Genomic DNA, 57,671 nt, shown 5'->3' with positions numbered 1-57,671 from the left:
TTTTTCTTTAGTATCGCACATTTTTTCAGATGCTTTCCAGCCTTCTCTTCCTTCCCCAGGGTTTGCCCGAAGGCAAAAACGGGAAATAATGACATTGATAAGTGAAACGATACCCTTTCTGGAGGCGTACACATACATAGATACAAAGCGGGATGGTTTGGCGCATGCCGCGCTGACCGTAAAGGGGGAGCAGCATCTATGCAGAATCAGGAGTGGACCTTTAACGATATACTTTTCTTTTCCTCCCACAATTCAGTTCCGGTTTACAACCACGGAGGGGAAACCATCGGCCTGCTTGAGCGTGCCGACGCCAAATCCATCGATGTTAACACAGACCATATGCGTACCGGAGACGCGTACCGGTTTAAAGATACTCACGGCCATACGCGAATGGCGATGGGCGTGAAAAAAGGCAAGATGCACCGGCGTCTTCGCTATCATTATATGTTCCAGCCGTGCAGCGGGGCAGAAGAAATCGAGCTGCGCGATCAAATATTTTTTCCGTACTTTCGCTTTCATGTAAAGGGACAGATTGACGATGAGCAGCTTGAAATCTACCAGAACCGCCATGAGCAGCTCATCGTCCGGTGCGAAAAAGTAACGGTCGCTACGATTACATTTAAAAACTCCGGCTGGAAGGTCTCAGCCTCCGTAAATAAAATGCAGGATTCCTGCGTAACAACCCCGGAATTTCTCACCCTTGCCTACTGCATGTTCCGCCTGAATGATTTTGAATCCTCCGATATTAAAACGCTGTAGGCAAAGCCCGCAGCCGGGAGTTTTCTTCATTATCCTCCGAAGGGAGCACGGGCCTATGGATATGTACCGCATCTACTCGAGCCATTTAGCAAAGGCCGGCTATGATCCGTTCGGCGAACTGCTTCGCATTGAATTTACCGACGGATACGTCTATGAGTACCGCGGCGTACCCGAACATATTTTCCGCGGCCTGATGGCCTCAGATTCTGCAGGCGAATACCACTACCGTCGTATACGCGACGTTTACCCGTACACAAAAATTGGTTAACCGAAGCACGGAGCGGTGCTCTTTCTCCAGCCTCAAGCACGTTAAAAAACCCGTTCCCCTTTTTAGGGGAGACGGGTTTTGCTCGTTTATTAGTTAGTCTACTACGGTTACTTCTACATCCTGGCGCCCGAATGCATAAGCGTCCGATTTTGTCGGTACGTGAATGTCGATGCGGTCGTCATTGATGGCACCGCCGGTGTCGGCTGCTTCATACGTGCCCATGCCTTCGACCTTCACGGTGGAGCCGAGCGGGATTACGTCCGGATCTACAGCGATCACGTTCGCATCGCGGTCGTTGTTCAGGTTAACGCCAGTTGCGGTGATGCCGCTGCAGCCGGCACATTCAGCTGTATAGGCCGTCGCTTCCATCGTCATGGTCTCACCGCTGCTGTCTGCATCGCTGCTGGTTGATTCTTCCGAAGAGCTGCTGCTTTCGCTTTCGGAGGAACTGCTTTCAGAAGAATCAGATGTGGAAGCTCCTTCCACGGCTTCGCCGCCGTCCACGTCATCGAGCGCTGCACGGGTGTTCGGCCCGATAATGCCGTCCACTACTAGTCCCTGATCACGCTGGAAGCTGCGCACGGCGCTGTCTGTGATCGGTCCATAAATGCCGTCTACGGCGTAGTCGTAATAGCCTTCATCCTCGAGAACGGACTGTGCTTCGGACACGTCGTCCCCGCGATCGCCTTTATTTAATAAGTCTGCTGCGTCCGACACGGCCGGTGCTGCTGCCATAAGCCCTGTTCCGAGTGCGAAACCACCGGCCCACTTCATCGATTGACGTACAGAAAACATATATGAATACCCCCAACTGTTTGAATTTCTCTCATAGCAAGTACTATAACGAACCACAATGGGGGGCTTCAAGCTTATTAGTTAATTGTAATTACATTGTAATTTCTATGTAATTATTACTAACGATTGATAAATTCCCGTAACAATTCCTCTCTTTTTTCTTATTTTCATCAACTCCCCCCTAGATGGGGGCTTACAGCTTATTCATATCTCCTACTTTATCCACCAGGTTCAGCTTTTCATTTTTCCCGCTGTTACAAATCTTTCCCTGCTCCTGTTACAGGAAATTTGCTTTTTCATATTAATCATTTGGTTCTTGTCCAAATAGAAAACCGGAAGCTTAAGGCTTCCGGCAGGTACTGCTATTATTCCTTGGTGTCTACGATCAATATATCGCAGCTGGCCGAGCGGACAACGGCTTCCGAGAAGCTGCCCATCAGCGTGCGGTCCATTTTATTCTTGCTCGTCTGCGGAAGCAGCACCAGATCGATCTGGTAGTCCGGCACTACCCTTTGCAGAAGCGTCTGCGTTGGGGCCCCGTGCTCGACAATCAGCTTCGCCTCGAGCTTGCCGTGTACGTGGGACTCGGCCTTCTGCTTCACCTTGTTAAGTGTTTCAATTGCTTCTTCTTCGGCTTTTTTCAAGACATCCTCTTCATAGCGGGCAAACGGGCCGTAGCCTTTTTCCTCCACCATCGCAGCTAAATGAAGCTCCGCACCGTGAAGCTCAGCCAAAGCACAGCCTTTTTCCACCACATGCTCCGGCACGCCTGCCGTCGGATGTACGCCGATTAGAATATTTTTGTATAGTTCCATATTTATACGCCTCCTTATTAGGTATATGGAATGCGTATTATGACTGTTCCCAACTACTGGGAAATGTATGCATCAATCATGGAAAACAGGAGGCGTTCCGGCGGGCATATGCAGCTGCGACGTCCCATGGATTTCTGCCCAGCCGGGATGCTGCAGGCTTTCTACGCGCGGAAAACTGCTCAAATATATTTCAACACGCAGCCGGCTCCCTGCTGACAACCGGTACGCGGTCCGGCCGATATCGATGGTGTGCTTCCCGGCCTGCACGGTATCCACTACGTTCCAAGCCGCCCCGTCCGGCTTTACTTCGCTTACCCGCAGGCCGACCGGAAGACCCGGATGGCTCAACGTCAGCCGCAGATGCGCCTGCACGGTGCCGATCACTTCCCATTCCCGGCCAAAGGGCGCGCTCGTGTACACCAGCACGTCGCTCCGCTTCTGTATTTCCTGCTGGTCAAAGCTTCCCGCCGGAAAGCCGTTCATTAAAATATTTCCGCCGTTCGTCGGCACCGGATGCTCCGGGTTATGCCGCGCTATCCGGCCAGGCGCTCCCTGCTCCGGTGCTTCCGTGGTTAGCAGACCGTCCGGGCGCAGGTAAAACACCGCTTCCACCCTTCCCTCCGGCAGTTCTGCGCCGCTTCGCCATTCGCCGGCGTGCATGACGTAATAGTGTACCGGATTCCCGGTCGGCGCTGTTTCGTCCTTCAGCCAGCGGTCGAACCACTGCAGAAACAGCCCGGTCCGGTCCACCTGCGCTTCAGGAAAAAAGAGGTCTCCCGCCCGGCCACTCTGGTCCTCGTGCGTCCACGGCCCGATCCAGAGCTCCGCCGGGCCGGATGTTCTTTGATATAAATCGATGGTCTCCTCCATAAAGCAGTCGTACCATCCGGCAAGAAGCAGAGCCGGCACTTTAATGCTCTCCGGGGCGGCCTGCATATGCTGCCTGCTTTCTTCAGAAGCCCTTCCAAGCAGAAAGTCTCTGTAGTACGCCGGCAGGCCGGCCACTGTAACCGGAGGCCATGCGAGCGGGTCTCCTTTCCCGAGCCAGTCCGGCAGATGCTCAAGATACCCATTGATACGTGCCGGGCCTTCAGCTCCTTCCATGCGCTCCAAATGGTCTGAAAGCATGGAACCGGCGACCCACGACTGCCATTTGCCGAGCTCAAACACCCCCCGGCCTCCCCGCATCGTGTTCCAGCCGTCCGCAAATGCCATCATTGGCGCTATTGCCTGCAGCGACGGCGGCTGTTCCACGGCCGCTGCCACCTGGGTGAAGCCGTGGTATGACATCCCGATCATGCCGACATGCCCGTTCACCTCCGGAAGGCGGGCCGCCCATTCCACCGAATCATATCCGTCGGCAGCTTCATGGATAAACGGATAAAATTCCCCATCGGAGGCAAAGCGGCCGCGCACGTCCTGAATCACCACCACGTAGCCGGCCGCTGTCAGACGGTCAACATCAATGAACGTTTCCCGGTAATGACGGGTCGTTTTGCCGTACGGCAGCCGGAGCAATAGTGCCGGCCAGCTGCCTGCCCGCTCCGGGCGGTACGCGTCTGCGCGCAGCACGGTACCGTCACGCATCCGTCCTTCCACCTGCTTTTCCATACGCATTTTAGGAACGCACTTCCTCGTGGCCGATGGAAAATGTTCCGCCCGATACGTCCTTCACGTTGTGTACAACAATAAATGCGTTCGGATCCACTTCTTTAATGACCCGTTTCAGGCGAAGCAGGCGATGGGAGTGAATAACAATATACAGCACCCGGCGCTGTTCCTTCATATACTCGCCACGGCCGTCAAACACGGTCGCACTCGAGGCAAGCTCCTTTGTAATACGCTCCGAGATCTGCTCGGAGTACGGAGATACCACGTTGAGCGCTTTTTTCGAATCAAAGCCGCCGAGCACAAAGTCGGTGACGACCTTCCCGATGTAGAGCGTAATCAGAGTATACATCGTCGATACCGGTCCGATAATGAAAATCCCTGCAATCACGACTAGCGCATCCAACACGAGCGTCATGCCGGTCAGATCCCAGCCGAGCTGCTGGTTAAAGGCACGGGCAATAATGGACGTGCCGCCAACAGAGCTTCCCGCCTGATAAATAAAGCCAAAGCCGACACCGGTAATAGCCCCGGCGAAAATCGCAGCAAGCAGCGGATCCTCCATCGGCTGGGCGTACATCCCTTCAAAGATCCAGATGAAGAATGAAAACAGCGCCACGTTAAAAATTGTTTTATACACCATGTGGCGCGGCAGATAGCGGACTCCGACCCCAAGCAGCAGGATAAAAATGATTGGTGTGGAAATACTCGGCGAGATGTCGAGTCCGTAATAGATTAAAAGCGACATCCCGACAATGCCGCCCTCGGCAATGGAGTTGGGCATCGCAAGCTGTGTGACCGCGAGTGCAAACAGCAGCGTGCCGATAATAATGTACATTATATTTTTCATGCGTTCTTTTCCCCCCTATATATTTTCAGACAAAACTGTATTATAACGCAAAAAAGAGCAGGAACGCAGCCTGTGTTCCTGCCCGTGCTTATTTTCCGCGTTTCTGGTCGAGGTTTAAGGTCTTGACAATGCCTACGCACATTAAAATGACAATGACTGACAGCGGCAGTGCGCTGACCACAATGGCAGTCTGGAAGGCACTCAGGCCGCCTACCACCAACAGAATTGCGGTGACAGAGACAAAGAAGACTCCCCACATGATTTTGATCGACACCGGCGGGTTCAGGCTGCCCCCGGTCGTCTGCATTCCGAGTACAAATGTCGCAGAGTCCGCGGTGGTCACGAAAAAGATCGTCACCACGATAATGGCAAACACGGACATAATGCCTCCAAGCGGATACGTTTCAAGTACATAAAACAGCGCCGTTTCGAGCGACTGCGAGGATACCCCGCGTCCTTCGAACAGCTCGAGAAAGATCGCGCTTCCGCCGAGGGTGCTGAACCAGAAGAATGAAACGATTGACGGCACGAGCAGCACTCCGGCCATAAATTCACGAATTGTCCGCCCCCGCGAGATCCGGGCGACAAACATGCCGACAAACGGTGTCCACGAAATCCACCAGGCCCAGTAGAAAACGGTCCAGTTCTGCGTCCAGGCTGCCTCCTGCTCATCGATCGGATCCATCCGCAGCCCCCAGCCGAGGAAATTCTGCACGTAATCCGACAGGCCGGAAGCAAACATGTTAATTAAAAAGAGCGTCGGCCCGGCAATCAGCATAAATAACAGCAGAATGCCGGTCAGGCCCAGATTAATATTACTTAAATATTTAATGCCGCGCTGAATCCCCGTGCTTGCTGATGTCACGAAAATAATCGTCACAATCGTCATAATGATGAACTGCACCCCGAGATTGTACGGCACGCCGAAAATAAACTGCAGGCCGGCGTTAATCTGCTGGGACCCGAGTCCAAGTGAGGCAGCGACCCCAAATAATGTAGCGAATACAGCAACGATATCGACAACGGTGGCGACCGGTCCGTACGCATATTTTCCGAGCACCGGCCGGAGCGTCGTACTCATCAGCCCCGGTGCCTGATAGCGGAACTGCTGCAGGGCGAGCGCCAGCGCCACCAGCGCATAGATCGCCCAGGCGTGCAGTCCCCAGTGAAGCCACGTCGAGGAAACGCCCCGGATCGCATCATCCTCCGTACCGCCCTCGCCGTTTGGCGGGCTCGAGAAGTGTCCGATCGGCTCGGACACACCGTAAAACAAAAGCCCGATACCGATACCGGCAGAAAACAGCATCGTAAACCAGGTAAGACGGTTAAACTCCGGCTTTTCGTCCGGTTTGCCGAGCCGCACCTTGCCGTATTTACTGAATCCCAGATAGATGGCGAAAATTAACAGAAGCGTTACCAGAATCTGAAAATACCAGCCAAAATGCACAAATACAAACGCCTGGGCAGCAGTCATTGCTGCTTCAAGCTGCGCTGTAAAAAATACGCCGAATGCTAAGAATAATAGGATAAGAACGATCGACACTTTTAACACAGTCGTCATTTTTTTCATTATGTATGTACCTCCTCCATAGTCTTTCCGCTGCAGTCGTTCACAACGTCCTTCATTATAGAGAAAGCCCTCTGAAAAGAAAAAACGCGTAAGCCATCAAAAACCCGCGTAAACTCTATGCAATTTTTATTGCACAGAGTTTATGATTCATTATCTTATATTTCCTTCCTTTCTCGCCCTCAGTGACCCCAACCTGCGTTTTTGTCTTTTTTTTGAAACGTGATACAGTTAGACGCATGGAAAACAGAGAAAGCTTGATAAAGGGGGAGCGCCATGAGTGCCTCAGGGGATAAAAACCAGTTGCTTGAACAATTGAATGAAACCGAACGGCAGATTGCCGACCGCATTTCCGACAATATGAATACGTTTGGCGTGTCATCGACGATCGGCCGGCTGCTCGGCATTATTTACATGAACCGCGAGCCGATGACGCTCGATGACCTCGCCGAAGCAACCGGCATGAGCAAGACCCGGATGAGCCAGGTGATGCGCCAGATGATTGCGTTAAATATCGCAGAAAAGGAGCATGTCAAAGGCAGTCGCAAGGAGCATTACAATGTGGAAAATGATTACGTGCAGACGTTTGTGTCCCTGTTTACGACAAACTGGCGGGAAGTGATCAGCAAAAACCGTCAGTTTGCCAACAAGCTGCAGCGTGAAATCGATGAGGTCGCTGCTGCAAGCGACGGCTCATCAGAGGTGGAGCAGAAAATCGCCGAGATCCGCAAAGAGCTCGATGAATGGGTCGCTTATTACAACTGGATCAGCCGCCTTGTCGAATTTTTCGAAAGCGGAGATATTTTCGAAGCTGTACCAATAGATAGAAACGATAAAGGAGAAGATAAATAATGGGCCAGAAAACAATCATTACAAGCGCGGTCACCGGCGCTGGAGAAACGACAAACAAAAGCGAGCATGTTCCGGTCACGCCGGAAGCTATCGCCCGTGATGCCATCGAAGCGGCCAAAGCAGGAGCCGCAGTCGCCCACATTCACGTGCGAGATCCAAAAACAGGGGCCTACAGCTTTGACCCCGCCCTTTTCCAGGAGGTTGTGGAGCGCGTCCGCGAAAGTGAAACGGACGTCGTACTGAACCTCACAGCCGGAGGCGGCGGCGATTTTGTGCCCGACCAGCAGCATCCGGCCACCGGCGGCGACGGCACCTTTGTACAGACGCCGGAGGAGCGCCACCTTCCGGTTAGAAAATATCTTCCCGAAATATGCACCCTCGACTGCGGCAGCCTGAACTTTGGCGACCAGGTGTATCTCGGCCCGGCCGGCTGGCTGCGTGAGCAGGCATCGCTGATCCAGCAGAGCGGCGTGAAGGCGGAAATGGAGTGCTTTGATACCGGCCACGTGCGCTTTGCCAACCAGCTCGTCCGTGAAGGCCTCGTGGACGGCGATCCGCTTTATCAGTTCTGCCTCGGCATTCCGTGGGGCGCCGAAGCAGATGCGGAAACGATGCTTCACATGAGGCATCACCTGCCGGACGGCGCCAACTGGTCGGCGTTTGGCATCGGCCGCATGCAGATCCCGATGGTCGCCCAGGCGGCCCTTCTTGGCGGCAACGTCCGCGTCGGCCTCGAGGACAATCTTTACCTTGAAAAAGGCGTACTCGGCACGAACGCCCAGCTCGTCGATAAAGCTGTGCAGCTGCTGCAGACGCTGAACGTAGAACCAATGACCCCGCAGGAAGCACGCGAGACGCTCGGCCTGACGAAGCAATCTTAATTCTTTAGGAGGACCCCATGAATCCAACAACAACTACTATTGCCGTCATAGGAACCGGCGTGATCGGAAACGGCTGGATCGCCCGCTTCCTCGCGCACGGCTTTCACGTCACCGCCTGTGATCCGGCGGACGGCGCCGAAGAAAAAACCCGCACCACCGTCGCGTCGCTTTGGCCGAAGCTGAAGGAAAACGGCATGCACGACGATGCCTCCATCGATAAACTTACCTTTACGACGGACATCGCAGATGCTGTAGCGGATGCTGCGCTTGTGCAGGAAAACGTACCTGAACGCGAAGACATCAAAAGAAGCGTGCTCGCCCAGATTGATGCACACGCGCCGACCGGAAGCATCATTGCCTCGAGCACGTCCGGCTACAAGCCGACGACGCTTCAGGCCGACTGCTCCCGCCATCCGGAACGCGTTATCGTTGCCCACCCATTTCACCCCGTCTACCTGCTTCCGCTCGTGGAGCTTTCCGGCGGGGAGCAGACGACGAGTGCCGAGATGGAACGCGCGCAGGCAATATACGAGCTTGCCGGTATGAAGCCGCTTGTTATGAAGGGCGAAATCGACGGCCATATTGCCGACCGCCTGATGGAAGCCCTATGGCGCGAAGCCCTCCATATTGTGAACGACGGCCATGCCACCACCGAAGAAGTCGACAAGGCGATCGTCTACGGTGCCGGTCTCCGCTGGGCGCTCATGGGACCGTTTTTAACCTTTCATCTGGCCGGCGGCGACAAGGGCATGACCCATATGCTCGAACAGTTTGGCCCGGCCCTGAAAGCGCCGTGGACCAAGCTTGAAGCGCCGGAGCTCACTCCGGAGCTGAGCGAAAAGGTGATCGAAGGCACAAAGGAGCAGTCCGGAGACAGGAGCGTCGCCGAGCTTGAAGAGCGCCGCGATGAATTTCTGTTAAAGCTGATGAACCTGCTGCACGAAGGCAGCTACTGGCCGGCGGAAAAGGTGGAGAGCCATGACAGATAACCGCACCGTATGGAACAGCCGTGTGGAACAGGAATGGGTGGACTACAACGGGCATATGAACGATGCGGCCTACGCTCTTGTTTTCAGCCGCGCACTGGATGCTATGCTGGAGGACGCCGGCCTGACAGCCCGCTTTATCGCACAGGAGCAGTACACCGTATTCACCCTCGAAACACACCTGATGTACCTCGCGGAGGCCCATCAGGACCAGCCGCTCGCCGTATCAGCGGTGATCCTTGACCAGGACGCCAAGCGGCTGCATCTCTGGTTTGAGATGCATAATGAGCAGAACGAAACGATCGCCACGAGCGAACAGATGGTCATGGGAATGGACCAGGTCGCCGGACGCCCTGCCCCATTTCCCGAAGCGCTGCAGCAGGGCCTGGCACGCGTTCCAGTTCTTTCACCGGAAAACTGGCCGGCCAAGGCCGGGCGCTCGATTGGCATTAAACGAAAATAATACAGCATCAGCCGGTACTCCGTTAGAGAGCGCCGGCTGATTTTTTATATTGATCAATTTTTAGCTTAACAACCGCCAGCGGCAGGAATAGGCACATAGAGAGAAGAAAGGAGTGGCACGGATGCCTGTATGGAGAACCTACCTGTTAACCGCGCTGTTACGCGCATTTCAAATACGACTCCGCCGTTATTCACCGACCCATATTACCCCGCCCGCAGCAGATACGGTCCGCACGGACTCCTACCTCGTGGAAACGGCTGCCGGCGCAACCCCCGTGCATATTTATTATCCCGAAGCAGCCGGAGGCCGGGCGCTCCCGGTGTTTGTGAATCTGCACGGCGGCGGCTTTTTCATGGGCAGCTACGCCGATGATGAAGGCTGGGGCCGCTATGTTGCCGAGCTTACGCCCTGCGTAGTGGTGAATATTGATTATCACCTGGCCCCGCGCAGCCGGTTTCCGTTTTCCCTGTTTGAAATCCGGGACGTGATCGCATGGCTGCACGCCCATGAGGATGGGCTCGGGTTGAATATGGAACGCTTCGCCCTCGGCGGACACAGCGCCGGTGGCAACATTGCCGCATCAACACTGCTGCTTTTACGAGACACCGGGGCGCCAATGCCCGCAGTTCAAATTTTGGACTCGCCGATTCTCGACCTTGCGACCGATCCCCGCGAAAAACCGTCCTTCCCCGGAGCGATACCGATCTTTGTGGCGGATTTATTCCCGGCCAGCTACCTGGAAACAGGCCAGAGCACCTCGCACCCGTATATTTCCCCGCTCCGTGCGGAGTCACTTGCCGGGCTGCCGCCGACGCTCGTGTTCACACCGGAATACGACTCCCTGGCCCGGGAAGCCTACCGGTACGCAGAGCGCCTGAAGCAGGAGGGCGTGCCTGCGGAGTATCAGATGTTTCCGAAGACGCTTCACGCGTTCACCCACGTGGGGCGAAAAAGCACCGCAAAAAAAGCGTGGGGACTCGTCGTCTCCACGCTTCAGGCCCGCCTGCTGTAGGCGGGTTTTCATGTTACTCTCTCGGATGCGCCGGCTGCTGGTCGAGAATTTCCTTCAGCACCCAGGCGTGATTTCGTTTTACGTCTTCCGATGAAAACACGAGCGTTACATCCTTATCCTGCATCCGCACAATTTCTTTCAGACGCTGCAATTCTCCGCGCTTGAGCTCATCCTGCTCAAGCTCTGCCTTGTACGCCTCCTTGAAGCTTTCGAATTTTTTCGGCTCGTCATCAAGCGCCTTCTGGAGCTCCTTCGACGGAGCGACGCCGTCGACCCATTCATGAATATCAGCGCGCACCTCTTCGACTTCATTCGGCCATTCCTTCTCGACAAAAATCCGGTAGCCATCGTCTGTGTCTGCTTTCTTATGAAGCCGTTTGCAGTATATTGGCATTGATATCATCCTTCTTTTGTATAATATGAAACATCTCTTCCCGGCTCTTTCCTTTCCCCAAAGGTGGGCAAACGTGCAAATGAACCAAAATACTCGCCCATTCTCCTATCACCGCTATTATTTTTTCTACTTCTCATATTTATTTTTATAAACACCTATAGTATATTAGTAAGCAGAAAGGAGGGAAAATAGTGGTTAAGGATATCGTGGAGAATGTATTCACTCTCATTCTCACCTTCCTGTTCACGATGAGCCTGTACTACGACGTGAAACTGAAACGTCAGCAGGCAAAACACGAGCAGGAAACACAAAAAAAGCACCGCTCTCGCTCCACGAGAAGACGGCGCTAGTAACCGTGGGGGAGTACGCTCCCCCTATCCTTAATCACAGTATACAATGAAAAACTGGTTTCGACAAGCCTGGCGTAACGAGCTGGCGCTACTGCTTCTAACCGTTTGGTATGTTTCCCGTTCGGACTTTCCGCAGCTCGGTGTATTCGAGGTGGCAGGCCTTTCGATGCTTGGCACTGCCTACCTTCTTTACATTGTAAAGCTCTATTATACCTGGCAATTAAGGAAAGCGACCTATGAATAAGAACGAACTGGCCGAATTGCTCGATGATTACTGTTACACAAAACAGGAAACGGCCGACATTCTCGGCATCAGCATGCAGCGCCTTGGCACGCTAATCCAAAACGGCAAACTCACTCCCGTTCCACACCCTGGGACCAAACTTTTTTTAAAAACCGATGTGCATGCCCGTCTCGAAGACCAAGAAGAGCTGCGGAAACGATACTATCATCGTCCTTAAACTAAAGAGCCCTTGCATAGGGGCTCTTTTTTCAGTTAATACAGATCAGGCTAATAAGCTAATGGTTCCATGTACAGTCTCAACCCATTCTACTGCCACAGATCCGCAATTCCCTGAAGCGATAGAAACCCTGCCATAAGTGTCACTACCACTGCGACAATTCCGAATATAAGCATCCAGCACGGATGTCTGTAATCTCCGACAATGGATTTTTTCCTGGAAGCCACCAGCACCGATCCGAGAGTTAACGGAAGAATTAACCCGTTTAAGGCACCAGCTACGATTAACAATGTGACCGGCTCCCCGACAATAGCGAACACTATCGTGGAAAAAGCAATAAAACTGATAATCAGCCATTTATAATACTTTTCAAGCTGCGGGTGAAAGGAACGGATGAATGAAACGCCCGTATAGGCCGACCCGATCACGGAGCTGATCGCAGCGGACCACAGCACCACGCCGAATATTTTATATCCGACATTGCCAAGAGCGATCTGGAATACGGAGGCTGCCGGATTTCCTTCATCAAGCGTATACCCTGCAGATACGACACCCAGAACGGCGAGAAATAAAAGCACTCTCATAACCCCGGTCGTTAAGATACCGAAATTCGCAGCTTTGGTCACAAGCGGCAGGGCTTCCCTTCCCTGAATACCCCGGTCAATCAGCCGGTGGGCACCGGCAAAGGTGATATAGCCGCCCACGGTGCCCCCGACAAGCGTTACGACCGGAAGCACGAGCGCTGCATAATTCTCCGGGAACACGCTGCGGACCACGGCTTCCCCGAGCGGCGGGTTCGTCGTGATCATGACGTAGCCTACCATCATAATCATCACTATGCCCAGAATGGGAATCAGGATATCCACCACTTTTTCCGCGCTTTTTACGGTAAAAATGATAATCGCAATTACGCCGGTAATCACTGCTCCCACCTCCGGGGAAATGCCGAACAGCACATTGATACCAAGACCGGCTCCGGCGACATTTCCGATGTTAAAGGCAATACCGCCGAGCACGATGAGTGCTGCAACCAGATAGCCGAGCCCCGGGAACACCATGTTGGCCACATCCTGCCCCCGTTTTCCGGAGACAACCAGCACCCGCCAGATGTTTAACTGGGCGCCTATATCAATAATAATCGATGCTAAAATAGCAAAAGCAAAGCTCGCCAGAAACTGGGACGTGAATTCGGTCGTCTGCGTTAAGAATGCCGGGCCGATGGAGGAGGTTGCCATTAAAAAAATGGCTCCCCATAATACCCGCCGCTGTACGCCTTTTTTCAACAGATCATTTTGGTTTTGATCCATCCTTCACCGCCGCCTTTCTTCCATCATAGGCTGCTTTCTTCTTTATTCGTACAAGTCCGGCACCCGGCTGCCGAAAACAGGCACGTTTTTGCGGACATCTGCCACATTGGACAGGTCCAGGGCTTCCTTTAGCGTTTCCTCGTGCTCCACGCTTCCCTTCTGCAGCACGTTTCCCCACGGGTCGATAAACGCTGAGGAGCCGGCAAACGTAATGCCGTCGTAGGCGCCCGGACGGTTGCACGTCACAACATACATCTGGTTTTCCACCGCCCGCGCTATGCTCAGCACTTCCCAGTGGCTCCGGCGGCTGTCCGGCCATTCTGCCGGTATAAACAGCAGCTCGCACCCCTGCAGGGCGAGGCTCCGGATAATTTCCGGAAAACGGAGGTCATAGCAGATCACCACTCCCATTTTGACGCCGTCCAGCTCAAACACCTTCACCGGCTCGCGCCCGCCGTTTAAATATTCCGGCTCATTCAGCATCGGCACAAGGTGCATTTTGTCATACTCGTAAACGAGCTTTCCTGTATTATCTATAACTACGGCCCGGTTGTACACCTTGCCGTTTTGTTTGACCGCCATCGACCCTCCCATGATATGAACGTGATAGCGCTTCGCCGCTTCCTGTAAAAAACGGATCGTTTCACTGTCTGCCGGATCCTCCGCAATGTCACGGAGCTCCGGGAGCGTATACGCTGTCGTCCACATTTCCGGAAGCATGACCAGATCCACGTCCTCAAGCTCCTGATCCTCTAACCACCGGCTTACTTTTTGCCGGTTCGCTTCCGGGTCACCCGCTACAATATCCATTTGATAAACTGCAATATTCATCATTTTCCTCCTCCTGGCTATGTATCCTATTACGTTTCAATATACCACCGGGCGCCGTGACAGAAACAGTAACGATTCTCCGGTTCTTGTTTCGTCTTCTGCCCCAGGCCTTTATGCTTAAAGATAAATAACAGGAAAGGAGGGACCTGTTTTGCATAATGCTGATGATTGGATCACCCAGCTCCAACTCGAGCCGCACCCGGAGGGCGGCTTTTTCCGGCAGACAATCAAATCGGATGAAACTATTACGGCAGCTGACGGAAGAAACCGTGCCCAATACACGAGCATTCATTTTCTCGTGCGCTCCGGTGAGCCGTCGCGCCTGCACCGGCTGGCGTCAGATGAACTGTGGTATTATCATACCGGCGCTCCGCTTGACGTGCATATGATCCACCCGGAGAGCGGGAACCACGGCATCCTGACGCTTGGACCAAATCCTGCAAATGGCGAGGTGCTCCAGGGCGTCGTGCCGAAGGGCACTATTTTCGGCGCTGAAGTCCGCATCCCGGAGCAGTTCGCGCTGGTCAGCTGTGTCGTCGTTCCCGGCTTTGATTTTGCCGACTTTGAACTGCTTACATGCGAAGAGCTCACCACCGCTTATCCTAAGCACCGGGAAGTAATTGAGCGACTGACGTAATAAAGCACAAATAAGCCCGTGCAGACTCTGTCTGTGCGGGCTTCCCTCTATTATTAAGACGTCAGTTCTTCATCTCTTTGTCCCTGATACACTTTAATCGCTTCGGCCGGGAGCGGCGGGCTGAAATAATAGCCCTGGTACTCCTGGCATGATTTCTCCGACAAAAGAAGAAGCTGAGAGCTTTTTTCAATACCTTCTGCGATCACGTTAAAGCCGAGACGCTGCGCCATATGGATAATACTTTCCACAATGGCTTCCTCGCGCTGGCCGTCTTCGATGCTGTCCATGAAGGTTTTGTCAATTTTCAACGTATTCAACGGAAAGTCCTTCAGGTAGCTGAGCGACGAATAGCCAGTGCCGAAATCATCGAGAGAAATACGAATCCCCTGTGCACGGATGCTTTCCATTAAAGGAATGGAATGCTCCGGCTCCTGGATGATGCTTTCTGTCAGCTCCAGTTCCAGATACTCCGGCGGCAGCCCGGCGGTTTCCAGAATCTCTTTTACCATTTTAAGAAAGTCAGGCTGCTTGAACTGCAGAGTAGAAATATTCACCGACATACGGGTAATGGTGCTTCCCTCCGCTTTCCATTCTGCCATCTGCCGGCAGGCTTCCTGGAGAATCCAGCGTCCAAGCGGAACAATGAGGCCGGTTTCTTCGGCAAGCGAGATGAATTCCACCGGCGAGACCATGCCAAGCTCCGGGTGGTTCCACCGCACCAGCGCTTCATATCCTTTCACTTCATCCGTCAGCACATCCACCTGCGGCTGATAATACAGCAGAAACTCTTCGCTGATAATCCCCTTGCGCAGGCCGGATTCAAGCAGCATTTTTTTGGACACTTCATCATTCATATCTGAGGTGAAAAAACGGTATTGGCCTGCTCCATTATTTTTCGCTTTGTACATGGCCGTATCGGCATGCTTCAGCAGCTCCTCAGCTGTTTTTCCATCATCCGGATACATACTGATGCCAATAGAACCGGAAATAAACAGTTCGTTTTCTTCGATCAACAGCACCTGGTTCAAAGCCCGCAGAATGGACTGTGCCATGTTGCCGGCCTGATAGCCTGTGACATCCGGCATCACCACGACAAATTCATCGCCGCTCTGACGGGCAAGAAAATCGTTCTCCCGAAGCAGAGCCTCCATCCGCGATGAAGCGGTAATCAGCAGTTCGTCGCCAATACGGTGTCCATAAACGTCATTGATATTTTTAAACCTGTCCAGGTCAATAAACAGGACCGCAAGCTTCTTTTCAGGCTGGTGGTCGATGGTAACAGCCAGCTGCTCATTGAGCATGCGCCGATTGGGAAGCCTGGTTAACTCATCCCGGTAGATCAGCTCCTGTATACGCTCGTTCTGCCTGGCGCGCTCTGAAATATCCCGGATAATGCCAATGTATATATATTTCCCGCCGCTCTCCTGCCTGGAAAAGGAGAGTTCCAGCGGGAAGGTATGCCCGTCCCGGTGCAGCCCTTCCATCTCCACGAGCGATGCACTTTTTGCCTCTTCGCCTGTCTGATAGTAGTATTCCACTCGTCGCTGGCACACCTCCGGCACGATCACCGATAGCGGGCGCCCCACAATGTCTGCTTTCCGGTGCCCGAAAATGCGCTCAGCGGCCTGATTCCAGGAAGTAATGAGCATATCCATGTTGGAGGTAATAATGGCGTCATTCGCCGAATGAATAATGTTCTGGTACAGATTGTCCACGTAGCTCAGCTGATTTTTTTAAATTCCATTTGGCGGTCAAATACTGCTACGATCGTCGTAATGATCAAAATACTCATAATTCCCATCCCGATAAAAATAGACAGAAGCTCGGCATTTACCGCATCCGGCCCTGCCGCTATTCCAGCATTGCTGTGTTCAAAGGAAGCAGCGGCCATGCCCGTATAATGCATGCCTGCAATAGCCGCCCCCATCACCAGCGAGCTCCCAATAAAGCCGGCCTCCTGGCGCAGGCGGTTCTGCACCCGGGGCGCCAGGGAAAGAAGGCGCAGGGCTGTAAACGAAGCGATAAACGCGATCACTACAGACAACGCCACTAAAAATGAATTGTATGTTACTTCGGCCTCCATCTTCATGGCTTCCATACCAACGTAGTGCATCGATACGATTCCGCTTCCAATTAAAAGGGCGCCCAGAAGATGAACGAGCCGGCGGGGCTGAAAAAACCGAAGAATCAAAAAAGCGAACCAGCTGGCGGCTACTGCAAATACAATACTCAGCGCGAGCAAAAGCGGGTCATACGTTACAGGCATGCCCATGTCCACGGCGAGCATGGCGATAAAATGCATCGACCAGATGCCGCCGCCAAGACACAGGCCCCCGCTCATGGCCCAGAGAGTTTTGTGCTTTGGTCCCGGCGTTTTCAGCCGCCCCGCTGTATGGAAAGCAGTATAAGAGGCTAGTGCGGCAATGATTAAAGACAATACAACCAGTCCGGGGCTGTATGATTCGTAAGTAATATCCATCACGTTCACCTCTGGTGCTTCACCACATATTTTTAAGTAATTAGAATTAATTAATCTATACCTTTTATCGGCAGGAAAGTCAAAATATTTGAGTAATACCCTCTTTTTCTTTACCGCCGCAATATTTGCAGGACGATGTAGTACTAAATAACTAACAGATTCTGTTTTTGCTAAAAAGTCTTTTCTACTTATTTCTTTTGGCCCTTTGGAAGAAAGTGGATTTACCTAGTAAAGATGATATGATTACAAGGATAACTTGTGTATACAAGCAGATGAAGGATGTTCCGGCAGAAAGACATGACGTTGTGGAGGAATTTATGCTATCAGGATTTTTTATAAATATAACCATTCTCATATCGCTTATCTATTTTTTTCACCGTCTGTTATCTAAAACATCATTAAGCACCTCATCTCCGTTAAAACAAAAAATAGCCTCGGGAACTGCCAGCGGTCTGCTGGGGCTTGTGCTGCTCGGCTATACCATCCCGCTGAACGAAACCACTATCATCGATCTCCGGCTTGTGCCGGTTACGCTGATGGCTGTCTTTGGGGGCTGGATGCCGACTATTATTGCCGGAATTATTATTGCGGCCGGGCGGCTGCTCATGGACTTCAGCCCTTCTTCCTTCCCTGCCCTGCTTCTTATTGCTCTCAGCGTAGTTTCAGGCGGGATCATCCATACGATGGTGGGAAATATTTGGCGGCGGGCGGCCTGGATGATTGTACTCACCAATGTCTATATGACAGGGGCGCTTTCCGTGCTCCTGCCCGGGACCGACTGGCTTCCCGCTTCAAGCTTTTATCTGCTGGCCTCCCTTGCAGGTACAGGCGTTTCTGTTTACATGACTGTGCATTTGAATAAAGTGAACCAGATGTTTAACCGCTACCAGTATCAGGCGTACCGGGACAACTTAACGGCGCTGTACAACCAGCGCGCCTTTCAGGAGCTGCTCGGGCAGGCTGCCGGGGAATATCCGGCAAGCAGCCGCTCCCTGTCGCTGCTGGTAATTGATATCGATTACTTTAAACGAATCAATGATACCTACGGGCATCTCGAGGGCGATATGATTTTAAAGCAGCTCAGCCATGTCATCGTTGCTTCTATCCGTCCGGATGATGCGGCCTTTCGCATCGGCGGGGAGGAATTCGGCGTGATTTTGTATGACTGCGACGAGACCCACGCGTTAACCATTGCCGAGCGCATCCGTGCCGATGTCGCCCGCACCCCGTTTATCGCTGCCGGGCGCCCCGCTCCCCAATTCATTACTGTCTCTATTGGGATTGGATCCTACCCGGTGCCCGGCAAAAACGTCCATGCTTTGTACGATCTGGCGGACAAAGCGCTGTATCAGGCCAAACGGCAGGGACGCAACTGCGTCTGTGCAACAGAGTCAGCCGGTTAGAAAAGCCAAAAGAGCTGCCCGTTCAACGGACAACTCTTCGTTTATACCATTAGTCTTTTCCTATGCCCCCGGTGTATCCTCGAGGTCATCCACCCGTTTCTCCAGATACTCGGTATCCTTGCGGGCGTTGAACTTTTCGGCCTTTTCCACCTTTACGCCGATGTTGTAGTCCGGAATTTTCGCAAACTGCTCGTAGCGTCCCTTTGGCAGCAGGAAGTTGCCCTCCGGAAAATGGACGCCCAGGTTGCCCGGGGCCATATCGGCGATGCGCACCCGGCCCTGGAACACGCCGTACCGGTTGTACAGCACCACCGCTTCGCCGTCCGTGAGCCGGTTGTCTCCCGCATCTGCTTCGTTCATCAGCACGTCATAGCGCTCTGCGCCGTTGATCGGGTCGGTCGTTTTATACACCATCGAATTAAACTGCTTGCCGCGCCGGGTCGTCAGATAAAATTCCCCCGGCTGCCGGTTCAAGTCCGGAATTTCGACCGGGATCAAATTGCTGCGCCCGTCCGGCGTCGGGCAGACACCGCCTTCGCACAGCCATGCGCCGCCCCACTGAAACACGTCGCCCTGCTTTTTCAGATACTGGACGCCGTCGTAGTTCGGATTCGCTTTGGCCATTTCCTCGCGTACCTCGTAGCCGTCCTTAAAATCAACCAGATGTGCCGTTTCCGGCTTCACGCGCCTGGCGAGGTCAATATAGATTTTCCATTCCGCGCGCGCTTCCTCGATTTTGTTTTTGTTGCCTTCAATTTCCGGGGAAAAGTACACCATCCGCTCGGTCGAGGTCGACGTGCCGCCGTCCTCCTGCTCGTAGCGGGTTTTAGCCGGCAGTACAATTACCGCTTCCTTCGCGTCCACGAGCGTCGACGTGTTCAGGATAATGTCCTGGTGCACGCGGACGTCGAGCTCCGAGAGCGCCTGCTCCACAAAATCCGGATCCGGCATCGTTTCCAGGAAGTTGCCGCCGGACAGGTAATACATTTTGATTTTACGCTCGTGATCCTCCGGCAGCATAATGTTTTCAAGCGTCACGCCAACCACGTCCCCCTGCCATTTCGGAATGTCAAAGCCCCACAGCTGTTCCATCCGCTCAATGCTGCTGTCGGTAAAGTCACCGCCCGGAAGCACAAACGGGTCCGCCCCCATTTCTCCACTTCCCTGCACGCTCGAGTGGCCGCGAAACGGCATCAGGCCGCTGTACTGGCGGCCGAGAAAGCCGCGGAGCAGTGCCAGGTTGGCTACCTGTGAAATGTTGTCGGTCGCAAACGAATGCATCGTGAGCCCGAGCGCCCAGGCGAACACCGCGTTTTTGCTGCGGGCGAGCAGGTCGGACAGCTCAATGATCCGCTCCTGCGTCACGCCGGATGAGGCCGTAATCTCCTCCCACGACTGCGCCGTCACCTGCTGCTTCAGCTCCTCGTAGCCGTTCACGTGCTCGGCGACGAATTCGTGATTGATCGCAGAACCCGCTGCCTCTTCCTCCATGTCGAACCAGTGCTTCATGATGCCGTGCATAAATGCAATGTCGCCGCCGATATTAATCTGGTAAAAATCATCCGCCACCTTCGTACCAAACAGCGCCGACTCCGGATTCGACGGAATCCAGTACTCATCCATCGACGGCTCGCGGTACGGGTTAATGACAATAATTTTGGTGCCCTTTTTCTTCGCCTCCAGCATATATTTCGTGGAGACCGGCGAGCTGTTGGATGCCACGCTTCCCCAGAACATCAGCACGTCGGTGCCGATCCAGTCCTGATAGTTGGCCGTGGATGCCCCGACGCCTACCGAGCGCTTCATCGCGGTTTTGCTCGGTGAGTGGCAGATCCTTGACGCGTTGTCGATATGGTTTGCCCCGAGAAACCGCGAAACCTTGGCAGCCACATAGTACGATTCGTTCGTAATGCCGCGCGACGTCAGGTAAAAGGCATACTGCTTCGGGTCGAGCTCCTTCATTTTATCCGCGATCGTATCCATCGCATCGTCCCAGCTGAGCCGGGAAAATTTGCGCTCGCCCTTGCGGCGGATCATCGGGTACGGCACCCGGCCAAGCTCCCGCAGCTCAGTGCTCGAGTATTCGCGCAGTTCGTCAATGTCCTTGTTTAAAATTTCATCGTCGACCGCCGGCATCGTGTTCAGCCGAAGCACGTTCAGCCGCGTTGTACAGATGTGCGGGCCGCTGAGCGTCTGGTCATACAGACCGGATACCCCGAGCGCACAGCCGTCGCAGACACCCTTCGTAATAATGTTTTTCGCGTAGCCGAGATTGTCCTTGTTGTCCCAGGCGATTTTCATCGAATCCCGGATATGCTTCGGCTTTACCTTGCCGAGGCCGAACGGGATCGGGCTCACCCAGTGCTCCGGTGCCGGCATTTTTGCTTTTTTCATTGGTCCCTGGTGCTTTGTCTCTCCCATCATTCACCACTCCTCTATGTGTAATAATAAAAAAACCACCTCACGCCCCGGAGCCTGAATCGCCCGGAGCGCAAAGCGGTTGAGTCTTTTGCAGGGTCGCTGCGAAGTGCCTAACCTGTGTATTTAAGAGAATTTCTCCTGAATGTTGTCGCTGAATACAAAGACCGACATGCCGAAATCCTTTTCGATATCAATATCCACATACAAATCGACAAACGTGCTGCCGAGGAATTCCTCCATCTCCACGGGGTGGTTCTTTTTATACATGTCCTTCACCATTTCTGTCCGGGCCGCCCGAAGCATTTGTTCGCCGTTGTCGGCGGCGGCAATAAACTTCTCCACCGGCGACAGGTTGCCCTCCATCTCGCAGATGGCCCAGTTTTTGCAGAAGGTCGTGTTGATTTTGCCCGGCCCTTTGCCCATATGTCGTTTACGGAACGCTTTGACCAGGTTGCTGAACTCAGCTTCGTATTTGTTCATTTTTTTCACCTTTACTATGTTAAGCTCTCTAAATTTTATGCGCCGCAGCCGCAAAAATCAACTCGAAAGTGTCTCTTCTTACCCACTCCTCCATATGTAATAATTAAAAAAAGCGCCGTCTGTGCCGCCGGGAGAAAAATCCCCAGGCAGAAACAGAACGACGCTTAGCTTCAGGCAGGACCTCTGCCGAAATACCAATGTAATCGTTTCCATAATTATACTCATTTAAAATCGCCTGCAGGAGCGCTGCCGCGATGTTTAAATGTTACAGCTTTCTGAACACCTTTATCATAGCTGTTTTTGACCTGAATTTCAATTGTTTTTTAACTAAGAGCTTCGAAAACGGCAGAACAATTACCATAGCTTTATTTTTTCTTATTATTTGCAATTTTTAAACAAAGACGGCATCATTTTATTGGAACCATTATTTTCAAGGAGGGGTTTTTATGGCAAAGGAAATATATATCGCGTATGGAGTAGATGTGGATGCTGTGGCCGGCTGGCTCGGTTCTTACGGAGGAGAAGATTCCCCGGATGATATTTCCCGCGGATTATTTGCCGGAGAAGTTGGCACTCCGCGTCTTTTAAATTTATTTGAAAAATATAATCTGAAAACGACCTGGTTTGTTCCCGGCCACTCGATTGAAACATTTCCTGAACAGACAAAGATGATTATCGATGCCGGACACGAAATCGGTGCCCACGGCTATTCCCATGAAAACCCGATTGCCATGACCCCGAAGCAGGAAGAAGATGTGCTCCTTCGCTCGCTCGAGCTTATTGAATCATATTCCGGGAAAAAGCCTACGGGCTATGTTGCGCCGTGGTGGGAATTCTCCACAGTAACTAATGAACTTCTTCATAAGCACGGCATCAAGTATGACCACAGCCTGATGCATAATGATTTCACCCCGTATTATGTACGTGTCGGCGATGAGTGGACAAAAATTGATTACAGCAAAACCGCTGAAGAATGGATGAAGCCGTTGAAGCGCGGCGAAGAAACCAGCCTGGTCGAACTGCCGGCCAATTGGTACTTAGATGATCTGCCGCCAATGATGTTTATTAAAGGATCGCCAAACAGCCACGGCTTTGTAAACCCGCGGGATATAGAAGAGCTGTGGCGGGATCAGTTCGACTGGGTTTATGAAAATCTCGATTACGCTGTGTTTACAATGACGATCCATCCAGATGTAAGCGGCCGCCCCCAGGTGCTTAAAATGCACGAACGTTTAATTGAACATTTCAGCTCCCATGAAGGTGTAAAATGGGCCACCTTCGATGAAATTGCTGATGATTTTATACAGCGTTTTCCGAAAAAATAATTTGCAGCTGCTTTAACTGCCGGGAGGGTGACAGCCCGCTCTCCTGGCAGTCTACCTTTTGGAAAGGAGTATTTATATGTGTATACTCTGCGGGGAATTTATAGAACAGGTCCACTGGACGGACACAGAGAGGCAAAAGATGGATACGGTCGTTGCCGGCCAGTACCAGCGGGAAAGAAAGCGCGCCAGAAATCTGCGTGCCAAAATATGCAGCGATATTTTAGCTGGCTACGGCATCAAATTGAAGGAATGGAATAATAGTAAATTTATTATCTCAACCAGCACCGGAAAAACCCGGATCATTCACGACCTCGGCCAGGTTTGGCAGGAGGCGGAATCATTTATCGGCGCCCCCGTGGATCCTCTCGACCCTGAGCTGCTAGAGGCCCTGCAGCAAAAATAATTGGGAGGTGTGGACATGAACGCAAAAATCCCGATCACGATCATTACCGGCTGTCTCGGCAGCGGAAAAACGACCGTTCTGAATTATCTGCTTCAAAACGCGGAACACGAACGTTTCGCGGTAGTCGTAAATGAGTTTGGCAAAGCCGGTGTGGACCATCACCTTCTGAGTTCCTCCGAAGAAAAAATTTCCCTCGTCAACTCCGGATGTGTATGCTGTAACGCCCGGGAGGATCTGGAAGAGGAATTAAAGCAGTTATTATTCGCCCATGAACAGCAAACGAATATTTTTGACCATATTATCATTGAAACGACCGGGCTGGCAGACCCGTCTCCGATTGTTTATACCATTTTGCACCATCCTATGCTCTCGAACCATTTCTCCATCAATCTCATTATTACAACGGTCGATATTCAAAACGCTTCCATTCAAGTGAAAAGAAGTCCTGAATTCGTGAAACAATTGAGCGCTTCTGACCGTGTTGTCCTGACAAAAGCGGACCTGGTTAACGAGGAAGAAAAAATGCGCATTCAAACGCTCGTTCAAAGTATTCAGCCAGTGGCTCATGTTGTAGAAGCCCACAACGGGAAAACAGATACAGAAGCACTGCTTCAGCCTCTAGAACGCGCCCACCCGCATTCTTTCTTCTCTGCTCCCGCTGAACCCGCCGCTTCCAGCGTCCAGTCTATTTCATTTACGTTTGATCAACGGATTGATTGGACGGCCTTTACTTTATGGCTCAGCATGCTTCTTCACGCCCACGGCGAAAACGTTCTTCGGGTGAAGGGCCTGCTGAACACCGGGGAAGACTTTCCCGTAAGCTTAAACGGCGTGCAGCATCTTATCCATCCCCCCGAGCATCTGCAGGAATGGCCGGAAGACGCCGTTGACTCCTATCTTGTATTCATTCTGCGCGACATTAATCCCCAACTGATTCAACAGTCCCTCTCGGTGTTTCAGCGATACATTGGAAGCGACGTCGAGCTTTTGGAATACCGCGAGCAAATAGAAGGATCCTTAAACAATTAAGGATCCCGTTCTGTCTTATATGACTTCAGTTAATGCGGCTTTGCTTCACTTTCCCGCACCCGCGGCGCCCGGTATGCCATGAGCGCAATCGCCATGGCAACCACCACAAGCGCGCTTCCGGCCCAGGAGGTGGCGGCAACCACGGACTGCTCCACGACGATGCCGCCGAGAATCGAGCCGATCGCAATGCCGACCTGGAGCGCTGAGGTGTTGACGCTCTGCTGGATGTCAGACGTTTCCGGCGCGACCGCAATCAGATAGCTCTGCTGCGCCGGAGCAATAGACCAGCTGAGAATACCCCAGATGATGACGGCCGTGATAAAGAGCGCCATCGAATTGGTCGCAAACGGCAGAATGAATAGGATAACCGCAAACGAGGCGATGAACGTAAGCGACATTCGTTTGGAGCCGAACTGGTCGGTGAGCCAGCCGCCGACCCCTCCGCCGGAGACCGCTGCGGCCCCGAAAATAAAGAACATGGCGCTGATCCAGAACGAGTTCAGTCCCATCGTCTCCTGCATGAACGGGTTAAAGTAGCCATACAGCGTGTAGTGGCCCGCAAGCACCAACAGCGTCACGCTGTGGATGCCGACGATCTTGATGTCCTTGAGCGAGCGGATCTGCTGGCCGACCGTAACCACCTGCTCCGGCTGCATGCGCGGCAGGAAGCGGATCATGACCGCCCCGATCAGCACTGTCAGCGCCGCAATCATGACGAAAATAATCCGCCAGCCAAACGCCTCCCCGATAAGGACGCCGAGCGGCACGCCGAGAACAAGCGCTGAGCTGACGCCCATCGTAACAAGACCGATGCTTCTGGAGCGGTACTTCGCTTCCACGAGCTTCGGTGCCATCGTGAGAGCGAGCACGATAATAAGCGCGGCACTGGCCGCCGTTACGAACCGGGCGGCCATCAGTACGGTAAACGTTGGTGCCAGGCTTGCGCCGATATTTGCGATGGCAAACACGGCAAGCGCCCACATGTACACCGTTTTCCTCTCTACATTGGATGTAAATGACAGCAGAAGCGGGCCCGCCACCGCAAATACGAGGGCAAAAATCGTAATCAGCTGTCCGGCAATGGCAATCGACACCGATAAATCCTCCGAAATGAGCGGAAGAATCCCGCTGATAATCAGCTCGACCATGCCGACGATAAACGCCGACACCGCCAGTAAGTAAACACGTGAATTCATAGCACAGTGACCTTCGAAAGACACCTCTGTCTTTCGTTCCTTTCTATCCTAAAATCTTCTATCTCATTCTAACACGAACCTCCCGCTGGAAACGATTATCTGCCTGCGTGAAAAAAGAAACCGCAACACATAGAATAGGTATTTGTAGAGAACATTAAAAAATAGAAGAAATTACCAAAACAATAAGCCTAATCAATGTTTTATTTTAATTAAACTATGGAAAATAAATGGTAGTAATCATTTTTCACCACAAGGAGGAGCTAGAATAATGGGAAAATTAGAAGGCAAAGTAGCACTCATCACTGGCGGCGCTGGAAATCTGGGAAAAACAGCTGCAGAAGTGTTTCTGAGAGAAGGGGCTAAAGTATCCTTAGTCGATATGGATAAAGCGAAATTGGAAGAAGTAAAAGAAGAGTTATCGGATGAAAATGTTTTTATCGTTGAGGCTAACGTTACCAAAGAAGAAGACGTGAAAAATTATGTCGATCAGACTGTAAATACATTTGGTTCTATAGATATCTTTTTCAATAATGCAGGCATTATTGGAGAGGTAGGATCTATTGACCAACAATCACTAGATAATTTTAATAAAGTCTTGTCTATTAATACGACGGGCATTTTTCTTGGCATGAAGCACGTGGTGCCAGTTATGAAAAAACAGCAAAGCGGCAGCATTATTAACACCTCCTCCGTAGATGGCTTAAGAGGAAGTCCTAATATGACACCATATTCAGCTTCTAAACATGCCGTCGTTGGCTTAACGAAAACCGTCTCTTTAGAAGTTTCGAAGGATAATATTCGAGTTAACTCCATCCATCCTGCCCCAGTTTCAGGAAATATGATGGAAGTTGTCCATGCGGGTCAAAGCAAAAGCCAGGAAAACGAAGAGGTACAAGTAAAAGAAGAAATCACCAGAAGCATTCCTTTAGGACGCTATGCAAGCTCAAAAAATATTGCAAAATTGGTTCTATTCTTAGCTTCAGAAGATAGTGAATTTATTACGGGAGCAGAATACCGAGTTGATGGTGGAATGGGAGCAACAAGTTAAAGAAATAAAAAAAGAGTTCTATGTCTAATTTAAGGATGACTTCTATACGTTTTCTTGCGAGCGGCGCCCATTTATATTGTGGATATAAGTATAACGGATCCCGGAGACTGCGTGTTTTTTGTGTTTCTATCCCAACAAATATTATAGAGACTGAAAGGGCTGCCCTGTTTTTTGAGGGCAGCCCTTTCAAAACTTTTTATGCTTCCTCTTCGACCTCTGTTTCTTCATCGCTTGGGAATTCCACGTCCACTTCCAATTCATCATAATTATCCTCCAGAGAAAAAGCTTCTACGGCAGCCTGCTGCACTTCTTCCTCACTGGAGTTTTCATCAATATTCATGTCGGGAAGAATAGAAGACAGCTCGTCCAGGGCTTCCTGGCCTTCCATTTCGGTCTCTTCTCCTCCGCGGGAATCATCGATGTCTGCTTCCGGCTCTCCATCATTATATTCATATTCGGCCTGGTACTCTCCATCTGAGTATTCGACGTCCACATCAATACTTTGAAAATTCAGCTCCTCGTACCAGTCCCCGGAGCTGTTCTCACTTCCTTCTTCTCCGCTGTCAGGGTTTTCATCCCCGTTCTGCTCTTCCATGTCATTTTCTTCGCTGCCGGAGTTTTCTCCGCCGCCCCCACAGGCTGCCAGTCCCGTCAGCATTGCTGTCGTTAATGTTAATGCTCCCATTTTTTTATTCATCGTACCCCTCCTAGTTTTGTAGATCCAAATGCTGTATCTTCGACTGCAATAAAGCCGGCCAACGATCAAGCATATCCTTTTATTGGCGCTACGCTTATGTACGTAAAGCAATCCTTCATGTTTCAGTCCGCTAAAATAAGATTAAATATTTTAGCGCAGCCTTTGTTCATCAATAGAAAAGGGCTATCCCTAAAAATGGGACAACCCTTTCTTCCTTTATATCAGCTGCACATTTGGTGTCGTTTTTTCGTGATTCTGGTACTGCCTGGCCATAATGCCTTCCGGGGTAATCTCCCAATCGGTGATCGAAAGCACCAATTCGTGCCGAAAACCGGTCAGACGGCAGGAGGCAAGCTCCTCTATGTGTACCGGACGCCCCTGCAGTTCCTCCAGCAGCTCGTACGTTTCCGGCTTCCACATCATATATTCGTCGTAAAAAAAGGGAATGAGTAATCCTTCTTCTCGTTCCTTCGCCTGTTCGAAGTTAACAATTGCACTATCACGAAAAAGAGAGCCGATGTCTTCCCAGTGATCCGAACGGACCTGGGCTGCAATGAATGTGTTTCTCATCAGTGACAACTCCTTTCCCCTCTCTATTCCCAAAAGAAAGGAAGGTTAGTCATGAATGATGAATGTTTTCATGAGAAACACCCAGATTCACTGCGGCTGAAACAGTTCCACGAGCAGCAGCGCCACGGCGCCGAGCATCGTTGCTCTGCTGTTAAATTCGGTGAGAACGACTTTTGTCTGCTTGGCCTGCTGGGTGAGTCCGCGCTCCTGAATGATACGCCTGACCGGCTCGAGTACGTACTCCCCGGACTCCGAGACCCCGCCGCCGAGAATAATTTTGGTCGGGTTGATGATATGAATCAGATTGGTGAGTCCGATGCCGAGATATTCGCCAGTCTGCCGGAGAATATCAACGGCAAGCGGATCCCCCGCTTCCGCAGCTTCAAAGACTATTTCCCCGCTCACGCGATCCAGGTCCCCTTCAATCAGCTCCCATATCCGGCTGTCAGGATGCTTTTTTAAGCTTTCCACAGTCCGCTCGGCAACCGCCGGCCCGGAAGCGACCGTCTGCAGACATCCGTTGCTTCCACACGCACAGCGGCGGCCGTGTACGTCAATCGCCATATGGCCGAGCTCCCCGGCAATATCGTATTCCCCGTGATACAGCTCGCCGTTGATAATAATCCCGGAGCCGATACCGCGTCCGACGTTGACCGCAACCATGCTTTTGACATTTTCACCGCTGCCAAACCAGGCTTCGCCAAGCGCCATGGCGCGGGCATCGTTTTCCACCTTCACGAGAAAGCCAAATTCCTTCTCCAGTTCGTCTTTGATTGGGATATCCCGGAGGTGCAGGTTCGGCGCAAACAGCGAGGTACCCGTCGCCACATCGACGACCCCGTGCATAGCCACTCCAATACCAACGACTTTATCCCTCATAAGCGGAATTTCATTTAATAAATCATGAATCCCTTTTTTTACAACATCCAAAAATCCCGATTCCTCCGTCAGGTTAATGCTCTCCCTCAGGTGATGAATCACCCTGCCTGACAGATCAGCAAGGCCAAACTCCACCTCGGTCGGGCCGGCATCGAGACCGATAATATAAAAATCACCGCTGTTGATTACAAGCATCGTCGGCTTCCGGCCGCCCTGCGAATCGCCGAGACGGCTTTCTTTAACGATCCCCTGCTCGATCAGCTCGCGCACGTTCGCGCTTACTGTCGGCGGCGTCAGGTTTGTTTCTTTCGCAATCTGGGCACGCGATATCGGGCCCTCGCTACGGATTTTGTTTAATACAATTGATTTATTAATGGATTTCATCCATTGAAAACTGCCGGTTTGCATAACTATCCCCCGTTTCGCGGCCCCTGGTTCTTGTCCCACGTGCCCTGTTGCTGTAAATAAAACCCGCGCGGCTTTTCTATGTCATTATTCCCCGCGCAGACGAAGCTGAAAATGGAAAGGTTCCGTGTGCAGCCTGTACTGCTCCAGCACATCCGGTCCGCAGCTGGCTGAACCGAGGCCGTGCTGCTGATGGTCCACCTGCACCGTCACATAATCCGCTTTCACCAGTTCATGACGGTGGCGGGCCTGTTCAATATTTTCCCGGGTATACTCCTGTATTGTAAAGTCAAAACGCTCGCCGCGCGCTTCGGCCGTTAACGCTACGGTTCCACCCTTCAATGTCACTTCGCGCACATCGTGGCGGTTTCCGTTTTCCTGCGGGAAAATGTACGGCGTCATGAGCTCCGGCACTGGAAGCGACCACTGGCCGCGCCGCACGGCCTGCCGGCTGTCGCGGTACGCCTCTCCCGGTCCGAGCCCCAGCCAGTCCACCTGCTGCATCGTTTTCGGCACCGTCCATTCCATACCGATCCGCGGGAGGGTTGCTGGGTATTTTCCATATGGTACAACAGAAACATCAATATCCACCGTTCCCGAAGGAGCGACTACGTACGTCCACTCTACGTTCATACCCCACGCCAGTCCCGAAGGTGCGACGCTTTCCTGAACGGTCACATGCACCGAACCGCCGCGTTCGGCAGCATTGACGGCTTTTGTGCGCGTCAGCAGGTAGTGCAGCCCATGGGCTTTCCACGTTGTTTCCGACGGCACCGGCTTCCATTCCTTCTGCCCCCAGCGGTCGTTATCAATCGGCGCCCGCCATACATTCAGCCTTGGCCCGTGCTCGATCAGCGGCTCATTGTTGTGCGTCCATGCATTCATTCTGCCGGTTTGTTTGCAGAATGCCAGGTGCGTTATTTCCCCGGAAATAATCCACTCGGCCGGGGTTTCTGTTACCGTAAGAGCAGCTCCACTGTCGCTTTCTCCGGCTACATCTTCTAAAAGCACCGCCTCCTGCAGCACGTGCTCGCTCCAGGCAATCTCATGGCCGGCCGCAGCCCACTCGGTCTCTTCCTTCAGCGTGCACTCCACGGAAAGAACCACTTCTTCGTTAGCTTCTGCTTCCACCGTTTCATACGGAATGCTGAGCGGCTCGGACGAACGTGCCGGCACTTCGATACCGCGAAGCTCTCCGGCCTGCACAGTTGTACCGTCGATTTTCACCTGCCAGTGAACCGCCAGGTGATCCGTGCCGAGAAAGTCATACTCGTTCACGGTCCGGTATTCCCCGCTGCTCTCTGCTTCGATCCATACGGGCTGGATGATTTTTTTGTATTCCCGAAGCGCCGGCGACGGGGTCCGGTCCGGCATCAGCAGTCCATCGATGACAAAATTGCCGTCGTGCGGATATTCCCCGAAGTCACCGCCATAGGCAAAGTATCTCTCGCCGTTATCGGTCGTACTTAAAATACCCTGGTCGATCCATTCCCATACGAATCCGCCCTGGAGCCGGTCGTGGAGGCGGATCGTCTCCCAGTATTCCTTCAGACCGCCCGGGCCGTTGCCCATTGCGTGCGCGTATTCGCACAGAATATGCGGTTTTTCGTATTCGGTCCGCGCTCCGAGCTGGTCCATCACTTCCACGCTTGTGTACATGGTTGTAAACACGTCGGAGGCGGTGGGATCATGGTCCGGCTGGTTTTGCACCTCCGCTTCGTTCACCAGATGCCGTGTTTCGCCTTCGTAGTGTACGAGCCGTCCCGGATCGCGATCCTTCGCCCAGTCGGCCATCGCCTGATGATTCGGGCCGAAGCCGGATTCGTTACCGAGCGACCACATAATGATCGACGGGTGATTTTTATCGCGTTCGACCATCCGCACCATCCGGTCCAGATAGGCCTCTTTCCAGTCCTCGTCCCGGCTGAGCTGGCTCCAGTCATCCACCACGTCAAAGCCGTGGCATTCCAGATCCGCTTCGTCGATTACATACAGCCCGTAGCGGTTGCACAGATCGTAAAAGGCCGGAGCGTTCGGATAGTGCGCCGTGCGTACGGCATTGATGTTATGCTGCTTCATGAGGCGCACGTCCTCCTCCATGCGGGCCCTGCTGACCGCCCGTCCGGTTTCCGGGTCGTGGTCGTGGCGGTTCACGCCCTTCAGCGTAATCGGCACCCCGTTCACAAGAAACACGCCGCCCTTCAGTTCAACAGAACGAAATCCAACGTCATGAATAACCCGGTCTACCTCCTGGCCGCTGTCGTTTCGCGCAACCAGCACGAGCTGGTACAGGTACGGCGATTCCGCGGACCACTTTTTTGGGTTCGTGACATGCATATCAACGCTTGTATTTTCACTATCTGCCGCCAGCTTCCCTGAGCCGATTTCGTCTGCGCCATCATACAGGAAAGCTTCGACTGTATACGCTCCGTCCACGCGGTTCGTCTGGACATCCACCCGGCAGACCGCGTCACGGTAGTCGTCATCAAGGAGGGTCTGTACAAAAAGATCGTTTACATAGACGGGCGGTTTCACCTGCACGGATACATCACGGAAAATACCGCTCATCCACCACATGTCCTGGTCTTCGATGTAGCTGCCGTCCGACCACTGATACACCCGCACAGCAATATGATTGGTGCCCGCGGTGACTAGGCTGGTGATGTCAAATTCACTTGGCACCCGGCTGCCCTGGCTGTAGCCTGCCTCCCGGCCGTTTATCCAGACGTGAAACGCACTGTCCACGCCTTCGAAGGCGAGCAGCACCGTGTGATCCTCCGGTACGTCCGCCAGCTCAAAGGTCCGCCGGTAGCTTCCGGTTGGATTTTCGGACGGAATGTTTGGCGGGTCCACCGGAAACGGATAAATGACGTTCGTGTAATGCGGACGGCCGTAGCCGTTCAGCTGCCAGTGCGACGGCACGGCGAGCGTATCCCAGGTCGCATCGGAAAAGTCCGGTTCATGAAAGCCTTCCGGCGCCTCCTCCGGCGACGGTGCGTAATGGAATTTCCAGTCACCGTTTAGCAACGTGACGCCGCGTTCGCCTCCCGTGTCGCTCTGTGATACAAATGAGGCCCGGGCTGCCCGGCGGTTCCGCTGAAGCGTCGTTAAGTCTTCCCAATCTTTTTGCATAGCAATGCCTCCTACTTGGACTGTTTAATGATGGTGATGCCGCGCGGTGGGAGCGTGAGGGTTTCGTGAATTGTTTCTCCGCTCACCAGATTCGTTCCGTTTAGTTTCTTAGACATCAGGCTCTGCTTTCGTTCGCTGAAGTTGGATACAAACCGGTATTGGTAATTCTTGTTTTCACGTTTCTGCACGGTCACACCGCGCGGAAGCGGGGCGTCTACCAATCGCTCCACTCCGCTTTCCCGCAGGACGGAGGCATAAAAATCATCGTAAAACGATTCTTCGGCGCGGGCGGCTATATAATACGCCTGCCCGCTGCCGTAACGATTGCGGGTGAGCGCCGGACGGCCGGCATAAAAATCATCCCGGTACGAAGCCAGCACCTCCGCCCCTTCCGTGTGAATCAGATCGCACAGCTCGGTGAGCGTATATTCGCCCCCGAGCTCCGGTACGTCTGTCTGTTTGATCATGGTATTTTCCTCACTGTCGCCGAGGCTGTCGATTTCTTCGGACCAGATGCCGAGCACGTCGCGGAGCGGCCCCGGAAACCCGCCCAGAAAACACAGGTCATGTTCATCCACAATGCCGGACCAGTACGTGGTGACGAGCGTACCTCCGTTTTTCACAAATTCGCTAATTTTCTCGCCGACGCCTTCCCGGACCATGTACAGCATCGGGGCGACAAGCACCTTGTACGGCGACAGGTCCTTGTCCATGTCAATTACATCGACCGGCACGCCCTGCTTCCAGAACGCCTTGTAGTGGTCTTTCACAGTGGCTTCATAGTGAATGCCGCTGTTTCGCGGTCCCTGGGCATCCTTGACCGCCCAGCGGTTTTCGGTGTCAAAAATGACCCCCACCTCCGGCTGCACCGTCGTGCCCGCGAGTTCACCGGCTGCTTCGAGCGCCTGCCCAAGCTCAGCTACTTCCCGGAACACCCTCGTCTCTTCATGTCCCGCGTGATCCACGACCGCGCCGTGAAACTTTTCGCTTGATCCTCGGCTTTTCCTCCACTGAAAGTACTGCACCGAGTCGGAGCCATGTGCCACCGCCTGCAGGGATGAGAGCATATGAACCCCCGGCTTTTTCAGCTTGCTGAGCGGCTGCCAGTTGGTCGTGCTCGGGGTGCTTTCCATCAGGAAGAACGGCTGGCCGTTTTTCATGGCCCGGAACCAATCATGATTCATGCCTACCCAGGCCGCCAGGTCCGTGTCGTCTTCATTATAGTGCCATGTTGGGTACGAATCCCAGGAAATAAAATCGACGACCTTGGCGAACTTGGCATAATCCAGCTCGTCAAATGCTTCCATGAAATTGGCTGTCGCCGGCAGCTTCGGGTTGGCCTCGCGGAACGGGCGGAGCTCGTGCTCATAGAAGTCAATCGTCTGGTCGGTAACAAACCGTTTCCAGTCCAGGTTCAGCCCGTGCACCATCGTTTCACCGTGCGGCGCCGGGGATTCAATCTGTTCCCAGGCCGAATACGTGTGGCTCCAGAACGTCGTCCACCAGTCATGGTTCAGCTGCTGGAGCGTGCCGTATTTGTTCTGTAGCCACTGGCGGAACGCTGCCTGACAGAGCGGGCAGTGGCATTCGCCGCCATATTCATTTGAAATATGTAGCCCGATCACCGCCGGGTGATGGGCGTAGCGTTCGGCGAGGCGGGCGTTCATCTGTTCGGTCTTTTCCCGGTAAACCGGCGACGTATAGCAATGGTTATGACGCAGCCCGTGCAGGTTGCGCTGCCGGTGCTCATTTACCCGCAGCACCTCCGGGTACTTTTCCGACATCCATGCCGGCCGGGCGCCGCTCGGCGATGCGAGAAAGGCGTAGATGCCGTTCGCCTCGAACTGATCGAGAATACGGTCGAGCCAGCCGAACGTAAACGTCCCTTCCTCCGGCTCCAGGCTCGACCAGGAAAAGATACCGACCGACATGACGTTGCAGTTGGCCTCCTTCATCAGCCGGATATCGTCTTCAAGCTTGTCTGGATAATCGAGCCACTGCTCCGGGTTGTAGTCCGCCCCGTGCAGAAGCGTTCCCGTCGTCGGGAAAATGGATTGATAATCACGTTTCAATATATATCATCCTTTCAAAGCTGTGGTATTTCGTATGCCTTCCGGAAACCTATTCCTTGACCGATCCGCCCAGAATCCCGGCAATAAACTGCTTCTGCAGGATCAGGAAGAACACCATGATCGGCACGACGGAAATGGCAGCCCCGAGCATAATCTGCCCGTAATCAATGTCCGACAGGCCGACAAGACTCGACAGCGCCACCGGCAGCGTGTACATTTCCCCGGAGTTCAGTACGACGAGCGGCCAGATGAAGTTGTTCCACTGGAACATAAACAGGAAGATCGCAACTGCAGCAAGCGCCGGACGCATGGTCGGAAGCACAATTTTAAAGAAGATCCGGAACTCCCCGGCACCGTCCACCCGCGCTGCCTCCAAAAGCGTCGTTGGGATCGCCTGCATGTTCTGGCGCATGAGAAAAATCGCGAACGGATACGCAAGCTGCGGCAGAATCACCGCCTGGTACGTGTTCAGCCAATTGAGCTCCACGAAAATCCGGAACAACGGGATCAGAGTTACGTGATACGGAATCATCATCGACAGCAGCAGGATGAAAAAGATAGCGTCGCGGCCTTTAAATTTAAACTTCGCGAATGCATAACCCGCCGCGCTGCATATGAGCAGGCTGAGCGCGGTAAACGTAATAGCGATAAACAGTGAGTTGAACACGACGCGCAAAATGCCGATGGACTCATTCAGGTTGATAAAGTTTTCGATCAGGTACGTGCCTGGAAGCAGCGACGGCGGAATGCCGAAGATTTCTCCCGACGGGTTGGTTGCCCCGATCACCATCCAGTAGAACGGAAAAATGGAAACAATGACGCCCACCGTAAGCAGGGCGTACAGCACAATTTTTTTCGGCAGGTGTCTTTTTGGCGCATTAGCCGTTGAAGTACTCAATCCCGATCACTCCCAAGTCTCAGCTGTATCCAGGACAATACAGCGATAATAATTACCAGCACATAGGCAATCGCCGAGGCGTAGCCAAAGTCAAAGTAGCGGAAGCCCTGATCGTACAGGTACATAATAACCGTCAGGGTGCTGTTGTTCGGTCCGCCGTTCGTTAAAATGTACGGCTCGTCAAACAGCTGGAGCGTACCGATCGTGGAAAGCACCACCGTAAACAGAATGACCGGCTTCAGCTGCGGAAGGGTAATGTAGAAAAACTGGCGCACCTTCCCGGCACCGTCGATGCTTGCGGATTCGTACAGATCCTTGGAAACGTTCTGGAGGCCCGCAAGCAGGATCACCATGTTGTAGCCCGTCCAGCGCCATGTAACGACGAGCATAATCGACACCTTCGCCCAGAACGGGTCGTTCAGCCAGGAGACCTTTTCCAGGCCGATCGTGGAAAGCACGTAGTTGACGATCCCGTAGTTGCCGTCGAGAAGAATGATAAAAACGATTGAGGCTGTAACAAGCGCTGTCACGGACGGGAGGAAAAAGGACACCCGGAAAAAGCCGTTAAAGCGTACGAGCGCCGAATTAAGCATGACCGCAAGCAGAATCGCGAGCGTAATCATAATCGGCACCTGAATGATCAGGATGGTAAACGTATTAATGAGCGACTGATAGAACAGCCCGTCGTTAAAGAGCCGTATGTAGTTCTGGAAGCCGATAAAGCTCATTTCGCCCCCTTCACTCGCCTGAAAGCTCAATAAAAACGAGGAAATGACCGGATAAACGGTAAAGATGACAAACAGAAGCACGGCCGGGAAAACGAGAATGTACGGAAAGGTTTTCGGGGTGATCCATTTCTTTTTGGCTTTCGCCTTTTCCCCGGCATGATCCGAGGTGACGTTTTCCATGTTCGACATGTTGGACCTCCTTATAAAAATGGGGAGAGCAGGAGCTCTCCCGATTCATTCGTTATTGTGATGTCTCCCGGCCGGTTTCACTCGCCAGCCGTTCGACGGCGTTACTCATAACTTTGCTTGGATCGTTGCCCTCGAGAATGACCGAGGACTGGGCGTCCATGATCACATCTTCCGCCCGCGGGATATCGGAGTTGTAGACCGGTGGTTCAATGTTATCGGTCGTATCAGCAAGCAGCCCGTAGACCGGCTCATTGTTAAAGTATTCCACCGGCTCTTCAAAGATCGGGTCTTCATACGTGCTTGTCAGCGACGGGAACAGGCCGTAATCTTCAAAGGCCTGGAGCTGGATTTCTTCGTTGGTGGTAAAGTATTCGGCGAACGCATAGGCTGCATCCTGGTTTTCCGAGGATTCGAGCACCGCCAGGTTGGATCCGCCGGAGTTGGCTGCCTGCGGCGTGCCCTCTTCAAACGTCGGCAGCTCCATGACGCCCCACTGCCCGCTCATGTCCGGAGCCTGATCCATAATCGTTCCGCTGTACCAGGCGCCTGTCGGAACCGAAGCTACATCGCCGTTGACGGTCGCACCGACCATCGCGTCCCAGGTGTTGGCGTTATAGATTAATTCCTTCTCGCTCATTTCCGCCATCAGATCCATCGCCGCCTGGGCTTCTTCGGTGTCGAGTTGGATTTCACCGTCCTCGTTAAAGTAGCTGACGCCCTGCTGGTCTAAAAACACGCGGTACGGGGAGTCGTCGGAGGTCACCTGCACCGGCAGCATGAACGCGTCCGTTTCTTCCACGACCTTTTCGCCGGCGGCCACGTAATCATCCCACGTTTCAATGTCATCCGGATTCACGCCCGCTTCCTCAAACAGGTCCACCCGGTAGAAAACCCCGGCCGGGCCGATGTCCCATGGCATCGAAACAAAGTCACCGTTTTCGTCCTGCGCGGCATCCACTTTAAATTCGGTAAATTTATCCGCGTGTTCGTCAAAGCCGTTTTCCGACAGATTCATGAAGCCCTCCGGAAATTGGGATTTGTAGTTTTCCAGCTGGGAGGACTCCAGGGATACAACGTCCGGCAGGCCAGAGCCGCCGGAGCCAAGACCAACCGTCAGCCGCTCGTACACGTCATCGGTCGAGCTGTCCTGAACCGTGATTTCCACGTCCGGATGCTCTTCCATGAACTGCTCGGCCGCCTGCTCCAGCGATGCCGCCGCCACGTTCCACGACCATACTTCCACTTCGCCGCTCAGTTCACCGTTCCCGTTTCCGCCGCCTTCGCCATCGCCGCCGCTGTCGCCGCTTCCGCCCCCGCTGTTGCCGCTGCATGCCGTTAACAGACCTACTGACGCTGCCCCCGCTACTGCCAATTTCCAATATGATGCTTTCATGAACCCATCCCCCTTAGGTGTTTTACCAGCTTTTGAAAGTCGTGTATGTAGAATATATTAAAGCGTTTTCAAAAGTTAGTAAAATAAATTAATTAACTTAGTATTTATTAAACAGTATTTTGTAAGCGGTGTCAATAAGATTATTTAGTTTGTGATTTTACTAACTTACAAAAAGTCACTTTTAGTGCAAAACAAAAAAGAAAAGCCTTATCTTTGGCTTTTCTCAAAAAATGCACTATGATGTTTTTCTTTCTTCTCGATTTTTTGAACGCATGCTTTTATTCGAATTTGTTTGATTTGAAGACTTATTGAATTCTGACTCTCTTATAGTAGGAACTACTCCCAGTATAGGTAATTCTAATTCTTTTTCTACATCATGCTCAGTTTTTATTGATTTATCTAAGAATTCAAGTAGGAATGCAATTCCTACTCCTATCAACGAACCGATTATCAGTGATATGGCCAAATTCAAAAGTGGTTGGGGCGAAACTGGGCTTTCGCTATCACTGAGCTGTGCTTCCGAAAGTATACTTACGTTATCAACTTCCATAATATCTGGGATTTGTTGCTCAAAAGTGCTAGCTACTTCATTAGCTAAATTTGTTGCTCTTTGAGGATCAGTATCTTCTACTGTAACAGTAGTGACTTGAGACTCTTCCTCTGACGACACAGTAATTTTTGACCTTAATTCCCCTACTGACCCTTCAAAATTTGAATTTTCTACCGCAGGAGCTAAAATAGCCGGGCTGGTGATAATTACATTGTATGTATTAATTAAGTCTCTGCTGGATTCTATATCAGTTGAAGAAAATTCTTCATTTGAAGTTTGTGATTGATTTACTAGTATTTGAGTTGAAGCTTCATATTGCGGTGTCATTAAGAAAAAAGTGATGATTGCACCAATAATTAGTGTTCCAAGTATTGTAGCAATGATTAATTTTATACGTTTTTTAAGAGTCGTATATATATCTTGAAGATTAAGTGTTTCTTCCATACGTTCCTCCAACTAAAATATTTATTATTCAAAGTCGTGATGTTTATTTTACCATGATTATATTTGAAAATCATATAGCTTGCTCTTGATTTGAAAAATTTGTTTGAAGTATTTTTTCAAAATTTTTAACTTCAAATTGGAGAAATTGACAAGTGTTTATAACCTTCAGTACCATCTACAGCTTCTAAATATGAGTTCGTAACAGTTTCATTTTTTATCCATTTCATTATTGCTTTGGGTAAATTAACTCCTGCTATATGACTAAAAGGATAAGACCCACCAAATCGAGCATTTAACTCAATTACATAAGGAATATCGTCTACCATGAAGATATCCACGTCTAAATTAGCTGTATGACGCGTTTTAGAGCTGAGATTTTCACCTAAATTTACTAAATTAGAGTTTAATTCAACTTTTACATGATCAGCTTCCCCAGACCTTGAAGAAAGTTTTTTTAAAGGAATAGTATTCATGTAATTTCCTTTTAAATCATTAATCACATCCATACTATATTCTATCCCCTTTAACTTTTCCTGTATCAATACTGCCTCTTCGATATTCAAAGAAGATTCGATTTGCAAATATGTATCCAATATTTCTTTTTTACATTTATTTGTCAACACCTCCAACTCTTTTTTATTTTCAGCTACGTATACGCCTATAGATCCCATTCCCCATCTTGGTTTAATGATTACAGGAAAACTCATTTTTTCTTTTGATATTTCTTCAAAAGCATGATCTATTCTTAGAAATGTTTTTGGAGTATGAAAACCATTATTCTTTAGAAATTTATACGTTTTCCATTTATCATTACAAATCTGAATCACTTCTTCTTCTGAGACCAAAACTTTAGTTCCTACATCTGCAAAAAAATTTGCATTTTTCGATAAAATCGGTAAATCAATATCGAATAAAGGAACTAACAAATCGATCTTATTATTCTTGCAATAGTCTAATAAAAAAGGAATATATTCAGTGGTATTAATGAGTGGTGTTATTACTCTATTATTAAAGCCTTTCATCGCACTCGATATTTCCGAATTACCAACATGTATTTCTCCTTTACCGTTTAATTCTTCATTAAAATACTCTATTAAATAGCCCCTTCTTCCAGAAGATGTGAATAAAATATTCATAGTCTCCCTCCTCTACATGTTATATTCTTTTATATATCCTTTTTTTCAACTCATTAATTTCTGATAATTCATTTGGATTGTAATTATTTTGTAATTCATTTTCTGCTATTTCTCTATTTTTTAATTCTTTTCCACTAAATAAATCTTCTTGATCAAATTCAGGAGTATATTTTAAAGAGCACATTTCAGGGTAGCAAATAGTCTCAATGCATTTTATTTCTTCTTTTGTTAATTCTTCTAAATACTTTTTTGAATTATCTCTCATAATTTCTTGTCCTGTGTTTTTCCACATCTCGAACTTCGAAGCATGTTGTTTATTACTTTCATTTTTATGATATTCAAACATGTTTTCGTCGAATCGTTCTCCCAAAAAATCACATACTTTTTTCATTTCATTTCTAGGAGTTTTAGTTAATTCTTCATAATAAACTTTTAGTGCTCTAGCTTTGTGATGCAAAATCGAATAATCTCGTAGAAAACCTAATTGATCTTTTTTCCACCTTTTTGCCCCTTCTATTACTCCTCCAATATGACTCGGGCTTTTTTTCCAGGATAATGCCATATCTCTCGGATCTCTAACTAAATAAATAAATTTACTATCAATAAAATTTTCAGTCAGGAATAGTGTAAACTCATACATTGGACTTTCTTTAATAAAAACATGATTTTTATTATTTAGCTTAGCTTCTTCAATGTAAATACTTTTGATTAATTCTCCTACTTCGCCCTTAGTAGAAATACTTTTTAATTTTTTAAAGTCAATTTCCGTTTTCCAACTAGATAGATTTGCATTATAAAGATTAGTTACATCTTCAAGTAATGTATTCCAATTTTTTTGATCATTTAAATTTTGGTATCGAAATAAATTTCTAGCTATTGGGTTTATTATTTGTTTCGTATAAGGAGCACATATATTCTCGTGGTTGTCTATCATATTCTTTAATAAATTGCTGCCAGATCTATCAGAATACATCAAAAATGAAAATTTCATATTTACCTGCCTTTAACTATTTATTTAGTTTACTTCCACATCGTATATTTTTTTTTGCATTAAAACTAATTTCATAAATCATAATTATTTTTAAAATAGTATTTATACTCCCCACTAATAATCTGCTCCCACCACTTTTTGTTTTCCAAATACCAGTCAATAGTATTCTTAATACCATCATTAAAATTATAGCGTGGCTCCCACCCTAGATCTTTTAACTTGGTAGAATCAATTGCATATCTTTTATCATGGCCTAAACGATCTTGAACAAATTGAATTAGGCGATCTGATTTATTTAGTTGACCAATAATACTTTGTACAACCTCTAAATTAGTTTTTTCGTTTTGTCCGCCTATATTATATACTTCTCCATTGATACCACTATGCATTACTAAATCTACAGCAGTACAATGATCAGCGACATGCAACCAATCACGTACATTTTTTCCGTCCCCATAAACTGGGACTTTTTCATTGTTTAAAACCCTTGAAATCGTTAAAGGGATTAGTTTCTCTGGAAAATGGTAGGGTCCATAATTGTTTGAACATCTCGTTATATTTATTGGTAATCCATAAGTTTCGTGATAAGCATGTACTAATAAATCTGAAGATGCCTTACTAGCACTATAAGGACTATTAGGTTTTATCTTTGAATCTTCTGTGAAAATCGTTTTAGGGTCAAACCCTAGTTCCCCATAAACTTCATCAGTGGAAATATGTACAAATTTTTTCAAGTTTATTTCTTTAGCCGCATCTAATAATACTTGCGTACCTAATATATTAGTCTTTGTAAAAATTTCTGGATCACTTATGGAACGATCTACGTGACTTTCTGCAGCAAAATGTATAACATAATCAAAGTTTTTCTCTCGAAATAACTTAAATATAAATTGACGATTTGTAATATCTTGTTCAACAAAATGGTAGTTTTTATTTTCTTCTATACTTTTATGTTTCAAAAGTTCACCCGCATAGGTTAATGCATCTAAATTATAAATATTATATTCTGGGTAATTATTGACCATATAGTGAACAAAATTTCCTCCAATAAAGCCAGCCCCGCCTGTGATTAATATATTCATATAAAATTACCTTTCTTCTGTTTTAATAATTTCCATTAAATATTTACCATAATCAGTTTTTAGTAATGGAACTGCTAATTTTTCAACTTGTTCACTAGAAATATATCCTCTGCGATAAGCTATCTCCTCAATACATGAAATATACAATCCTTGTCTCTTTTGGACGGCTTCTACAAAGTTTGAAGCTTCTAACAAAGCTTCATGTGTACCTGTATCTAACCAAGCGAGTCCTCGGCCCATAATTTGAACCTTAAGTTTACCCTCAGCCATATATTGTTCAATAATTGAAGTAATCTCTAATTCGCCTCGCTCTGACGGTTTTACTCGTTTAGCATAATCAACAACCTTACCATCAAAAAAATAAAGACCAGGTATCGCATATGGCGATTTAGGATTATCAGGCTTTTCTTCAACTGAAATTGCATTGTTCTGGCTATCAATATCTACTACCCCGTAACGCTTAGGGTCTCTAACATAACATCCAAAAATCAGCCCTCCTTCTTTCAACTTAGATTCACGTTGAACTATGTTCCCAAAATTAGATCCATAAAATATATTATCGCCCAATACTAAAGCTACTGGAGAACCATTTATAAACTTTTCACCAACTATAAAAGCATCAGCTAACCCTCTAGGCTTTTCTTGAATTTCATATTGAATATCTAAACCCAGATGGTCCCCATCTCCAAATAATTCTTGAAATATTTTCGTGTCTCTAGGAGTAGAAATAATTAAAATTTCTCTAATTCCTGCAAGCATTAATACTGATAATGGATAATAAATCATAGGTTTATCATAAACCGGCAATATTTGCTTAGAAGTGGCTTGAGTTAAAGGATACAATCTTGTGCCAGACCCACCTGATAATATAATGCCTTTCATAATGACCTCCCTAAAATTGCATTTATTTTTTATTATTCAATATGATAGAGCAAATTCTATCAACGTCTTTTAATTCTAGCTCTGGATATAAAGGTAAAGTAAGAATTCTTTCCGAAACGTATTTAGCTATTGGTATATTCTTTAAATTTTCTTCATTATTTTTATTACTAATAGAACTAGTCAGAGGATAAAAATATTTTCTAGCGTTAACTCCTTCAGATTTTAACTTTTCAAATACTTCATTTCGGTTTAAATGATACCCATCGAACATTACAGGCATATAGGAGTAATTACTTTCAACCCCTAATTGTTTTTCTGAAGTTTTGATTCCTTTAATATTATTTAGATGCTTTTTATAACGTTCTACTAATAATTTTCTTTTGTAAATATCGATCTTTAAACGCTTCAAATTACACAGCCCCATTGCGGCTTGGAATTCATTCATTTTTGCATTACTTCCCGCATAATTCACTGTCCCATCATTTTCCAAACCATGGTTTTTAATAATATCGAGTTTGTTAATTATTGTTTTATCCTTCGCTATTATTGCCCCACCTTCTATGGTATTAAAAACTTTAGTAGCGTGAAAACTAAACATTGAGATATCGCCAAAATTTGCTATTCCTTTCCCACCTACTGTAGCACCAAATGCATGAGCAGCATCATATATAACTTTAATCTCATGTTTTTTAGCTATCTTATCGATTTCTTTTACATCACATATATTTCCATAAACATGAACAGGCAAAATAGCTACTGTACGTTCAGTTATTAATTCTTCTATTTTCTTTGTATCTATTGTATAATCTGAAAAATTAATATCACAGTAAACTGGCTTTAAACCATTTCTAATAATCGCATTAGTGGTAGAAGAAAAAGTAAAAGGTGTTGTTATTACTTCCCCCTCCAATTCAAGTGCTTCCAAAGCAGACTCTAAAGCTAGATGCCCATTCGTAAATAAACTTAATTCTTTTATATCTAAATAACTAGAAAGTTCTAATTCTAATTTTTGATGTTTAACGCCATTGTTAGTTAACCATTGTGATTCCCATAGATCTTTTATTTCTTCAATATAATCTTCATAATCAGGCATAGATGGTTTAGTTATGGGAATGGCCATTTAAAATCACCTTTCAATTTTTAATAATTAAACCAAGAAAGAAATAGGTTATTTTTTCATATTATTGATAAGTTTGAGAGCAATTGACAATTCTTCACTCCTTAATACTATACTTCCGCCTATATATAAAATAAAGCCCGCTAATATTTGAATCAATAAATCAATGCCGTAGGGTAGATTTAAAGTGTTTCCTATTCCGTATACAAACATAGCCATGAGAATTGACAATATAAAGGAAGGTGCCATATCTTTGACTTGATTCCAAAAAGAATAGTTAATCTCTTTTGCAGTAAAATGAGTGTTAATAAATAAACTAAGAAAAGAATTAATAATAGCCGCAAAAATAAGTCCAATAATGCCTAAATCTAAAACTACCGCTATTACAATCAGCAAAGTTAATACTGTTTTTTTTATAATTTCTAGAAATAAAAATAAATCTGATCTATTTTGAACTTTTAGGACATTTAAATTAATAGCATGAATAGGATATAACATTCCAGCAAAACACAATAATTGAAAATATATCACAGAAGGAGTCCACTGTTCACCTAATAACAACGGAATGAATTTTCCAGATGTTGCTGCTAAACCCATCATAACCGGAAAATTGAAAAAAGAAGTCATTTTAAGTAATTGTTTATAGTTATTTGATAATCTGTTATTATTACTTCTCATTTTACTTAACACTGGGTAAGTCACTTTTTGAATTGCTTGAGTTACTGATTTTGAAGAAATGTCTCTTAATTTTGTAGCGTTCGTAAAATAGCCCAATTCATTTACAGGATGGAGTTTACCAATGATAACAAAGTATATGTTTTTATATACAGTATCTATTAGATTCGACAACAGTAATTTGTATCCAAAGTTAAAGTATTTTTTAAATAAGTCTACATCAAATACCAGTGAAGGTTTCCATCTATTACTTGCAATTAATAAAATTGCCAGAATAAATTGCATAGCTACTTGCTGAATGACTAGACTCCATACACCAGCCCCATATAAGGCAGCAATTATAGCTAATGCACCTGAGATTATGCCGGAAATTATACTAACAGTGGTTTGAGTCTTAAAATCTAATTTTCTTGTGAGTATGACTCTTTGTATAACCGAAAAAGAATTGATAATCACTACAATCATAATAACTCTTAAAATTTCAGCCAATTGGGGTTCCTCAAAAAAATTGGAAATTATTGGAGCAGAAAAATAAATTAAAGAATACAATATTACGGAAACTGATAAATTAAAATAGAAGACTGTGGAATAGTCTCTGTTTCCTATATTATTCTCTCGAATTAAAGCTTGGTCTAATCCACTTTGTACAAATGTAGTGGAGATAGCTATAAATATTGTTATCATACCGATTAAACCAAAATGCTCGGGTAACAAAAGGCGAGCCAAAATAACTTGAACTATCAATTGAATCCCGTTTTTTGATATAACTTCTAAAAAAGACCAAAAAAGGCCGAAAATTGTTTTGTTTTTCAGTTGACCTTTTTGCATTATATATTTACTCCGATTCTTTGGTTAATAAATTCTATGAAATTAAACAATAAACGTAGTAACGAATCAATTATTTTAGTAGATACTTTACACGCTTCAAAGTATTAATAATAAAAGGAGTGTAGACTTTTCCATACAGTTTTATTTTTTGATTTCTAGATAAATTATTAATAACATGATTAAACTTATTAGATTTAATATTTTCTTTATCAGCAATGTTCATTAAAAGATTAATTTCATTATCAAATATATGCTTACGTATAGCTTTATGATGCTTATAATCTGAATACTTATCAATCTCTTCTAACATTTTATTTATTTTTTCATGGTGTTCTAGCTTTTTTCCTGTATTTAATCTTGTACGACTGCTCCAGGATCCTTCAGCCATGACTCTATAGTTAGACATAAAATCATCAATATATTTCACTTTCCCATAAAATGATAAAAGTATTGTCAATGGATAATCCCCAATAGGAGCTTGGACAAAAAAATTAGGGAGTGATCGGATTAATCTAGTTCTAAACAACATTGAACTAGTAGCAAACATTCCTCCTCCCCCCAATATCACGTCATCTGTGTTGAAAAAAGTTGTATGTCTAGCTGGTCTAACTCTTCCAACGATTTTTTTTTCTGTATTAATTTTTTTTGAAGCGTGAGTACATAAACTAACGGTGGAATCTTTTTCCATTTCCTCTATTTGAATTTGTAATTTTTCATCAGATGTCCAATAGTCATCTCCTTCACATAAAGCCATATATTTACCTCTAACTCTTGGGTAATTATATGTGGAGTTGACCCTAATACCCTTAGAATATTTATTCTCAGTTTGAAAAATAGGTTTAACAATATCTGGGTACTTCATTTGAAAACTCCTAATAATTTCTGGAGTACTATCTGTAGAAGCATCGTCATGAATAAGAATTTCGTAAGGGAAATCTGTTTTTTGATTCACAAAACTATTTAAAGCGTCTGAGATGTATTTTTCTTGATTATAAGTTGTACAGCAAATACTTAAAATGGGCTCTTTCATATCATCCTCAACCTTTAAAATTTAATAAAATTATATGAATTGATAGTTACTTTTTATTTTTTACTCTATTTTTGATACCTTCTACAGCTAGCTCTCTATGAGCTTCACATTCGAGATAATTTTGCAAAACTAAAAGTTGATGGCGACTGTATTTTTTTTCTGCCAATTTGCCTTTCAAAATTTTTCTATCAATTCGTGACCACCATTTGCCCATACCAGCAAATCGTTTAATATATGAATTTACATTATCTTCAGCAAACTCCAGAAATTTTTCTTCCACAAACCCTTCAATTAATATTTCCTCAGAGCGCCGAAAAAAATTCGATAAAATTTCCTTTTTAATACTTCCTTGAGCTATCTCTACCCCTCTATTTGTTCTTACTATTGGGATATAATCAACCTTTATATCTTGAGAAAAGTTTAAGCGTAAAATGAGACTAGTATTCCAAAATTCATTTTTATACTTATTAAAAATGAAATTCCCTTGTCCATAAATAATAGTTGATCCACAATAGTTTTCCATAGCGCCCACACAGTGACTATGTTGACAAACTATTACATCTGCCCCCTTATCGCTCATTTTTCTGCAAATTTTTTGTAGGTTTGGGGATGGATAACGATAATTTTCTTTCCCGCCATGGTAAAGGACAATAACATAATCACATTGGTCCTTTAGACTCCTTATATGATCAAAACTTTCTAATAAGTTTAAAGGATTAGCGCCCGCTGAACCGTTTGAAACAATGGAGAATTCTTCATCCGCGCAAGCATAAACTCCTATTTTTAAACCCTCTTTATTAATGATGTAGGGTTTGCGCGCTTCTATACTATTGCTTCCTGCGCCTAAAAACGGTATTTCGTTTATTGTTAATTGTTCTATAGTAAAAGCTAATCCTTCTTCCCCTTGATCTAATATGTGATTGTTAGCCAAGGTTATTAAACTAGGATTTAATTTTTTTATCCCTTTTATTGTTGAGGTAGAAGTCTGCAAATTTGGTCCTACTTTATTAATGGGGTTAAGCTTATCAGTCAGTGGTATTTCTAGATTAAAAATACGGTCATCAGCTTGCTTCCAAAGTGACCATAATTCTTCACCTAATAATGAATGTGTATCGCCATTTATAAATAAAGATTCATTCGTTTTTGTTGGGGCTAAATCTCCCCCTATTAAAAGTTCCATTCTTCTGCCCCTTTAGTAGATTTCTCTAAAACCTTAAAATATTAAGTAATTTTTAACCAGTTTCCTAACAACTCATCATATTCTTTTTTTGCAAAGGGTTTAAAACCTGATGCAGAATAAAACGTCTTTTCTCCAAAATAAATATGGTTATTAACTTCATACAAATCTATTCTAACGTGTACATCATTTTTCGAAAGCGCCTTAGCCAATTCAAGCATTGTTTCAAGGTTTCGAGGGGCCGATAATTCATATTCACTACTTTTTTTGTCCCTTGTTATTTCAGTTTTAGACCAATTAATATCATAGAAGTCCAAAGATTGTTTTTCTGTGTTTCTATTGGAGTGGACTTGAACCAATTTAGGTTCTCCATGAAAACACATAAATTTATAATCAGTTATATTATCGGCAAGGTATTGTTCACATATGATTTTAGGTTCAAGGTGCTTGTAAGGCCATTCTCTTCCAAACCAGTACCAATTTCTTTTCATCCATGTTTTTAGTAATTTTTTTGATTTTTTAACATTTAGATCTTTTTTGTTTTTACAAATTATATTAGACCCGCACCCATGCGTGCATTTTAAAACAAACTGTTCGGGCAGAGCCTCCCAGTTAATGTCTTCTACTCGATTATACACTCCAAATAAGGGAACTAAATATTCTTCTCCTATAGTTTCCGTTACATACTTCCTGTTTAGATATTTATCTACATGAATACTTTGTTCTGGTCTGCGATCATATAACTTTAACCATTGTAGTTTCCCATTATAAGTATTGAGATTATTTAGAGTTAATTTTCTTCCTAATGCTATATAATACATTAACTTTAAATAAGTTACATCGGGGATCCATTTTAACCATCCTCTTCTTGCTATAGGCCTAATGAATTTAAGTGGATCACTAAATAATATTTTTCTCAAATTGATTTCCCTTTCTTAAAAAAACCTATATTTATTTTCTTAATAACTCCTATACTGTATCCAATTCATGATATTTTCCGCCCTTTTATCAAGGGTCAGTTCTTTTGCTTTACTTAAGCTAGCTTTTGTCATTTTCTCACGTCTATTTGAATTATTTTTAAGATATAGTATTGATTCTTTTATTTCAGAAATACTTAAAGGATTTATTAATATTGAATTAGTACTGTCTAAAAAATCATAATTAAATGGACGATCAGAAGAAACTACAGGTAATCCACAAGCAAGAGCTTCTATGATCGCATTACAGCTCCCCTCGTTAAGAGTTGGAAGTACAAATACATCAGCCGCACTTAAAAAATCCGGCATATCTTCCGGTGTCACGGTATCACAATATATCGCACTTTTTTTAGGAGGAGCCAGGTTGCCTTTCCCTGCATATGCAATTGAAAGCCCCTCTATATCTTCTAAAGCTTGAGCGACACGCATTACGCCTTTCCTTTCATTAAATTGACCTACAAAAGCAACTATGAAGTCTTTTTCATTGAAACCAAATTTCTTTCGGGCTTCTTTTTTGTTTCTAGGATAGAAATGTTCACTCCGAATAGAGTTTGGAAATACCTTTATTTTTGTAGAACTAGCCATACCCATTTTTATTAATTGATTTTTATTTTCTGTAGAGACGGCTATAATACCTGATAAATTTTTTAGCTCTTTTTTCATTTTTGTTTCACCGTAATTATAAATCGACCAGGGAGTGCTTTCTCCATAAGCAGCAAATGAAGGGATATTTATTTTGGAACCTATCTGACTAGCAGAGACCCCTGCTGGAGACAAAAAATGCCCATAAACAATATCGGGTCGATTCTCCAAGGTTTCTATCTGTTTATTAACAGCAAAATTGAAATTTTTAGCAGTTATTCTTGCTGTCTTCACCCCAAAAAGTTTTTTTTGACCAAAAGAAACATATGTTGGGAAATACAAGTTAATAGACGAGTTATTATGAGTTTTTTCCACTGTGTGCAAAGGGAATTTTTCATTTTTATTTTGTTTTAAACTTAAAGGCCTTGGTGAAATAACACTGCATCTAAATCCTTTATCTGCTAATGACCATACTAACTGTTGAACAAACACATGTTGAGTAGGATTAGCTTTGGTGGGATATCTATTACTTAAGAATAAAATATCTTTCATATGGCGACTCCTTTAAAATACAAAATTCATTTAGCTAATCTGATAAGGAAATGCTTCAATAAGTTGTCTTTTTTTAATTTCTACTACTTCTTTAGGAACTTCATAATTGTCTATAATTTCTTTAGTGGTTAAAGAATAATCTTCGTTAATATTTATAGGAGAAACTTCCAAATTGAATGCGGAATAGTAATCTCTAAATTTAAAACCATCGCCTCTTAATCTGTCGTTAGAAGCGACTATGTATTGATTAGGAATTCCAAAACTGTCAGCAACGATTAACCCGTGTAAACTACTCGAAATAATCACTTCACATTGAGCAATTTCTTTAATAACTTTCATAGGTTCATCTCTTAAATTAATGGTTTTCGCTTCAGGAAACTTTTTTAGTAATTCGTTAAACCCTGGCAAATCTTGTTCTCTAAAATGAGGGATTATACCCACCGAAAAACGTTTTTCCACGGGTTCTTCCACCAAATAAGAAGCTAATAAACCTCCGTCTCCAGTTGGGATATCAAGTTTTTCATTAATTATGGTCTCTACTCTTTTTTTACTTAATTCTCCTCTAACTGCATTGAAAGTAATGTTTTTTCTGAAAAAGCTGTTATCCTTTCCTCCGTTTTGCACGTTATCAAACATAAAGCCAGATCCCCAAATATTAACTTCCTTAGAATTAAATTGAAATATTTTTTGGAGAATATTAATCCCTGGTTTTTTTGACCAAGTGAAATTACCTAACCCGCTTCCTATTGCTGCCATTTCACAATTCAATACGGTCTTTCGCTGCACTTCAAAACCAAAAAAATCTCTAACCAATAATATGTTTAATAAGTCTCCCATGTTTTCCATATCTGCGTAATATAAATTAATTTTTTTATTCACAAAAATTCTCCTTAATTTTTTTATAATAAAGTATTTTTTCTTTGTTCTTTAAAATTCTAAAATAGATAACACATAATACTAAAATAATTTGAGTTATTATATGATCGTATGAAACAAGAGCAACATCCATTGCTAATATGATTAGTAAAAATACAATAATTATACTGTAGTTTTCATTTTTATATTTCCACATCTTAACAATAGAAAGAATAAATAAAGCAATTGGAAAACTATAATATATTAAAGTCCCTATTATACCCACAGAAGTTAATAATTCCACATAATTATTATGTGAATATGTACCATAGAAACTAATTTCTTTAAAATTATTAAACCCATATCCTGTCAAAGGGCTTTCCTTGAATAAATACCATGCTTCTTTTACCATGCTTAATCTCGCATTAGTTGAAGCGTCCACATCATTCGTAGAATTAAATAATGAGAAAAAGGCTTGAATTCTTTGGCCTATTATATCGTACAGTAAAGTATTATTCATCACTATAAAATATATAACAATAGAACCTATAAGTGCTGAAAACATTCCTATAATTTTTGAACTTGCTTTTTTAGTGTAGAATATTAGCATTACTGATAAACCGATAATTGTAGAAAATATGGCTTTCTTTGACCCGCTCAATAATCCAACTAATAAGAAAGGAAATAAAAAAATATAATATTTTTTTTGTTCTAGTTTTTTCGCCAAAAACATAGCACAAATACTAGAATAAGTTATAATGATTCCTATTCTATTTGGATTTAAACCAATAGATTCACCAAGCCGATCTGTGCCCCACTCATAACCAGGCGTCATCATTACCAAACGCAAAATCAATAGAATACTAGCCACCACTATTGTTTTTAGTGCTAAATTGAAATCCCTTTCATTATCTATGAACATCAGTATTGCTATATAAAATAAAAACTTTAAAGCTAAGTTTACTGTAGCGTTTATTGCTACCTCAGTATCGTAGGAAAAAATGATAGTAAAAGTTCCCCATACAATAAACGCACTCATCCACACTAAGTAACTTGAAAAAGTAATACTACCCTTCGAAAAAAAATATAAAAAAACTACAGTCACAAAAATTAATTGCGTAAATATAGATAGTAATGTTAAATCTGAAAAAGTAAAAACGTTAATGATAGAGACAATTAAAAAAAACCTAATAACATTTTTTTTTGTTAAACGTCTTCTCAAAGTGTTAAACATTTCTTCACCTCTTTTCGTATTGATTTATAAGGCACTTTAAATCAACTATTCTTTAAAATGAAATTTTTGATCAAATTTAACATTGTTGAATTTTTACTGTATTGCTTTTCTATAGGTTGAGCTTTAATTTGATAAATTTTTTCAATTAATTTTTCTATTTGTTTAACACTTTTTAAGTATCCTTCATTTTCCAATACGTTTACAACCTCAGTTTGATGATCATCTATATGTTCCCCATAAACAGCTAACCTTGGCACAGCTATTACTTGTTTTTTTAATTTTAAAGCCCCTATTAAAGCTCCCGTACCTCCGTGAGATATAATTAAATCTGCTTGTCCTTGATTTAATTTAAAATCATCGCTCGACATAAACCTCACAAATTTATAATTTTCTGGAATGTAAGTAGACTGTCCTATTTGGGCAAAGACTTCTTCTTTTAACTCTTCATTATCTATTAACCTGTCCAACTCTTTTAGTAATCTATTAAATTGATATTCTCTAGAGCCCACACATACGAAAATCAATAAATACTACCTCCATATACAGCATTAGGATACGTTTTTTTCAGTGCTTCCCATTGCACTATAAATAAATCAGCGTGTTTGTACATCAACTTCCCAACCCGTGTCCCTTCGTGGACTCTTGCATAGGTTTCTATAAAAATAATTTTTTTTCGAAATAGTTTAGCCAAAAATGCCATTGGCAACACGATCATAGCTCCTGTAGTGATTATGTAATCCGGCTTCTCTTTAATCCAAATTTTCAACGTATATATAAAATTTATAAACATTTTCAACATAAACAGTTTGTCTTTACTACCTGTTTGTAATAAATAGTAATCTGCTGCAGAAGTATATTTTGTCTTTTCAGTAACCCAAAATAATTCATTTTCTTTTGTTAACTCTCTCAACATTTTTAACTGCTCATAGTGTCCCCCAGAGGATGAAATCATGCATATTTTTTTCGAATTATCCTCTGCTTTTTTCGTATTTATCGATTCATTAAAATCTTTCACTTGATAATTTTCTCTATAAAAGCTTAAATCTTTTTCATAAATTAAAGTACCAAACAATTTATGAAAAGTTGAGAATCGTTTAATTAAAAGCTTAATAAAAGGATTAAAAATTCTAGTTAATATTGTTTTCTTTGCGTTAGCTTTCCTAATCGCTTTAAACATTTCAGATGTTTTTATATAATCTTTATTTTGAGGAAAGTGTACACCAGTTTCTTTGTTTTTAACCATTAAATAAATAAACTCACAAAGATTATCAATATGAAGCATGCTACGTTGATTACTTATTTCAGGAAATAAAGGCAGCTTTTTTGCTAATTTTACTAGTTTTTCATAATTGCCTTTTGATGAATTTCCATAAACCATAGGTGGACGAATAATACAAACTTTAAAATTTTCGTTAATTAGAGTTTGAAGACTTTTTTCTGCTTTTAATTTACTATCACCATAAGAATTATCAGGTTTAGGTTCAGTTTCGCTAGAAATAATTTTATTAGAAGAAAAATCATTACCATACACAATGATACTACTCATAAAAATAAATTGCTGCACGCCATCATTTTTTGCTTTTTTAGCAAAATCAACAGTCAAATCTCGATTTATTTTGTAATAAAGTTCATTATTTTTAGAATATGAAGAATTGTGGGCAATGCCAGCCAAATGTAAAACTACATCGTATTTTGATAAATCTTTAGTTTTCCAATCTTCGTTCCTTAAACTAATAGTTTCTACTAGGTAATGTTCATTCTTTTTTTCAATCCAACCTTTGAAATGTTCCCCAATATAACTGTTACTGCCGGTTATTAAAATTTTTGTCATCTAATTTTGTCTCTCCCGTGATTAAGTCTGCCTTCTCTTACTCCCTCACTTTTCAACACGCTCAAAAATGTTTTCCATAATATGTTCAAATCGAAGCTTAAACTGCTTTTTTCTGCATACTCTCCATCTAATTCAGCTTTGATTCCAATAGGAAGTTCATCTCTTCCATTCACTTGAGCCCAACCAGTTAAACCAGGCTTTATTTCGTTAACATTATATTTATCTCTTTCCTGTATTAAATCGTATTGGTTCCAAAGAGCTGGTCTAGGACCTACAATGCTCATCTCACCTTTCAGGATATTAAATAATTGTGGGAGCTCATCAAGACTAGTTTTTCTTAAAAACGTCCCCATATTTGTAATATATTTTTCAGGTTTTTCTAACTTATGAGTAGGAGTATCTTTAGGAGTTTCGATTTTCATTGTTCTAAATTTTAGAATATAAAAAGTCGATTTATCTTTGCCAATACGTTTTTGCTTGAATAGAATGGGGCCTTTAGAATCACATTTAATAAATAACGCTAATAATAAAATTAAAGGCGTTAATATAACTACAGCTATTAAAGTTAAATCTAAGTCTATAATCCTTTTTATTTTCGAATAGTTTTCCATTCTGGTCTCCCTTATTTATCTTTAATTTCAATTTATTAGTTATTAGAACTAGCATGCTCGCTAATTCCTGAAAGATAATGTTGTTCTTTACTTTCACCTTTAGCGATTGAAAGCGCAAGTTTCGTTATTTCATCCTTTTCCATGTTCTCACATTTTTTGATGAATTTGATAATTTCATTGATATTTATTTCACTAGATTTACCTATATAAATTTTAGGGTATACTTGCTCTTCATAAACTTCTTCTTTACTAAGAAGTTCTTCATACATTTTTTCTCCTGGACGGATGCCACTGAATTTAATCCCGATTTCATCTACCGTATAACCAGAAAGTTTAATCAAGTTTTTCGCAAGGTCTACGATTTTTACTGGTTCGCCCATATCAAGTACAAAGATTTCTCCACCCTTTGCAAGAGCTCCGGCCTGAATAACTAATCTTGAGGCCTCTGGAATGGTCATGAAATAACGGACCATTTCAGGATCGGTAACTGTTACTGGACCGCCGTTTTGAATTTGCTTCTTAAATAATGGAATAACGCTCCCTCGGCTTCCGAGTACATTCCCAAAGCGCACGGCTACAAACTTTGTTTTACTAATTGAATCCATATGTTGCACAACCATTTCAGCCAAACGTTTTGTGGCCCCCATCACGCTCGTAGGGTTAACTGCTTTGTCTGAAGAAACCATCACGAATGTGTTGACTCCTGTGTCTTCCGCGGCTTCTGCTGCATTTTTCGTACCTAGTACATTGTTTTTTACTGCTTCTTCTGGATTACGCTCCATAAGCGGCACATGTTTGTGCGCTGCTGCATGAAAAACCACATGGGGCTTTCTGTTTTTGAAAACCTGAAACAACTTATTTTTATCTTGGATATCAGCAATTTCTGTCGAAATTTTCAATTCTGGAAGACTATTTCTAAGTTCCATTTCGATGGAATATATACTGTTTTCACCATGGCCGAGTAAAACGATATCTTCTGGGGAAAAACGAGCAATTTGCCGGCAGATCTCTGAGCCAATCGATCCCCCTGCTCCTGTTATCAGCACTCGTTTGTTAGAAATGGAGTCAGCTATACCTTCCACATCTAACTTAACAGGTTCACGCCCCAATAAATCCTCTACATCTACGTCTTTAAACTGTGTAACTTCTACTTTGCCAAGCATAATATCTTCCATACGAGGCAGAGTTTGAGTTTTAACTTTTGTTTCAGTGCAAACGTTAACGACTTGGTTTAACTCTTCACCTTCTAAGGAAGGAACAGCTATAATAATATGTTCAATTGAAAATTTTTCTACCGCTCTCTTAACGTCCTTTATTCCACTATAAACCGGAAGATCCATGATTTCTAACCCTCGCTTTGAAGGGTTATCATCTAAAAAGGCTACGGGCAGTAACCCCGAGTTGGTTTCCTGTTTTAACTGCCTGGCCACCATCGTGCCTGCCGAACCTGCCCCAACGATTAGTGTTTTTTTCCCATCTTTGTTGTTTGAAATATAAGTATCGCGATATAAACGCCATGCCATTCTTGAGCCGCCAATCAAAATAACGTGAGCCATCCATGTCATGATTAGCGTACGAGCATATAATTCTTGAAATATGAATATCTGCATTAATCCTGAAACAGTTACAGAAATCGTAACAGCATAGACGATAGACTTTATTTCATTAGCACTGGCGTATTCCCATGCCTTTTTATATAATTTAAAATAATAAGCACAAATATGATGGACAATCAATAAAACGATCGCACTTGTAATTAATACACGATCTACAGAACTTACATCAGCTACTAAAATAAAGTTACAAATAAATATAGAAAAAATAACAATAGCTGAATCTAAACATACTAAAGCCAGCAGTCTCTGCTTTAACCCCATGGTTTTCTCTATCCCTTCCTCTAAGTAATAATAATCTTTTAGTTCATTCCGCCCCTTTATGTAAATTAAAGTGAGCCCTATCTATACTTTTACGATTCATTTATAGAATTAATGAACATAATTCATTTTCAGTCTTGATTTTATTGGTAATACATTCGATTATTATACCTTTAATCTTAAATTATGTAATTCGAATACATATTTCATAGATTTTAAAACTGCAATAAAAACTCAATACAAAGCTATTTTCCTCTTATATGGCAATAATTTCAACAGCCAACTTCAATATTTTAGGGGGAACTCCAAAATCATTATTTTTTAGCGCTTGCTAGTATCGCGCTATCTTCATGATTTATGGCATAATTTTCCTTTGTCCATTTCATAGAAGGAGTCGTTTGTTATATGATAGATATGTTTTCTTAATTCGGACAATAATTAACATAATAAAAATATTAAATGATAACGGAGGTACGCAACATGATTTTAGTGACAGGAAGTAATGGCTTTGTGGGCATGCATACAGCGGAACGTTTATTGGAAGAAGACTATGAAGTCGTCGGCGTTGATAACAATAACGATTACTATGACGTGAACTTAAAGTATAGCAGACAGGAGCGGCTGGAAAAACACGACGAATTTCACTTTCACGAATTGGATCTGGCCGACGCTACTGCTCTTCAGGAGATTTTCCATACATATACGATCACGGCCGTCATCAACCTGGCCGCGCAGGCCGGTGTCCGCTACAGCCTCGAGCGCCCGGATAAGTATATTCAATCCAACATTGTCGGCTTCTCCAACATTCTGGAAATGTGCCGGCACCACCAGGTGGAGCATTTAATTTATGCGTCTTCGAGCTCAGTGTACGGGGCCAACAAAAAAATGCCATTCTCGCCGGAGGACGGCGTGAATCATCCGGTCAGCCTGTACGCGGCAACGAAAAAATCCAATGAACTGCTTGCGCACACGTACAGCCATCTGTATGACCTGCCGACGACCGGCCTGCGATTCTTTACTGTATATGGAACGTTCGGACGGCCGGACATGGCTTATTTCAAGTTTGCGAACAAAATCGTGAACGGGGAGCCGATTCAGGTGTACAACAATGGTGACATGATGCGGGACTTCACATATATTGACGATATCGTGGAGGGCATTGTGCGCCTGATTCCGGCTGTTCCGACCGGCGACAGCGATTGGGATGCCGAACATCCGGATCCATCGACAAGCTATGCGCCTTACCAGGTCTTTAATATCGGTAACAACCAGCCGGTTGCTCTGATGGAATTCATCGAAACCCTGGAAAAGCATCTGGGCATGGAAGCCCGGAAGGAATACCTGCCGATGCAGCCGGGGGACGTGCAGGCCACATATGCGAACATTGACAGCCTGCAGAAAGCTGTCGGGTTCAAGCCGGTTACCTCGCTTGATGAAGGCATCGGCAAATTCGTGGAATGGTATAAGGGTTATTATCCGGAATACTTTTTCGTACAGTCAGCTTCCAAAAATAATTTCAATATTAAATAACATAAAGCAGCCGGGCGACAAATATTTTTAGCCCGGCTATTCTATATGCTTTTGGGACCGTCAATAATTTTGTGTAAACGGCTGTCCTTTTCCAGCCTTGAAGTTAACCCTGCCGTTGAAACATATCTTC

Annotated in this window: 54 protein-coding genes; 16 read left to right on the top strand and 38 right to left on the bottom strand. The window is 45.7% G+C overall.

The window, feature by feature from the left end:
• Positions 1-198 precede the first annotated feature (198 nt).
• Positions 199-759, top strand: a complete 561-nt coding sequence (locus ACTTK7_RS04170; RefSeq protein WP_462866056.1) for a hypothetical protein — start codon at positions 199-201, stop codon at positions 757-759.
• A 55-nt stretch (positions 760-814) separates the two neighbouring features.
• Positions 815-1,027: a KTSC domain-containing protein gene (locus ACTTK7_RS04165; RefSeq protein WP_462866054.1), complete on the top strand. Its 213-nt coding sequence runs from the start codon at positions 815-817 to the stop codon at positions 1,025-1,027.
• 93 nt (positions 1,028-1,120) lie between these two features.
• On the opposite strand, the gene ACTTK7_RS04160 is transcribed toward ACTTK7_RS04165, so the two are convergent.
• From ACTTK7_RS04160 to ACTTK7_RS04140, 5 genes are all read right to left on the bottom strand, one after another.
• On the bottom strand, positions 1,121-1,822 hold the full coding sequence (locus ACTTK7_RS04160; protein WP_462866052.1) for a peptidoglycan-binding protein: 702 nt from the start codon (positions 1,820-1,822) through the stop codon (positions 1,121-1,123).
• 365 nt (positions 1,823-2,187) lie between these two features.
• The gene (locus tag ACTTK7_RS04155; RefSeq protein WP_462866051.1) at positions 2,188-2,637 is read right to left on the bottom strand and encodes a universal stress protein; all 450 of its coding nucleotides are present in this window, start codon (positions 2,635-2,637) and stop codon (positions 2,188-2,190) included.
• 72 nt (positions 2,638-2,709) lie between these two features.
• Complete coding sequence (locus ACTTK7_RS04150; RefSeq protein ID WP_462866049.1) at positions 2,710-4,254, bottom strand: CocE/NonD family hydrolase; 1,545 nt, start codon at positions 4,252-4,254, stop codon at positions 2,710-2,712.
• A 1-nt stretch (position 4,255) separates the two neighbouring features.
• Positions 4,256-5,095, bottom strand: a complete 840-nt coding sequence (locus ACTTK7_RS04145; RefSeq protein ID WP_462866047.1) for a YitT family protein — start codon at positions 5,093-5,095, stop codon at positions 4,256-4,258.
• A gap of 88 nt (positions 5,096-5,183) precedes the next feature.
• On the bottom strand, positions 5,184-6,665 hold the full coding sequence (locus tag ACTTK7_RS04140) for a BCCT family transporter (protein ID WP_462866045.1): 1,482 nt from the start codon (positions 6,663-6,665) through the stop codon (positions 5,184-5,186).
• A gap of 273 nt (positions 6,666-6,938) precedes the next feature.
• Here ACTTK7_RS04140 and ACTTK7_RS04135 point away from each other — a divergent pair, with 273 nt between their 5' ends.
• The 5 genes from ACTTK7_RS04135 to ACTTK7_RS04115 all read left to right on the top strand — a co-directional run bounded on the left by ACTTK7_RS04135 (position 6,939) and on the right by ACTTK7_RS04115 (position 10,856).
• Positions 6,939-7,514 (top strand): GbsR/MarR family transcriptional regulator, encoded by a 576-nt coding sequence (locus ACTTK7_RS04135; RefSeq protein ID WP_462866043.1) that lies wholly within the window; start codon positions 6,939-6,941, stop codon positions 7,512-7,514.
• A complete protein-coding gene (locus ACTTK7_RS04130) occupies positions 7,514-8,395 on the top strand; it encodes a beta-keto acid cleavage family enzyme (protein WP_462866041.1) in 882 nt (293 codons plus the stop codon). Before ACTTK7_RS04135 ends, ACTTK7_RS04130 begins: the two co-directional genes overlap by 1 nt.
• A 17-nt stretch (positions 8,396-8,412) precedes the next feature.
• A complete protein-coding gene (locus tag ACTTK7_RS04125; protein WP_462866039.1) occupies positions 8,413-9,384 on the top strand; it encodes a 3-hydroxyacyl-CoA dehydrogenase NAD-binding domain-containing protein in 972 nt (323 codons plus the stop codon).
• Positions 9,374-9,844: a thioesterase family protein gene (locus tag ACTTK7_RS04120; protein WP_462866037.1), complete on the top strand. Its 471-nt coding sequence runs from the start codon at positions 9,374-9,376 to the stop codon at positions 9,842-9,844. Before ACTTK7_RS04125 ends, ACTTK7_RS04120 begins: the two co-directional genes overlap by 11 nt.
• A 121-nt stretch (positions 9,845-9,965) precedes the next feature.
• On the top strand, positions 9,966-10,856 hold the full coding sequence (locus ACTTK7_RS04115; protein WP_462866035.1) for an alpha/beta hydrolase: 891 nt from the start codon (positions 9,966-9,968) through the stop codon (positions 10,854-10,856).
• A 13-nt stretch (positions 10,857-10,869) separates the two neighbouring features.
• Here ACTTK7_RS04115 and ACTTK7_RS04110 read toward each other — a convergent pair whose 3' ends face one another.
• Positions 10,870-11,250: a DUF488 domain-containing protein gene (locus ACTTK7_RS04110; RefSeq protein ID WP_462866033.1), complete on the bottom strand. Its 381-nt coding sequence runs from the start codon at positions 11,248-11,250 to the stop codon at positions 10,870-10,872.
• Between the two features lie 191 nt (positions 11,251-11,441).
• On the opposite strand from ACTTK7_RS04110, the gene ACTTK7_RS04105 reads away from it, so the two are divergent.
• Complete coding sequence (locus ACTTK7_RS04105) at positions 11,442-11,600, top strand: hypothetical protein (protein ID WP_462866031.1); 159 nt, start codon at positions 11,442-11,444, stop codon at positions 11,598-11,600.
• Positions 11,601-11,836: 236 nt separating this feature from the next.
• Positions 11,837-12,061, top strand: coding sequence for a helix-turn-helix domain-containing protein (locus ACTTK7_RS04100; protein WP_462866029.1), 225 nt, complete (start codon positions 11,837-11,839; stop codon positions 12,059-12,061).
• An 89-nt stretch (positions 12,062-12,150) separates the two neighbouring features.
• Here ACTTK7_RS04100 and ACTTK7_RS04095 read toward each other — a convergent pair whose 3' ends face one another.
• Together ACTTK7_RS04095 and ACTTK7_RS04090 are read right to left on the bottom strand one after the other, a co-directional pair.
• The gene (locus ACTTK7_RS04095) at positions 12,151-13,368 is read right to left on the bottom strand and encodes an NRAMP family divalent metal transporter (RefSeq protein WP_462866027.1); all 1,218 of its coding nucleotides are present in this window, start codon (positions 13,366-13,368) and stop codon (positions 12,151-12,153) included.
• Positions 13,369-13,410: 42 nt separating this feature from the next.
• A complete protein-coding gene (locus tag ACTTK7_RS04090; protein ID WP_462866025.1) occupies positions 13,411-14,202 on the bottom strand; it encodes a carbon-nitrogen family hydrolase in 792 nt (263 codons plus the stop codon).
• A gap of 148 nt (positions 14,203-14,350) precedes the next feature.
• Between ACTTK7_RS04090 and ACTTK7_RS04085 the strand changes: the two genes are divergently transcribed.
• A complete protein-coding gene (locus ACTTK7_RS04085) occupies positions 14,351-14,836 on the top strand; it encodes a cupin domain-containing protein (protein ID WP_462866024.1) in 486 nt (161 codons plus the stop codon).
• Between the two features lie 53 nt (positions 14,837-14,889).
• Here the strand turns inward: ACTTK7_RS04085 and ACTTK7_RS04080 are convergent, their stop codons facing one another.
• Together ACTTK7_RS04080 and ACTTK7_RS04075 are read right to left on the bottom strand one after the other, a co-directional pair.
• A complete protein-coding gene (locus tag ACTTK7_RS04080) occupies positions 14,890-16,551 on the bottom strand; it encodes a putative bifunctional diguanylate cyclase/phosphodiesterase (protein ID WP_462866022.1) in 1,662 nt (553 codons plus the stop codon).
• A 5-nt stretch (positions 16,552-16,556) separates the two neighbouring features.
• On the bottom strand, positions 16,557-17,315 hold the full coding sequence (locus tag ACTTK7_RS04075; protein ID WP_462866021.1) for an MHYT domain-containing protein: 759 nt from the start codon (positions 17,313-17,315) through the stop codon (positions 16,557-16,559).
• A gap of 317 nt (positions 17,316-17,632) precedes the next feature.
• Here ACTTK7_RS04075 and ACTTK7_RS04070 point away from each other — a divergent pair, with 317 nt between their 5' ends.
• Positions 17,633-18,718: a GGDEF domain-containing protein gene (locus ACTTK7_RS04070; protein ID WP_462866020.1), complete on the top strand. Its 1,086-nt coding sequence runs from the start codon at positions 17,633-17,635 to the stop codon at positions 18,716-18,718.
• Positions 18,719-18,778: 60 nt separating this feature from the next.
• Here ACTTK7_RS04070 and ACTTK7_RS04065 read toward each other — a convergent pair whose 3' ends face one another.
• Together ACTTK7_RS04065 and ACTTK7_RS04060 are read right to left on the bottom strand one after the other, a co-directional pair.
• On the bottom strand, positions 18,779-21,139 hold the full coding sequence (locus ACTTK7_RS04065) for an FdhF/YdeP family oxidoreductase (protein ID WP_462866018.1): 2,361 nt from the start codon (positions 21,137-21,139) through the stop codon (positions 18,779-18,781).
• 123 nt (positions 21,140-21,262) lie between these two features.
• Positions 21,263-21,619 (bottom strand): Na-translocating system protein MpsC family protein, encoded by a 357-nt coding sequence (locus ACTTK7_RS04060; protein WP_091612859.1) that lies wholly within the window; start codon positions 21,617-21,619, stop codon positions 21,263-21,265.
• Positions 21,620-22,065: 446 nt separating this feature from the next.
• Here ACTTK7_RS04060 and ACTTK7_RS04055 point away from each other — a divergent pair, with 446 nt between their 5' ends.
• The 3 genes from ACTTK7_RS04055 (at position 22,066) to ACTTK7_RS04045 (ending at position 24,376) form a co-directional block, all read left to right on the top strand.
• Positions 22,066-22,944: a polysaccharide deacetylase family protein gene (locus tag ACTTK7_RS04055; protein ID WP_462866015.1), complete on the top strand. Its 879-nt coding sequence runs from the start codon at positions 22,066-22,068 to the stop codon at positions 22,942-22,944.
• Positions 22,945-23,020: 76 nt separating this feature from the next.
• Positions 23,021-23,347, top strand: coding sequence for a hypothetical protein (locus tag ACTTK7_RS04050; protein WP_462866013.1), 327 nt, complete (start codon positions 23,021-23,023; stop codon positions 23,345-23,347).
• A 15-nt stretch (positions 23,348-23,362) separates the two neighbouring features.
• Positions 23,363-24,376 carry a CobW family GTP-binding protein gene (locus ACTTK7_RS04045; RefSeq protein ID WP_462866011.1) on the top strand — a complete coding sequence of 338 codons (1,014 nt, stop codon included), beginning with the start codon at positions 23,363-23,365 and terminating at the stop codon, positions 24,374-24,376.
• Between the two features lie 29 nt (positions 24,377-24,405).
• Here ACTTK7_RS04045 and ACTTK7_RS04040 read toward each other — a convergent pair whose 3' ends face one another.
• A complete protein-coding gene (locus tag ACTTK7_RS04040; RefSeq protein WP_462866009.1) occupies positions 24,406-25,572 on the bottom strand; it encodes an MFS transporter in 1,167 nt (388 codons plus the stop codon).
• 268 nt (positions 25,573-25,840) lie between these two features.
• Between ACTTK7_RS04040 and ACTTK7_RS04035 the strand changes: the two genes are divergently transcribed.
• On the top strand, positions 25,841-26,620 hold the full coding sequence (locus tag ACTTK7_RS04035) for an SDR family NAD(P)-dependent oxidoreductase (protein ID WP_462866007.1): 780 nt from the start codon (positions 25,841-25,843) through the stop codon (positions 26,618-26,620).
• Positions 26,621-26,816: 196 nt separating this feature from the next.
• On the opposite strand, the gene ACTTK7_RS04030 is transcribed toward ACTTK7_RS04035, so the two are convergent.
• The 25 genes from ACTTK7_RS04030 to ACTTK7_RS03910 form a co-directional block, all read right to left on the bottom strand.
• Entirely contained in the window at positions 26,817-27,317 is a 501-nt protein-coding gene (locus ACTTK7_RS04030; protein ID WP_462866005.1) for a YusW family protein, read from the bottom strand.
• Positions 27,318-27,533: 216 nt separating this feature from the next.
• A complete protein-coding gene (locus ACTTK7_RS04025; protein ID WP_462866003.1) occupies positions 27,534-27,887 on the bottom strand; it encodes a hypothetical protein in 354 nt (117 codons plus the stop codon).
• 87 nt (positions 27,888-27,974) lie between these two features.
• Positions 27,975-29,174, bottom strand: coding sequence for an ROK family transcriptional regulator (locus tag ACTTK7_RS04020; protein ID WP_462866001.1), 1,200 nt, complete (start codon positions 29,172-29,174; stop codon positions 27,975-27,977).
• Between the two features lie 84 nt (positions 29,175-29,258).
• Positions 29,259-32,303 carry a glycoside hydrolase family 2 TIM barrel-domain containing protein gene (locus tag ACTTK7_RS04015; protein WP_462865999.1) on the bottom strand — a complete coding sequence of 1,015 codons (3,045 nt, stop codon included), beginning with the start codon at positions 32,301-32,303 and terminating at the stop codon, positions 29,259-29,261.
• 11 nt (positions 32,304-32,314) lie between these two features.
• Positions 32,315-34,375, bottom strand: a complete 2,061-nt coding sequence (locus ACTTK7_RS04010; protein ID WP_462865997.1) for a beta-galactosidase — start codon at positions 34,373-34,375, stop codon at positions 32,315-32,317.
• 49 nt (positions 34,376-34,424) lie between these two features.
• Positions 34,425-35,273, bottom strand: coding sequence for a carbohydrate ABC transporter permease (locus ACTTK7_RS04005; protein WP_462865995.1), 849 nt, complete (start codon positions 35,271-35,273; stop codon positions 34,425-34,427).
• The gene (locus tag ACTTK7_RS04000; RefSeq protein ID WP_462866206.1) at positions 35,270-36,181 is read right to left on the bottom strand and encodes a carbohydrate ABC transporter permease; all 912 of its coding nucleotides are present in this window, start codon (positions 36,179-36,181) and stop codon (positions 35,270-35,272) included. Before ACTTK7_RS04000 ends, ACTTK7_RS04005 begins: the two co-directional genes overlap by 4 nt.
• Positions 36,182-36,242: 61 nt before the next feature.
• Positions 36,243-37,583 (bottom strand): ABC transporter substrate-binding protein, encoded by a 1,341-nt coding sequence (locus ACTTK7_RS03995; RefSeq protein WP_462865994.1) that lies wholly within the window; start codon positions 37,581-37,583, stop codon positions 36,243-36,245.
• A 235-nt stretch (positions 37,584-37,818) separates the two neighbouring features.
• Entirely contained in the window at positions 37,819-38,577 is a 759-nt protein-coding gene (locus ACTTK7_RS03990) for a YveK family protein (RefSeq protein WP_462865992.1), read from the bottom strand.
• A gap of 131 nt (positions 38,578-38,708) precedes the next feature.
• On the bottom strand, positions 38,709-39,713 hold the full coding sequence (locus ACTTK7_RS03985) for an ATP-grasp domain-containing protein (RefSeq protein ID WP_462865990.1): 1,005 nt from the start codon (positions 39,711-39,713) through the stop codon (positions 38,709-38,711).
• 19 nt (positions 39,714-39,732) lie between these two features.
• Positions 39,733-40,704: a sulfotransferase family protein gene (locus ACTTK7_RS03980; protein WP_462865988.1), complete on the bottom strand. Its 972-nt coding sequence runs from the start codon at positions 40,702-40,704 to the stop codon at positions 39,733-39,735.
• Between the two features lie 71 nt (positions 40,705-40,775).
• Positions 40,776-41,786 (bottom strand): dTDP-glucose 4,6-dehydratase, encoded by a 1,011-nt coding sequence (gene rfbB / locus ACTTK7_RS03975; RefSeq protein ID WP_462865987.1) that lies wholly within the window; start codon positions 41,784-41,786, stop codon positions 40,776-40,778.
• A gap of 6 nt (positions 41,787-41,792) precedes the next feature.
• The gene (gene rfbA, locus ACTTK7_RS03970) at positions 41,793-42,668 is read right to left on the bottom strand and encodes a glucose-1-phosphate thymidylyltransferase RfbA (protein ID WP_462865985.1); all 876 of its coding nucleotides are present in this window, start codon (positions 42,666-42,668) and stop codon (positions 41,793-41,795) included.
• A gap of 22 nt (positions 42,669-42,690) precedes the next feature.
• Positions 42,691-43,788, bottom strand: coding sequence for a DegT/DnrJ/EryC1/StrS family aminotransferase (locus tag ACTTK7_RS03965; protein WP_462865984.1), 1,098 nt, complete (start codon positions 43,786-43,788; stop codon positions 42,691-42,693).
• Between the two features lie 48 nt (positions 43,789-43,836).
• On the bottom strand, positions 43,837-45,288 hold the full coding sequence (locus ACTTK7_RS03960; protein WP_462865983.1) for a lipopolysaccharide biosynthesis protein: 1,452 nt from the start codon (positions 45,286-45,288) through the stop codon (positions 43,837-43,839).
• A 70-nt stretch (positions 45,289-45,358) separates the two neighbouring features.
• Positions 45,359-46,318, bottom strand: a complete 960-nt coding sequence (locus ACTTK7_RS03955; protein WP_462865981.1) for a glycosyltransferase family 2 protein — start codon at positions 46,316-46,318, stop codon at positions 45,359-45,361.
• A 46-nt stretch (positions 46,319-46,364) separates the two neighbouring features.
• Complete coding sequence (locus tag ACTTK7_RS03950; protein ID WP_462865979.1) at positions 46,365-47,498, bottom strand: CapA family protein; 1,134 nt, start codon at positions 47,496-47,498, stop codon at positions 46,365-46,367.
• Between the two features lie 41 nt (positions 47,499-47,539).
• Complete coding sequence (locus tag ACTTK7_RS03945; RefSeq protein WP_462865977.1) at positions 47,540-48,415, bottom strand: ATP-grasp fold amidoligase family protein; 876 nt, start codon at positions 48,413-48,415, stop codon at positions 47,540-47,542.
• Between the two features lie 39 nt (positions 48,416-48,454).
• Complete coding sequence (locus tag ACTTK7_RS03940; protein WP_462865975.1) at positions 48,455-49,606, bottom strand: glycosyltransferase family 4 protein; 1,152 nt, start codon at positions 49,604-49,606, stop codon at positions 48,455-48,457.
• 30 nt (positions 49,607-49,636) lie between these two features.
• The gene (locus ACTTK7_RS03935) at positions 49,637-50,485 is read right to left on the bottom strand and encodes a polysaccharide pyruvyl transferase family protein (RefSeq protein ID WP_462865973.1); all 849 of its coding nucleotides are present in this window, start codon (positions 50,483-50,485) and stop codon (positions 49,637-49,639) included.
• Positions 50,478-51,695 (bottom strand): O-antigen ligase family protein, encoded by a 1,218-nt coding sequence (locus tag ACTTK7_RS03930; protein ID WP_462865971.1) that lies wholly within the window; start codon positions 51,693-51,695, stop codon positions 50,478-50,480. The genes ACTTK7_RS03935 and ACTTK7_RS03930 overlap by 8 nt, the downstream gene beginning before the upstream one ends.
• Positions 51,696-51,736: 41 nt before the next feature.
• On the bottom strand, positions 51,737-52,219 hold the full coding sequence (gene pssE, locus ACTTK7_RS03925; RefSeq protein WP_462865969.1) for a PssE/Cps14G family polysaccharide biosynthesis glycosyltransferase: 483 nt from the start codon (positions 52,217-52,219) through the stop codon (positions 51,737-51,739).
• Complete coding sequence (gene pssD, locus ACTTK7_RS03920; RefSeq protein ID WP_462865967.1) at positions 52,216-53,526, bottom strand: PssD/Cps14F family polysaccharide biosynthesis glycosyltransferase; 1,311 nt, start codon at positions 53,524-53,526, stop codon at positions 52,216-52,218. Before pssD ends, pssE begins: the two co-directional genes overlap by 4 nt.
• Positions 53,523-54,137 carry a sugar transferase gene (locus ACTTK7_RS03915; protein WP_462865966.1) on the bottom strand — a complete coding sequence of 205 codons (615 nt, stop codon included), beginning with the start codon at positions 54,135-54,137 and terminating at the stop codon, positions 53,523-53,525. Before ACTTK7_RS03915 ends, pssD begins: the two co-directional genes overlap by 4 nt.
• A gap of 35 nt (positions 54,138-54,172) precedes the next feature.
• Positions 54,173-56,014, bottom strand: a complete 1,842-nt coding sequence (locus tag ACTTK7_RS03910; RefSeq protein WP_462865964.1) for a polysaccharide biosynthesis protein — start codon at positions 56,012-56,014, stop codon at positions 54,173-54,175.
• 477 nt (positions 56,015-56,491) lie between these two features.
• Here ACTTK7_RS03910 and ACTTK7_RS03905 point away from each other — a divergent pair, with 477 nt between their 5' ends.
• Positions 56,492-57,541 (top strand): NAD-dependent epimerase, encoded by a 1,050-nt coding sequence (locus ACTTK7_RS03905; RefSeq protein WP_462865962.1) that lies wholly within the window; start codon positions 56,492-56,494, stop codon positions 57,539-57,541.
• The last annotated feature ends 130 nt before the right edge of the window (positions 57,542-57,671 follow it).

Source organism: Marinococcus tarijensis (assembly GCF_054971385.1).
This window is presented reverse-complemented; position numbering and strand designations above follow the sequence as displayed.

Coding starts and splice junctions, on each gene's coding strand:
- ACTTK7_RS03965 (WP_462865984.1), bottom strand. CDS start 43,788: ATGGCCATTCCCATAACTAAACCATCTATGCCTGATTATGAAGATTAT.
- ACTTK7_RS03990 (WP_462865992.1), bottom strand. CDS start 38,577: ATGGAAGAAACACTTAATCTTCAAGATATATATACGACTCTTAAAAAA.
- ACTTK7_RS03995 (WP_462865994.1), bottom strand. CDS start 37,583: ATGAAAGCATCATATTGGAAATTGGCAGTAGCGGGGGCAGCGTCAGTA.
- ACTTK7_RS03940 (WP_462865975.1), bottom strand. CDS start 49,606: ATGAAAGATATTTTATTCTTAAGTAATAGATATCCCACCAAAGCTAAT.
- ACTTK7_RS04115 (WP_462866035.1), top strand. CDS start 9,966: ATGCCTGTATGGAGAACCTACCTGTTAACCGCGCTGTTACGCGCATTT.
- ACTTK7_RS04075 (WP_462866021.1), bottom strand. CDS start 17,315: ATGGATATTACTTACGAATCATACAGCCCCGGACTGGTTGTATTGTCT.
- ACTTK7_RS04035 (WP_462866007.1), top strand. CDS start 25,841: ATGGGAAAATTAGAAGGCAAAGTAGCACTCATCACTGGCGGCGCTGGA.
- rfbB (WP_462865987.1), bottom strand. CDS start 41,786: ATGAATATATTAATCACAGGCGGGGCTGGCTTTATTGGAGGAAATTTT.
- ACTTK7_RS03905 (WP_462865962.1), top strand. CDS start 56,492: ATGATTTTAGTGACAGGAAGTAATGGCTTTGTGGGCATGCATACAGCG.
- ACTTK7_RS03955 (WP_462865981.1), bottom strand. CDS start 46,318: ATGAAAGAGCCCATTTTAAGTATTTGCTGTACAACTTATAATCAAGAA.
- ACTTK7_RS04110 (WP_462866033.1), bottom strand. CDS start 11,250: ATGCCAATATACTGCAAACGGCTTCATAAGAAAGCAGACACAGACGAT.
- ACTTK7_RS04170 (WP_462866056.1), top strand. CDS start 199: ATGCAGAATCAGGAGTGGACCTTTAACGATATACTTTTCTTTTCCTCC.
- ACTTK7_RS03985 (WP_462865990.1), bottom strand. CDS start 39,713: ATGAATATTTTATTCACATCTTCTGGAAGAAGGGGCTATTTAATAGAG.
- ACTTK7_RS04000 (WP_462866206.1), bottom strand. CDS start 36,181: ATGGAAAACGTCACCTCGGATCATGCCGGGGAAAAGGCGAAAGCCAAA.
- ACTTK7_RS03960 (WP_462865983.1), bottom strand. CDS start 45,288: ATGCAAAAAGGTCAACTGAAAAACAAAACAATTTTCGGCCTTTTTTGG.
- ACTTK7_RS04120 (WP_462866037.1), top strand. CDS start 9,374: ATGACAGATAACCGCACCGTATGGAACAGCCGTGTGGAACAGGAATGG.
- ACTTK7_RS04135 (WP_462866043.1), top strand. CDS start 6,939: ATGAGTGCCTCAGGGGATAAAAACCAGTTGCTTGAACAATTGAATGAA.
- ACTTK7_RS04065 (WP_462866018.1), bottom strand. CDS start 21,139: ATGGGAGAGACAAAGCACCAGGGACCAATGAAAAAAGCAAAAATGCCG.
- ACTTK7_RS04145 (WP_462866047.1), bottom strand. CDS start 5,095: ATGAAAAATATAATGTACATTATTATCGGCACGCTGCTGTTTGCACTC.
- ACTTK7_RS03910 (WP_462865964.1), bottom strand. CDS start 56,014: ATGGGGTTAAAGCAGAGACTGCTGGCTTTAGTATGTTTAGATTCAGCT.
- ACTTK7_RS04015 (WP_462865999.1), bottom strand. CDS start 32,303: ATGCAAAAAGATTGGGAAGACTTAACGACGCTTCAGCGGAACCGCCGG.
- ACTTK7_RS04050 (WP_462866013.1), top strand. CDS start 23,021: ATGTGTATACTCTGCGGGGAATTTATAGAACAGGTCCACTGGACGGAC.
- ACTTK7_RS04095 (WP_462866027.1), bottom strand. CDS start 13,368: ATGGATCAAAACCAAAATGATCTGTTGAAAAAAGGCGTACAGCGGCGG.
- ACTTK7_RS04165 (WP_462866054.1), top strand. CDS start 815: ATGGATATGTACCGCATCTACTCGAGCCATTTAGCAAAGGCCGGCTAT.
- ACTTK7_RS03930 (WP_462865971.1), bottom strand. CDS start 51,695: ATGTTTAACACTTTGAGAAGACGTTTAACAAAAAAAAATGTTATTAGG.
- ACTTK7_RS04040 (WP_462866009.1), bottom strand. CDS start 25,572: ATGAATTCACGTGTTTACTTACTGGCGGTGTCGGCGTTTATCGTCGGC.
- ACTTK7_RS04060 (WP_091612859.1), bottom strand. CDS start 21,619: ATGAACAAATACGAAGCTGAGTTCAGCAACCTGGTCAAAGCGTTCCGT.
- ACTTK7_RS04030 (WP_462866005.1), bottom strand. CDS start 27,317: ATGAATAAAAAAATGGGAGCATTAACATTAACGACAGCAATGCTGACG.
- ACTTK7_RS04090 (WP_462866025.1), bottom strand. CDS start 14,202: ATGATGAATATTGCAGTTTATCAAATGGATATTGTAGCGGGTGACCCG.
- ACTTK7_RS03950 (WP_462865979.1), bottom strand. CDS start 47,498: ATGGAACTTTTAATAGGGGGAGATTTAGCCCCAACAAAAACGAATGAA.
- ACTTK7_RS04125 (WP_462866039.1), top strand. CDS start 8,413: ATGAATCCAACAACAACTACTATTGCCGTCATAGGAACCGGCGTGATC.
- pssD (WP_462865967.1), bottom strand. CDS start 53,526: ATGACAAAAATTTTAATAACCGGCAGTAACAGTTATATTGGGGAACAT.
- ACTTK7_RS04155 (WP_462866051.1), bottom strand. CDS start 2,637: ATGGAACTATACAAAAATATTCTAATCGGCGTACATCCGACGGCAGGC.
- ACTTK7_RS04130 (WP_462866041.1), top strand. CDS start 7,514: ATGGGCCAGAAAACAATCATTACAAGCGCGGTCACCGGCGCTGGAGAA.
- ACTTK7_RS04150 (WP_462866049.1), bottom strand. CDS start 4,254: ATGCGTATGGAAAAGCAGGTGGAAGGACGGATGCGTGACGGTACCGTG.
- ACTTK7_RS04045 (WP_462866011.1), top strand. CDS start 23,363: ATGAACGCAAAAATCCCGATCACGATCATTACCGGCTGTCTCGGCAGC.
- ACTTK7_RS03915 (WP_462865966.1), bottom strand. CDS start 54,137: ATGGAAAACTATTCGAAAATAAAAAGGATTATAGACTTAGATTTAACT.
- ACTTK7_RS04025 (WP_462866003.1), bottom strand. CDS start 27,887: ATGAGAAACACATTCATTGCAGCCCAGGTCCGTTCGGATCACTGGGAA.
- ACTTK7_RS04160 (WP_462866052.1), bottom strand. CDS start 1,822: ATGTTTTCTGTACGTCAATCGATGAAGTGGGCCGGTGGTTTCGCACTC.
- ACTTK7_RS04020 (WP_462866001.1), bottom strand. CDS start 29,174: ATGCAAACCGGCAGTTTTCAATGGATGAAATCCATTAATAAATCAATT.
- ACTTK7_RS04100 (WP_462866029.1), top strand. CDS start 11,837: ATGAATAAGAACGAACTGGCCGAATTGCTCGATGATTACTGTTACACA.
- ACTTK7_RS04070 (WP_462866020.1), top strand. CDS start 17,633: ATGCTATCAGGATTTTTTATAAATATAACCATTCTCATATCGCTTATC.
- ACTTK7_RS04055 (WP_462866015.1), top strand. CDS start 22,066: ATGGCAAAGGAAATATATATCGCGTATGGAGTAGATGTGGATGCTGTG.
- ACTTK7_RS04140 (WP_462866045.1), bottom strand. CDS start 6,665: ATGAAAAAAATGACGACTGTGTTAAAAGTGTCGATCGTTCTTATCCTA.
- ACTTK7_RS03980 (WP_462865988.1), bottom strand. CDS start 40,704: ATGAAATTTTCATTTTTGATGTATTCTGATAGATCTGGCAGCAATTTA.
- rfbA (WP_462865985.1), bottom strand. CDS start 42,668: ATGAAAGGCATTATATTATCAGGTGGGTCTGGCACAAGATTGTATCCT.